The sequence below is a fragment of the Streptomyces sp. B5E4 genome, from assembly GCF_039871555.1.
Lineage (GTDB): Bacteria > Actinomycetota > Actinomycetes > Streptomycetales > Streptomycetaceae > Streptomyces.
This window is the reverse complement of sequence record NZ_JBDPMI010000028.1, coordinates 55,457-110,448: the sequence shown is the minus strand read 5'-3', so window position 1 is coordinate 110,448 and position 54,992 is coordinate 55,457. Positions and strand designations below refer to the sequence as shown.

40 protein-coding genes, 1 tRNA gene and 2 pseudogenes (1 of these 43 cut by a window edge) are annotated in these 54,992 nt (G+C 75.0%); 27 read left to right on the top strand and 16 right to left on the bottom strand.

The genetic code is table 11. The features are described from left to right. The 8 genes from ABGA99_RS28715 to ABGA99_RS28680 all read left to right on the top strand — a co-directional run. Nucleotides 1-1,924 (top strand): DEAD/DEAH box helicase (locus ABGA99_RS28715; RefSeq protein ID WP_347583738.1); only part of this gene is annotated, 1,924 nt, incomplete at its 5' end. A 183-nt stretch (nt 1,925-2,107) separates the two neighbouring features. Then, nucleotides 2,108-4,171: a LamG-like jellyroll fold domain-containing protein gene (locus ABGA99_RS28710; RefSeq protein WP_347583737.1), complete on the top strand. Its 2,064-nt coding sequence runs from the start codon at nt 2,108-2,110 to the stop codon at nt 4,169-4,171. A gap of 108 nt (nt 4,172-4,279) precedes the next feature. Further along, nucleotides 4,280-4,355: transfer RNA gene (locus tag ABGA99_RS28705), tRNA-Lys, on the top strand. A 263-nt stretch (nt 4,356-4,618) separates the two neighbouring features. Beyond that, entirely contained in the window at nt 4,619-5,329 is a 711-nt protein-coding gene (locus tag ABGA99_RS28700; RefSeq protein ID WP_347575013.1) for a hypothetical protein, read from the top strand. Between the two features lie 125 nt (nt 5,330-5,454). Beyond that, nucleotides 5,455-5,889, top strand: coding sequence for a hypothetical protein (locus ABGA99_RS28695; RefSeq protein WP_347575014.1), 435 nt, complete (start codon nt 5,455-5,457; stop codon nt 5,887-5,889). Nucleotides 5,890-5,896: 7 nt separating this feature from the next. Then, a complete protein-coding gene (locus ABGA99_RS28690) occupies nt 5,897-6,367 on the top strand; it encodes an NUDIX domain-containing protein (protein ID WP_347575015.1) in 471 nt (156 codons plus the stop codon). 132 nt (nt 6,368-6,499) lie between these two features. Next, entirely contained in the window at nt 6,500-11,026 is a 4,527-nt protein-coding gene (locus ABGA99_RS28685; protein WP_347575016.1) for an RHS repeat-associated core domain-containing protein, read from the top strand. Further along, nucleotides 11,026-11,331 (top strand): hypothetical protein, encoded by a 306-nt coding sequence (locus ABGA99_RS28680; RefSeq protein ID WP_347575017.1) that lies wholly within the window; start codon nt 11,026-11,028, stop codon nt 11,329-11,331. The genes ABGA99_RS28685 and ABGA99_RS28680 overlap by 1 nt, the downstream gene beginning before the upstream one ends. A 21-nt stretch (nt 11,332-11,352) precedes the next feature. On the opposite strand, the gene ABGA99_RS28675 is transcribed toward ABGA99_RS28680, so the two are convergent. From ABGA99_RS28675 to ABGA99_RS28655, 5 genes are read right to left on the bottom strand one after another with little or no spacing between them, the layout of a single operon-like run. Continuing rightward, nucleotides 11,353-12,399, bottom strand: coding sequence for a hypothetical protein (locus ABGA99_RS28675; protein WP_347583736.1), 1,047 nt, complete (start codon nt 12,397-12,399; stop codon nt 11,353-11,355). After that, nucleotides 12,396-14,894: an Hsp70 family protein gene (locus tag ABGA99_RS28670; protein ID WP_347583735.1), complete on the bottom strand. Its 2,499-nt coding sequence runs from the start codon at nt 14,892-14,894 to the stop codon at nt 12,396-12,398. The genes ABGA99_RS28675 and ABGA99_RS28670 overlap by 4 nt, the downstream gene beginning before the upstream one ends. Continuing rightward, on the bottom strand, nt 14,891-15,496 hold the full coding sequence (locus ABGA99_RS28665; protein WP_347583734.1) for a hypothetical protein: 606 nt from the start codon (nt 15,494-15,496) through the stop codon (nt 14,891-14,893). The genes ABGA99_RS28670 and ABGA99_RS28665 overlap by 4 nt, the downstream gene beginning before the upstream one ends. A 29-nt stretch (nt 15,497-15,525) precedes the next feature. Continuing rightward, nucleotides 15,526-16,719, bottom strand: coding sequence for a hypothetical protein (locus ABGA99_RS28660; protein ID WP_347583733.1), 1,194 nt, complete (start codon nt 16,717-16,719; stop codon nt 15,526-15,528). Next, the gene (locus ABGA99_RS28655) at nt 16,716-17,957 is read right to left on the bottom strand and encodes a serine/threonine-protein kinase (protein ID WP_347583732.1); all 1,242 of its coding nucleotides are present in this window, start codon (nt 17,955-17,957) and stop codon (nt 16,716-16,718) included. Before ABGA99_RS28655 ends, ABGA99_RS28660 begins: the two co-directional genes overlap by 4 nt. 440 nt (nt 17,958-18,397) lie before the next feature. Between ABGA99_RS28655 and ABGA99_RS28650 the strand changes: the two genes are divergently transcribed. From ABGA99_RS28650 to ABGA99_RS28605, 10 genes and pseudogenes are all read left to right on the top strand, one after another. Further along, a complete protein-coding gene (locus ABGA99_RS28650; RefSeq protein ID WP_347583739.1) occupies nt 18,398-20,527 on the top strand; it encodes a BTAD domain-containing putative transcriptional regulator in 2,130 nt (709 codons plus the stop codon). Between the two features lie 5 nt (nt 20,528-20,532). Continuing rightward, nucleotides 20,533-22,701, top strand: a complete 2,169-nt coding sequence (locus ABGA99_RS28645; protein WP_347583731.1) for a TOMM precursor leader peptide-binding protein — start codon at nt 20,533-20,535, stop codon at nt 22,699-22,701. Beyond that, nucleotides 22,688-24,678 (top strand): annotated as a pseudogene (locus ABGA99_RS28640) (TOMM precursor leader peptide-binding protein). The gene ABGA99_RS28645 and the pseudogene ABGA99_RS28640 overlap by 14 nt, the downstream one beginning before the upstream one ends. Before the next feature lie 49 nt (nt 24,679-24,727). Next, the gene (locus ABGA99_RS28635; protein ID WP_347583730.1) at nt 24,728-26,359 is read left to right on the top strand and encodes a nitroreductase family protein; all 1,632 of its coding nucleotides are present in this window, start codon (nt 24,728-24,730) and stop codon (nt 26,357-26,359) included. A gap of 10 nt (nt 26,360-26,369) precedes the next feature. Further along, nucleotides 26,370-29,183 (top strand): lantibiotic dehydratase, encoded by a 2,814-nt coding sequence (locus tag ABGA99_RS28630; RefSeq protein WP_347583729.1) that lies wholly within the window; start codon nt 26,370-26,372, stop codon nt 29,181-29,183. After that, nucleotides 29,180-30,232 carry a lantibiotic dehydratase C-terminal domain-containing protein gene (locus ABGA99_RS28625; RefSeq protein ID WP_347575027.1) on the top strand — a complete coding sequence of 351 codons (1,053 nt, stop codon included), beginning with the start codon at nt 29,180-29,182 and terminating at the stop codon, nt 30,230-30,232. The genes ABGA99_RS28630 and ABGA99_RS28625 overlap by 4 nt, the downstream gene beginning before the upstream one ends. Beyond that, nucleotides 30,229-31,338, top strand: coding sequence for a M50 family metallopeptidase (locus ABGA99_RS28620; protein ID WP_347575028.1), 1,110 nt, complete (start codon nt 30,229-30,231; stop codon nt 31,336-31,338). The genes ABGA99_RS28625 and ABGA99_RS28620 overlap by 4 nt, the downstream gene beginning before the upstream one ends. Nucleotides 31,339-31,384: 46 nt before the next feature. Beyond that, the gene (locus ABGA99_RS28615) at nt 31,385-32,308 is read left to right on the top strand and encodes an ABC transporter ATP-binding protein (RefSeq protein ID WP_347575029.1); all 924 of its coding nucleotides are present in this window, start codon (nt 31,385-31,387) and stop codon (nt 32,306-32,308) included. A 68-nt stretch (nt 32,309-32,376) separates the two neighbouring features. Beyond that, nucleotides 32,377-33,132 carry an ABC transporter permease gene (locus ABGA99_RS28610; RefSeq protein ID WP_347575030.1) on the top strand — a complete coding sequence of 252 codons (756 nt, stop codon included), beginning with the start codon at nt 32,377-32,379 and terminating at the stop codon, nt 33,130-33,132. Further along, nucleotides 33,129-35,135: a TOMM precursor leader peptide-binding protein gene (locus tag ABGA99_RS28605; RefSeq protein ID WP_347575031.1), complete on the top strand. Its 2,007-nt coding sequence runs from the start codon at nt 33,129-33,131 to the stop codon at nt 35,133-35,135. The genes ABGA99_RS28610 and ABGA99_RS28605 overlap by 4 nt, the downstream gene beginning before the upstream one ends. Nucleotides 35,136-35,228: 93 nt before the next feature. On the opposite strand, the gene ABGA99_RS28600 is transcribed toward ABGA99_RS28605, so the two are convergent. Then, the gene (locus ABGA99_RS28600; RefSeq protein ID WP_018840305.1) at nt 35,229-35,402 is read right to left on the bottom strand and encodes a thiazolylpeptide-type bacteriocin; all 174 of its coding nucleotides are present in this window, start codon (nt 35,400-35,402) and stop codon (nt 35,229-35,231) included. A gap of 206 nt (nt 35,403-35,608) precedes the next feature. Between ABGA99_RS28600 and ABGA99_RS28595 the strand changes: the two genes are divergently transcribed. Together ABGA99_RS28595 and ABGA99_RS28590 are read left to right on the top strand one after the other, a co-directional pair. Beyond that, entirely contained in the window at nt 35,609-36,865 is a 1,257-nt protein-coding gene (locus ABGA99_RS28595) for an amidohydrolase (RefSeq protein ID WP_347583728.1), read from the top strand. Continuing rightward, nucleotides 36,862-37,098 carry a hypothetical protein gene (locus ABGA99_RS28590; protein WP_347575033.1) on the top strand — a complete coding sequence of 79 codons (237 nt, stop codon included), beginning with the start codon at nt 36,862-36,864 and terminating at the stop codon, nt 37,096-37,098. Before ABGA99_RS28595 ends, ABGA99_RS28590 begins: the two co-directional genes overlap by 4 nt. A gap of 6 nt (nt 37,099-37,104) precedes the next feature. Here the strand turns inward: ABGA99_RS28590 and ABGA99_RS28585 are convergent, their stop codons facing one another. The 3 genes from ABGA99_RS28585 to ABGA99_RS28575 form a co-directional block, all read right to left on the bottom strand. Next, nucleotides 37,105-38,124 (bottom strand): hypothetical protein, encoded by a 1,020-nt coding sequence (locus ABGA99_RS28585; RefSeq protein ID WP_347575034.1) that lies wholly within the window; start codon nt 38,122-38,124, stop codon nt 37,105-37,107. Between the two features lie 225 nt (nt 38,125-38,349). Then, nucleotides 38,350-40,428, bottom strand: coding sequence for an ATP-binding domain-containing protein (locus ABGA99_RS28580; protein ID WP_347575035.1), 2,079 nt, complete (start codon nt 40,426-40,428; stop codon nt 38,350-38,352). 32 nt (nt 40,429-40,460) lie between these two features. Then, on the bottom strand, nt 40,461-41,135 hold the full coding sequence (locus ABGA99_RS28575) for a TetR/AcrR family transcriptional regulator (protein WP_347575036.1): 675 nt from the start codon (nt 41,133-41,135) through the stop codon (nt 40,461-40,463). Nucleotides 41,136-41,224: 89 nt separating this feature from the next. On the opposite strand from ABGA99_RS28575, the gene ABGA99_RS28570 reads away from it, so the two are divergent. Then, a complete protein-coding gene (locus tag ABGA99_RS28570) occupies nt 41,225-42,004 on the top strand; it encodes a class I SAM-dependent methyltransferase (protein WP_347575037.1) in 780 nt (259 codons plus the stop codon). A 57-nt stretch (nt 42,005-42,061) separates the two neighbouring features. Here ABGA99_RS28570 and ABGA99_RS28565 read toward each other — a convergent pair whose 3' ends face one another. Further along, a complete protein-coding gene (locus tag ABGA99_RS28565) occupies nt 42,062-42,601 on the bottom strand; it encodes an N-acetyltransferase (RefSeq protein ID WP_347575038.1) in 540 nt (179 codons plus the stop codon). A gap of 304 nt (nt 42,602-42,905) precedes the next feature. On the opposite strand from ABGA99_RS28565, the pseudogene ABGA99_RS28560 reads away from it, so the two are divergent. Both ABGA99_RS28560 and ABGA99_RS28555 read left to right on the top strand, forming a co-directional pair. Then, nucleotides 42,906-43,094: pseudogene (locus tag ABGA99_RS28560) on the top strand (SAM-dependent methyltransferase); the annotation flags it as partial. Between the two features lie 69 nt (nt 43,095-43,163). Continuing rightward, the gene (locus ABGA99_RS28555; RefSeq protein ID WP_347583727.1) at nt 43,164-43,661 is read left to right on the top strand and encodes a GNAT family N-acetyltransferase; all 498 of its coding nucleotides are present in this window, start codon (nt 43,164-43,166) and stop codon (nt 43,659-43,661) included. Between the two features lie 111 nt (nt 43,662-43,772). On the opposite strand, the gene ABGA99_RS28550 is transcribed toward ABGA99_RS28555, so the two are convergent. The 4 genes from ABGA99_RS28550 to ABGA99_RS28535 form a co-directional block, all read right to left on the bottom strand. Further along, nucleotides 43,773-44,471 (bottom strand): lytic polysaccharide monooxygenase, encoded by a 699-nt coding sequence (locus ABGA99_RS28550; RefSeq protein ID WP_347583726.1) that lies wholly within the window; start codon nt 44,469-44,471, stop codon nt 43,773-43,775. Nucleotides 44,472-44,678: 207 nt separating this feature from the next. Continuing rightward, complete coding sequence (locus tag ABGA99_RS28545) at nt 44,679-46,418, bottom strand: PH domain-containing protein (RefSeq protein WP_347583725.1); 1,740 nt, start codon at nt 46,416-46,418, stop codon at nt 44,679-44,681. Next, entirely contained in the window at nt 46,415-46,948 is a 534-nt protein-coding gene (locus tag ABGA99_RS28540; RefSeq protein ID WP_347575042.1) for a PH domain-containing protein, read from the bottom strand. The genes ABGA99_RS28545 and ABGA99_RS28540 overlap by 4 nt, the downstream gene beginning before the upstream one ends. A gap of 22 nt (nt 46,949-46,970) precedes the next feature. Next, entirely contained in the window at nt 46,971-48,242 is a 1,272-nt protein-coding gene (locus tag ABGA99_RS28535) for a helix-turn-helix transcriptional regulator (RefSeq protein WP_347575043.1), read from the bottom strand. Between the two features lie 100 nt (nt 48,243-48,342). On the opposite strand from ABGA99_RS28535, the gene ABGA99_RS28530 reads away from it, so the two are divergent. Beyond that, entirely contained in the window at nt 48,343-50,088 is a 1,746-nt protein-coding gene (locus ABGA99_RS28530; protein ID WP_347583724.1) for an FAD-binding oxidoreductase, read from the top strand. Then, nucleotides 50,085-51,473, top strand: a complete 1,389-nt coding sequence (locus ABGA99_RS28525) for an MFS transporter (RefSeq protein WP_347583723.1) — start codon at nt 50,085-50,087, stop codon at nt 51,471-51,473. Before ABGA99_RS28530 ends, ABGA99_RS28525 begins: the two co-directional genes overlap by 4 nt. Before the next feature lie 147 nt (nt 51,474-51,620). Here ABGA99_RS28525 and ABGA99_RS28520 read toward each other — a convergent pair whose 3' ends face one another. Then, entirely contained in the window at nt 51,621-52,610 is a 990-nt protein-coding gene (locus ABGA99_RS28520; protein WP_347583722.1) for a zinc-binding dehydrogenase, read from the bottom strand. 76 nt (nt 52,611-52,686) lie between these two features. After that, the gene (locus ABGA99_RS28515; RefSeq protein ID WP_347583721.1) at nt 52,687-53,838 is read right to left on the bottom strand and encodes an FAD-dependent oxidoreductase; all 1,152 of its coding nucleotides are present in this window, start codon (nt 53,836-53,838) and stop codon (nt 52,687-52,689) included. Nucleotides 53,839-53,943: 105 nt separating this feature from the next. Here ABGA99_RS28515 and ABGA99_RS28510 point away from each other — a divergent pair, with 105 nt between their 5' ends. Both ABGA99_RS28510 and ABGA99_RS28505 read left to right on the top strand, forming a co-directional pair. Then, complete coding sequence (locus ABGA99_RS28510; RefSeq protein WP_347575048.1) at nt 53,944-54,669, top strand: pentapeptide repeat-containing protein; 726 nt, start codon at nt 53,944-53,946, stop codon at nt 54,667-54,669. Nucleotides 54,670-54,753: 84 nt separating this feature from the next. Next, nucleotides 54,754-54,992, top strand: the beginning of a protein-coding gene (locus ABGA99_RS28505; RefSeq protein WP_347583720.1) for a Uma2 family endonuclease. It continues 340 nt past the right edge of the window; 239 of the gene's 579 nt are visible here — the first part of the coding sequence; its start codon is at nt 54,754-54,756; its stop codon lies beyond the right edge, outside the window.

The window sequence follows — 54,992 nt, the reverse complement described above, 5'->3', positions numbered from 1 at the left end:
CACCACCCCGTTCCCGATCCAGGCCGCCACCATCCCCGACGCCCTCGCCGGGCGCGATGTCCTCGGCCGCGGCCGTACCGGCTCCGGCAAGACCCTCTCCTTCGGCCTGCCGCTGCTCGCGACCCTCTCCGGCGGCCACACCGACCCCAAGCGCCCGCGCGGCCTCATCCTCACCCCGACGCGCGAGCTGGCCATGCAGGTCGCCGACGCGCTCCAGCCGTACGGCGACGTGCTGCGGCTGTCGATGAAGGTCGTCTGCGGCGGTACGTCCATGGGCCGCCAGATCGGCGCGCTGGAGCGCGGCGTCGACGTGCTCGTCGCCACCCCCGGCCGGCTGCGCGACATCATCGACCGCGGCGCCTGCTCCCTGGACCGGGTGCAGATCACCGTCCTCGACGAGGCCGACCAGATGGCCGACCTGGGCTTCCTGCCCGAGGTCACCGAGCTGCTCGACCAGGTGCCGCCGGGCGGACAGCGGATGCTGTTCTCCGCGACCCTGGACAAGGGCGTCGGCACGCTCGTCGAGCGCTACCTCGTCGACCCGGTCAGCCACGAGGTGGACCCGTCGGCGGGCGCGGTGACGACGATGAGCCACCACGTGCTCGTCGTGAAGCCGCGCGACAAGGCGCCGGTCACGGCCGCCATCGCGGCGCGCAAGGGCCGCACCATCGTCTTCGTACGCACCCAGCTCGGCGCCGACCGCGTCGCCGACCAGCTCCGCGAGACCGGCGTGCGCGCCGCCGCGCTGCACGGCGGCATGACGCAGGGCGCGCGGACGCACACCCTGGCGGACTTCAAGGACGGCCGGGTGCACGCGCTGGTGGCGACGGACGTCGCCGCGCGGGGCATCCACGTCGACGGCATCGACCTGGTGCTGAACGTCGACCCGGCCGGCGACCACAAGGACTACCTGCACCGGGCGGGCCGCACGGCCCGCGCCGGCGAGTCCGGCACGGTCGTCTCCCTCGCCCTGCCGCACCAGCGCCGCACGGTCTTCCGCCTGCTGGAGGACGCGGCGGTGGACGCCTCGCGGCACATCATCAGCGGCCGCGGCGCGTTCGACCCCGATGTGGCGCGGATCACCGGTGCGCGCTCGATCGACGAGGTGCAGGCCGACTCGGCTGCCCAGGCGGCGGCGGCGGCGGAGCGGGACGTGACGCAGCTGGAGGCCCAGTTGGAGCGGGCCCGCAAGCACGCGGTGGACCTGCGCGCGGAGGCCACCCGCCTGGCGACGCGCGCGGGCGTGACGCCCGAGCAGCCGGCGGAGCCGGTGGCGCAGGACGAGGCGCCGGCGGAGCCGCGGGCTGAGAAGGGCGGGTACGAGGCCCGTACGGACCGGGGCGACCGCACCGACCGTGGTGACCGCACCGACCGCCCGTACAACCGCGCCGGCACCCGGCCCGACCGCAGGGAGCAGCGCTTCCGCTCCTTCGACAGGTCGGGGGACACGCGCCGCGACAACCGGGACAGCAGGGACGGCAGGGACTACCGCGAGCCGCGGGAGACCCGCGACTACCGCACCGATCGCCGCGACGACCGCTCCTACGACCGCCGCGACGAGCGCCCGTCGTACGACCGCCGCGACGACCGCCGCGATGACCGCTCGTACGGCACCCGTGAGCCCCGCTCGTACGACCGCCGCGACACCCGTAGCGACGACCGCGGCGCCCGCCCGTACGACCGCGGCACCCGCTCCTACCCCCGCCGCGACGACCGCGGCGCCGCCCGCCCCTACGACCGCGACAACCGCCGTCCCTACGAGCGCCGGGACTCCGCCGACCGCTCCCGCTTCGGCGGCGACCGCCCGGCCGGCCGCGACCGCCGCGACGGCCGCCCGTACAGCCACGACCGCCGCACGACGGACGACCGCCGCGCGGACAAGCCCCGCTGGACGCGCCAGGACCGCAACAACCGCAAGGGCTGACAGCCACCGCACGCGGGCCCCCTCCGAACGGAGGGGGCCCGCACGCGTCCGCACCCTCTTGCCGAAACTGCGCGTAGGTGCGTTGTCACAGCGGGTTGTTAAGCTGCGCGAGCGCAACGCCTTGAGGGGCCCCACACCCTCCGCCAGGAGAAATCCCGTCGGTTCTCACCCAGGAGGGAAACCTTGGCCCGTCACGCTCTCTTACGTTCCGCCCTCGTCGGCGCGGCGCTGTCCGCCGTGCTGGTGGCGACGCCCTTCACCGCGGCGGCGGCTGCGAACGCCGCGCCCGACCGGCCGGCCGCGGCCGACCTCACCACGTCGTACCAACCCTGCGTTTCCGGGGACGAACGCCCCCACCTCAACCGCGCGCCCGCGCTCCGATCGGTCCTGCACGACCCGGACGGCGATGCGGTGGCGGCTCAGTACGAGCTGAGCTGGGAGGACGCGTCCGGGGAGCCGCAGAAGCGCGAGCTGACCACGGGCTCAAGGCCCAGTGGCTCCGGGTTCTCCTGGCATCTGGAGGACGACATCCCTGAGGACACGACACTGCAGTGGCGGGTACGGGCCACCGACCGCACGGGATGGGGGCCGTGGAGTTCCGACGGGGGCGTCGGCCACTGCGAGTTCGTCTACGACCCCACCGAGCCCGCGCCACCCGTGATCACCTCCCCCGACTACCCGGAGGATCCCGAGGGCTGGACCGACGGCGTCGGCGTCCCCGGCCGGTTCACCTTCGACGCCCCGACCGAGGAGGCGGTCAAGTACCGCTGGTCGGTGTACGGTTCACCGACCTACCTGGTCGACGCCCCCGCCCCCGGCGAGCCCGTGACCGTCACGTGGACGCCCGAGCGGTCGGGTGTGTACGTCGTGGAGGCCCAGTCCGTGAGCAGGGCGGGCAGCACATCTGACTACGCGCGGTACACCATCCGCGTCAGCTCGGGCCGTACCCCGGTGGCGAGTTGGGCCCTCGGCGACGCCGCGGGCGCGAGCGAGGCGGCGCCCGGCGCCGGTTCCGCACCGGCGACGGCGGGCACCGGCGTCACCTTCGGCGCCGCAGGCCCGGAAGGCACCGCGTACGGGACGGCCGCCGCTCTGGACGGCACCCCCGGCGCCTACCTCAGCCCGCAGACCACGATCGCGGACACCTCCGCATCCTTCGCGGTCGCCGCGTGGGCGCGGCCGTCGACGGGGGCCGAAGGCGACATGACCGTGGTCAGCCAGGACGGCGGTGCGATACCCGCGTCGTTCGCGCTCGGCGTAGACGACGGCCGCTGGTCCCTGGCGGTCGCGGACGGGCCCGCCGATCCGGTCCGGGCGACGGGCGGTACGGCCGCGATCGGCAAGTGGGCCCATCTCACGGCGGTGTACGACGCTCCCGCCAGGACCGCCCGCCTCTACGTCGACGGCCGCCTCGCGGCGACGGCGGAAGGCGCCACCGCCGCACCCGCGGCAGGCGACCTGCAACTGGGCCGGATACGTACTGCCGCAGGCCACGCGGGCAACTGGCACGGCGGGCTGGCGGACGTCCGCGTCTGGGACCGCGTCGTGGTCGCGGACGAGGCAGCGACGCTGGCGACCCGCAAGGCCCAGCGCACGGGCTACTGGCAGCTCAACGAAGCCTCCGGCGCCACCAGCCCCGAATACACCGGCGGCCAGCCGCTCACCCTGTCCGGCGGCGCGGCCGTCACGGAGACCGACCCCATCGCCGGCACGGGCCACCTCGAACTCACCGGCAGCGGCGGCTACGCCGCCACGGCCACCCCACCTGTGGACACCCGCGCCGGCTACACGCTCGGCGTCCATGTCCGCTTCGGCGACGACCTGCCCACCCGGGACATGACCCTGCTGTCCCTCCCCGGCGACCACACCAACGCCGTCGAGGTCCGCTACGAGGCGGACACCGGCATGTGGCAACTCGTCGTCGCCGACGCCGACACCCCGACCGCGACGCACACGATCACCGAGACGTACGCGAACCCCTGGGGCCAGCACATCGCCGTCGTCCACGACGACCCCGCCGACCGCATCCGCCTCTACACCGACGCCGACCTCGCCGCCGAACTCCCCCTCCCCGACTCCGCCACCTGGCCCGCCACCACCGGCCTCCAACTCGGCCGCGGTCGCACCGCCACCGGCTGGACGGACCCCATGACCGCCACGGTCGACGACCTCCGCACCTACACCGGAGTCCTCTCTGCCAGCGACCTGACCTTCATCAGCCTTCCCTGGGAACACCCGGATATCTGACCCACACCCACCCGCGGCCCCTCCCGCCCCACAGGGAGGGGCCGCGCCCCGCCCGCCAGGGGATATCCGCTCGGGGGCACGCCGGGGTCCGGGCTATGCTGGCCGGGCGGGCCGCTAGCTCAATTGGCAGAGCACCGGACTTTTAATCCGTTGGTTGTGGGTTCGAGTCCCACGCGGCCTACCAGGTGCCCACGTCAGCCCTCCGCAAGGGGGGCTCTGACGTGGGCTTTGTGCGGGTCCGAGGGGCGGAGGGGCAGGGGAGCGGCAGCCGGGGGCCCGGCGGGCAGGCGGCTGTGCCGCCGGCCGCAGACGACGTACGACCACCGGTAGGCCGCCCCCGCCGTTCCCCCACGAGCGCGGCCATAGGTGGCGAGAGGGCCGTTCGGCCCATGCCGCCCATAACGGCGCTGTCAGTATCTTCACGCCTCACCGCACCAGGGGGAATCCATGTCCTATCCGACTCCGCCGCAACAGCCGTACCAGCCCTACCAGCCCTACCAGCCAGCGCCACCGCCCCCGCCGATGCCCGGCGGCGTCCCGCCGCAGGGCAACCGCCGGGCGCTGCGGATCACCGGCGTCGTCGTCGGCGTGTTCGCCGCCTTCGGGATCGGCGCCGCCGTCGGAGTCGCGGCCGCCGGCGGCGACACGGAGAACGAGGCCGGGCCCGCCGCGACCGTCACCGTCACCGTCACCGCCGGCCCCGGCGCGAAGGGCGACGGCAGCGGCGATGCGCAGAAGGCCGACGACGCGGGCGAGGACAAGCAGCCGGGCGACCGCAGCTACACGCTCAGCGGGACCGCCGTGTACGAGACGGGCATCGAGGTGGTGCTGTCCGACTTCGAGCGGGCCACCTCCAGCGAGTACGCCGCCCCGGCGAGCACCCCCTACGTGAAGTTCAACCTGAAGATCACCAACGGCTCGGAGAAGCGCCTGGACCTGAACGGCCTCCTCGTCGACTGCCAGTACGGCGACCAGGGCCGCAGCGGCGAGCAGATATTCGACGACGGCCTCGACACCCCGACCACCCACCTGCGTCCCGGCCGCTCCATCGACGTCCCCACCGGCTGCGAACTCCCGGTGAGCGAGAGCTACGCCCAGATCGAGGTCACCCCGGACTGGGAGTCCGAGACCGCCATCTTCGCGGGCGAGGTCGACTGAGCCGGCCGATGTCCACGGTGGAACCCGCAGCGGGAGGTCCCCTCGGGGACCTGCACAGCCTGACCGCACTCTGCCCGCCCCCGCCGGCACCCGCGCGCCCCGGGGCGGAAGCGGCACGCTCCCCCGTGCCGGAGAGCCACGGGCGGTTGGCCGGTACGTACGGTGTCGGCTGCTTCGACGAGTTCCTGTGGATCTACGGCTCCGGCGCGGTGAACCCGTACCTCGACATCGACACGGCCACCGATGAGGCGCGGGCCATCCTGCGCGGCAAGGGCATCCCGGGCATCCGGGGAGCGCTGGAGGGGTACGGGCTGGGGCCCGAGGACCTTGTCCGGTGGGGTGGCACGGACAACGGGGACATGCTCCTCTGGCTGCCCGCGGGGGAGCCGGCGGCGTGGCCGACGATCGCGGTGGAGGCCGGGCAGCTCGACTTCGTGGTGCTGGAGCGCGACTCGACGGGGATCGTCCTCGACGTGCTGACCGGCGGGGAGCGCATACGGTTCTTCCCCGAGGACTTCCCGAGTCCGCAGCCGGAGTTCTCGGTCAACCCCTACGCGTGAGCCGCCCATGACCCGTACCGACTACTACGACGACCCCGCCGCCCCCGAGCCCAACAGCCTCGTCGCGGCGGCCTCCGCCGTGGTGACCGACGACGGCGGCCGCATCCTGCTCCAGCGCCGCCGCGACAACGACCTGTGGGCCCTGCCCGGCGGCGGAATGGACCTGGGCGACTCGCTGCCCGGGTGCGCGGTGCGGGAGGTGAAGGAGGAGACGGGGCTCGACGTCGAGGTGACGGGACTCGTCGGCACGTACACCGACCCGCGGCACATCGTCGCGTACAGCGACGGCGAGGTGCGCAGGCAGTTCAACATCTGCTTCACGGCCCGCGTCGTCGGCGGGACGCCGGCGATCTCGGAGGAATCGACGGAGCTGCGGTTCGTCGACCCCGGCGAGCTGGACGAGCTGCCGATGCACCACACCCAGCGCCTCCGCCTGCGCCATTTCCTGGAACACCGGTCCACGCCGTACCTGGGCTAGAGCGTTTCCTGCTGCTCCCGGGAGCCGCGTGTCGGACGCCTCCGCGGAACCGCGTACGCATCATCGCCGTCTTCAACTGAAGTGTCTCTGTTGCGACGTTGTTGACCGGGTGACGCGAAGGGCGGGGGACCGGTGGCGAATCGACCTACGGACTGGCACGTACTCGACCTGGATGACGACCCGACCCCGGGGGATCCCGAGCGGGTCAAGCAACTGGCGCGTGAATTGCATGACTTCGCCGATGATGTGGCGGATGCGTTGCGGCAGATCAAGGGCATGGCCGGTGAGGACGCGCTCCTTCGCTGGGCGGGGAAGACGGCGAAGGCGTTCCAGGACGAGTTCGACGAGGTTCCGAAGAATCTGAAGAAGCTCCAGCGGTCGTACGACCTGGCGGGTGACGCGCTGGCCGCGTACTGGCCGAAGCTGGAGCGGGCCCAGTCGCTGGCCGACAAGGCGCTGGCCAAGGGGCGGGAGGCCCAGAGCGAGCTGACCGCTGCCAACGGGCGCCTCGATTCGGCGAATTCGTGGGTCGACCGGGCGACGAAGAAGACGGAGGAGTACGACGAGAAGGAGGGCAAGGAGAAGCCCGACGAGTCCGAGGTCCGCGCCGCGACCCGTAACGCCACCGACGCCAAGTCCGCCCAGTCCTCAGCGCAGACGGCGGTCGACAACGCGGAATCCGGGCTCGAAGCGGCGAAGAAGATGGCGGCGGACGCGAAGAAGATGCGTGAGGACGCGGCGTCCGAGGCGAAGGACAAGCTGGATGACGCCTCGGATGCGGGTATTCAGAACCGGAAGTGGTGGGAGAAGGCGGTCGACTGGGTCAAGGACAACTGGGACACCATCGTCAGCGTCTGCAAGGTCATCGTCGCGGTCCTGGGCATCGTCGTCCTCATCATCGGCGGACCGCTCGCCTGGGTCGTCCTGGCCGCGGCGCTCGTCGTCCTGGCCGACACGCTCTACAAGTACATGAACGGCCAAGCCTCCCTCTTCGACGTCGCCATGGCCGCCCTCGACTGCATCCCCGGCATGAAGGGGCTGACCTCCCTGGCCAAGCTGGGCAAGGGCCTCACGGCGCTCAAGGGCGGTCTCAAGGGGATGGCCCTGGGCGCCAAGGGCCTGGCCAAGGCCGGCGGGCGCGCCATGAAGAAGCTCTTCACCTGCGGCGACCCCGTGGACGTCGCCACCGGCGAACTGGTCATGTCGGCGAACGACGTCAGCCTCCCCGGCACCCTGTCGCTCACGCTGGAGCGGCATCACCGCAGCGGCTTCCGTCACGGCCGGCTCTTCGGCCTCTCCTGGGCTTCCACCCTCGACCAGCAGCTCGTGGCCGACGAGGTCGGCGTGCGGTACCACACCGAGGACGGCATGGTGCTGTACTACCCGGCTCCCGGAGCGGACGAAGGCCCGGTGCTCCCCGTCGAAGGACCCCGCTGGCCGCTGGAGGTCGCGGAGGCCGCGCCGGACCCCGCGACCGGCGGCAGCGTGCTGGTCGTCCGGCGTCCCGAGACCGGTCAGAGCTTTCATTTCCGAGCCGTCCCAGGCAGGCCGGGCACGGAGTCCGCGCTCACCGCGGTCACCGACCGCAACGGCACCGGCATCTCGGTGCGGTACGACGCCGAGGGCTTCCCCGCCAAGATCGTCCACTCCGGCGGCTACCGGGTCGGGGTCGTCGTCGCCCAGGGCCGGATCGCCGAGTTCCGGCTGGTCGGCGAGGGGGACGAGACGACCCTCGTGTCCTTCGGCTACGACGAGCACGGCAACCTTTCCGACGTCGTCAACTCCTCCGGTCTCCCGCTGCGCTTCACCTACGACGACGAGCACCGCATCACGAGCTGGCTGGACCGCAACCGGACGTCGTACCGGTACGAGTACGACGCCGCCGGCCGCTGCGTCCACAGCTACGGCTCCGGTGGCCTGCTGGACTACTCGTACGTCTACGACGAGCGGACCCGGACCACCACGGCCACCAACTCCCTCGGCGCCACCATCCGTTACGCGTTCAACGACTCGTACCGGCCCATCGCGGAGACCGACCCCCTCGGCCACACGACCCACCGCACGTGGGACCGCCACGATCGGCTGACCGCGCTCACCGACCCCCTCGGCCGCACCACCCGCTTCACGTACGACGAGCAGGGAAACACCACCTCCGTCACGCACCCGGACGGCACGGTGTCGACGGCGGAGTACAACGAGCTCGGGCTGCCGGCGACGGTGCGCACTCCCGGTGAGCGGCAGTGGGAGTACGCCTACGACGACGCCGGGAACATGGTGCGCGCGACCGATCCCACCGGCGCGGCCACCCGGTACGAGTACGACGACGCGGGCAGTCTGGTCGTGGTCTCCGACCCCGTCGGCGGCGTCCGGCGCATCGTCTCCGACCGGGCCGGCCTGCCGGTGAGCGTCATCGACCCCGGCGATACGACCACGACGTACGAGCGGGACGCGTTCGGCCGCCCGACCGCGGTCGTGGAGGCCACCGGGGCCAGGACCGAACTGCGGTGGTCGATCGAGGGGCTGCTGATCGGGAAGACAGGGCCGGACGGCGCCTCCGAGACCTGGACGTACGACGGGGAGGGCAACTGCACGAGCCACGTCGATCCGATCGGCGGCACGACCCGGTTCGGCATCGGCCCCTTCGACGTGGTCGAGGAACGGACGGACCCGGACGGCGCGCGGTACACGTTCACCCACGACTCGGAGCTGCGCCTCACCGAGGTGCGCAACCCGCTCGGCCAGGTGTGGCGCTACACCTACGACGCGGTCGGCCGCACCGTCGCGGAGACCGACTTCGACGGCCGCGAGCACCTGCGTGAGTTCGACGCCGCAGACCAGCTCACCAGGCGCGTGAACCCGGTCGGAGAGACGCTGGAGCTGCGCTACGACACCATGGGGCGGCTGATCGGCCAGCGGGCCGGCCGGGCCGAGTCCACCTTCCGCTACGACGACGCCGGGGAGATGGTGGAGGCCGCAGGACCGCATGCCGTCATCCGGTGGGAGCGGGACCTCCTCGGCCGCATCCTGACGGAGACGGTCGACGGGCGGACGCTGCGATTCTCGTACGACGCGGCCGGCCGCCGGCTCGACCGGCTCACCCCCGCGGGCTCTTCGTCGGCCTGGTCGTACGACCGGGCCGGGAACCCGGCCCGGCTCACGGTGGACGGCCACACGCTGGACTTCCGCCACGACGCCGCCGGCCACGAGCTCGCCCGCCGGATCGCGGGCGGCCCGGTCGCCGTCACCAGTGAGTGGGATGCGGCCGGCCGGCTCCACGAGCAGGCGCTGCCGGGCGGCGCCGGCGACCGGCCGGCGAAACGGTCCTACCGCTACCGCGGTGACGGCGTGCCCACGGAGATCCACGACCCCTACGGGGGTCGCGTCGAGATGACCGTGGACGCGATGGGCCGGATCACGGAAGCGGTCTCCGACGGCGGGACGGAGACCTACTCCTACGACGCGGCGGGCAACCAGGTCGCAGCGGACTGGCCCGGGCAGCCCCACGACGAGGGCGCCGCCGGGGCCCGGAGCTACACCGGCACGCTCCTCGAACGCGCCGGCGGCGTGCGCTACGAGTACGACGGCGCGGGGCGGCCGCTCGTCCGCCGCCGGAAGCGCCTGTCCCGCAAGCCCGACGTCTGGCGGTACGAGTGGGACGCAGAGGACCGGCTCGTGGCCCTGACCACCCCGGACGGAGCGCGGTGGCGGTACCTGTACGACCCGCTGGGCCGGCGCACCGCGAAACAGCGGCTCGACGAGGCCGGAGACGTCGTCGAGCAGACGGTGTTCGTCTGGGACGGCGGCACCCTCGTGGAGCAGACCAGCACGGGCGCGGGGCTGCCGTATCCGGTCACCCAGACCTGGAACCACGACCGGCACCGGCCGCTCACCCAGTCCGAGCGGATCACGGACGCCGAAGCGGCTCAGGAGGTCGTCGACTCCCGGTTCTTCGCGATCGTCACCGATCTCGTCGGCACCCCGACGGAACTCCTCGACGGGACGAGCGGCCACACCGCATGGCGCAGCCGCACGACGATCTGGGGAAACACCGCGTGGAGCGCCGACTCGACCGCGTACTGCCCGCTGCGCTTCCCCGGCCAGTACTTCGACCCGGAAAGCGGTCTGCACTACAACTACTTCCGTTACTACGACCCGGGGACGGCGCGGTACCTCACCCCGGATCCGCTCGGGCTCGACCCGGCGCCGAACCCGACGGCGTACGTCACGAACCCGCTCGTGTGGTCCGATCCGTTCGGTCTGGCGCCCTGTACGATCCTCGCCGACACGGACCTCATGGTGAAGGCCATGAGGGGCCACGCCAATGCGCTCGCGGAGATTCAGAGCAAGATCGTGAAGATCACCCCGAACCAGCTACGCGAGTTCCTCGACGTCACCAACGGCATGAACGCGCGCAAGGCGTTCCTCAAGGACAACAGCATTTCCGTCATCTCTCCCGCCGACGCCCGCAGGTGGGCGTCGAGCCCCGAGTTCAAGGAGATGTTCGCCAAGGTGATGAAGTCGGGTCACTCGCGTGGCGACGCGGCGCTGGTGGCCTTCGCGCGCGCCAGCGGGATCGAGGCGGTGACCATGGAGAAGCGCCTGTCGAACTTCGTGAACATGACGCTCCAGGTGCCCGACGTGATCCGGAGGGTCACCTGATGGGGATGTACAACTACCTGGACGCGGAGATGACGTGCCCGCGGTGCGGCGAGCAGTGCACGGCGGAGATCGAGTTCACGTTCGGCCTGCTCGACCTCCGTCGGTACGCGGTCGGCGATGCCGTCGACTGGGGGGTGAAGGGCCTGCGCCACCCCCGGACGCGGCCCCCGGACGGCAATTACGCCGACGAGGGGTACGCCGAGTGCCAGTGCTGCCACAAGGACTACTTCGTGCTCATCCGGGTGGAGGCGGACCGGATCGTCTCGGCCGAGGTGGATCCGACCAAACCCGGTCACATCCCGTAGTAGTCGCGTCGAAGTCGAGGGTCACCCGCGGCTTTTCCCGGGGGGTTCCTCCTTCGGGGTGATCACCACCGTTACCGTGCGGTTCTTCGCGTCCTCGGTGTACGGGGCGTTTCGCTGGTCCGCGCTTGACGTCGTGAATGCCGTCAGGGGTCTGCCGCTTGCCGTGCTGAGTTCGCGGGCCGCGATCAGGGCGCGCCAGAGGGCCAGCACCGAGCCGCCGCTGCGGGGGGCGTCGGGGACCGTGGCGGCGTGGCCGTGGATGGTGATGCGGGCGTCCGTCCGGGTCAGGTGTTCGCCCAGGACCGCGAGGCGGGTGGCGCCTTTTGGGGTCAGTTCCGCGCCTTCGGAGAAGAGGCCCTCCGCGAAGGCCACCTCCACGGAGCCGCCCGTTACCCGGGGGCGGAGGCCCGGGGAGCGGAGGGTGGCCGCCAGGGCCTCGGCCGCCTCCTCGTGGCGGGTCTCCTGCCGCGTGCGGTCTGCCTCCCGGGCCGTCGCCAGTTCCTTCCTCACGCGCTCCTCGATCTGCTGCTCCGTCGCCGCGGCCCTCTCCGTGCCCGACCGCACCGGCTCCTCGTCGCCCGTCAGCGCCACCGCGCCCGTCGCCAGCACCGCCGCCGCGCAGACCGCCGCCACCACCGCCGTACGGGTGCGGTGGCGGGCCAGGGCGGCTCGGGGGCCGTCGGCCGTGAGGCGGGTGAGGCGGGTGAGGCCGGCGCGGGCGGCGGGGTCGGCGGGGTGGCGGGCCTGGAGGCGGCGCCAGTAGGTCGCGGCGGCGTCCAGTTCGCCGCGCTGGGCGTGGACGCGGGCGAACAGGTCCAGGACCTCCGGGCGATCGCCCACCGCGTGGGCGTCCCCGGCCTCCGCCGCGCGCAGGAGGCGCAGCGCCTCGTCCAGGTCGCCCGCCCGCGCCGTCGTGCGGACCCGCGCCACCAGCAGGGCCGCCCGCAGCGTGCTCGACGCCGCCGGGGCGTCGCCGCCCCGCGCCGGGTCGCCGCCCGGTGCCGTACCGTCCCGCGACGTACCGCCCGGTGGCGTACCCGCCGCTGTCGTCCTCGTGTCCGTGCTCACCTGACCCCGCCCTCCTTCTGCCCCATCCCGTCCGCGACCTCCGGCGGCAGCAGCCGCCGCAGCCGCTGGTTCACCCCCGGGAGTGCGCGCCGGTCGCCCGCCGCCATCGCCCGCCTGCCGTCGCGGATCGCCGCGTCCGCCTGGGTGCGCGGATGCATCAGGTCGCGCATCTCCACCAGCGCGTTGAACACCACGAAGTCCCACTCGTCCGTCCGCCGCAGCAGCTCCACCTGGAACTCCTCCGCGCGCTTCACCAGCTTCCGCAGGTCCGCCGGCGTCGCGTCCCCGCCCAGCGCGCTCGCGCGGGCGCGCAGGTTCTCCAGCTCCCGGCGGTCGGAGGGAGTCCCGCCGACCTGCGTGATGATGTCCTCGCACGCGCCGAGTACGTCCCACAGCCGGCGTTCGAGGCCGGGGATCTCGATGGCCTCCTCGATGTCGTCGAGTTCGGCCTCCAGGTCGCGCATCCGGCGGTCGCTGGTCACCGCCGCGCCCGTGTCGACGCCCGCGGCGTCCACTTCCCGGCCGAGCTGCGTCAGGGGGCGGTGTTCCTCCAGTTTCCGCAGCCGGGTCCCGGCCTGCTCGGCGTGCTCGGACTCCGCGTCGTCCTTCAGGCCGCGCAGGCGCTGCTCCAGGCGCCGCAGCCGGCCGGCCAGCTCGTCCTGGCCGGGCGCGTGGAGTTCGGTGCGGTTGATCGTCGCCTCGAACTGCTGCTGGACCAGCGGGATATGGGCGGTGACCAGGGCCTCCCTGCTGCTCGCCTCGATCTCGAACGTCACCTCGACCTCGCTCTCCGCCGGCAGGTCGATACGCACGTCGCGCGGCCGGATCTCCAACTGCCCCACCCGCGTGTTGCGCTCGGCGCGCGGCCGTTCGCCCTCCAGCAGCGGGATACGGATCACCGCGTCCGGCTCGGAGCGGTGCAGCGGGATCGTGGTGCGGTAGATCTTCGTCACCATGGCCGGCAGTGTCGTGCCCTTGCGGAGCAGCGGGTCGAACGAGCCGTCGGCCCGGCCGATGCCGAGGGTGCCCGTGAGCACCGCCTCGCCGGGGACGACCTTCGCGTGCGTGATCGACAGGGTGTCGCCGGCGAGCTTCTGCCGCGTACCGGAGGCGTCGGTCAGCTCGACGGTGAAGCGGGAGGTGACGCCGGCGGTGAGGGCGACCTCGGTGTAGAAGGTGCCGTCCTGGGAGAGCGCGGTACGGGGGCCGCGGAACGGCGGCTGTCCGTTCGGGTTGCCGAGCACGACGGCGTACCGGGTGAAGTCCACCGCGCTGCCGCTCGTCACCTTGCCCGACACCGGGATGTCGGTGGTGTCGACGCTCTGCGTGGGGTAGTTCAGCTCCACCGCGAACTCGCCCGGGGCGGCGGCCCGCACCTTCCGCGGCCGCCGTACGGTACGGGCGAACGCCGCCGCGCCGCGGGCCACCACCGTCGTCGGGTCCTGGCTGTGGTCCACCTCGATGCCGAGCCCGGTGTCCGGGTCGGTGAGCAGCGCGCGCAGTCCCGGGCTGAGCGTCGAGCCGCCGGCCAGGAGCAGCCGGTCGATGTGGTCGGGGCGCAGCGCGCTCTCGGCCAGCGCCTCCCGGCAGAGCTTGATCGCGCGGGTGTAGAAGGGGAGGGCGAGGTCGTCGAGCGCACCCCGGGTCAGGGTGAACTCGAAGTTCTCGGTGTCGCCGTTGCCGTCGTCCAGATCGCAGGCGATGTCGATCTTCTCCATCCGGGACAGCGCGATCTTCGCGTTCTCCGCCTCCGCCTTGAGCTTGGCGAAGTTGCCCAGCCAGCGGCGGTTGCTCCGGTGGAAGTCCGCCAGCCCCAGCGCGCGGCGGACGGCGGGGACCAGCAGGTCGTCGACGACCGCCCAGTCGATGAGCTTCCCGCCGAGGTAGGGGTCGCCCGCGTGCTGGATGAGCTGCAGTTCGCCGTCGCGCTTGCTCATCACCGCGGCGTCGAACGTGCCGCCGCCGAGGTCGAACACCATCCAGTGCGCGGAGTCCGAGGTGTCCTGCACGCCGTACGCGATGGCGGCGGCGGTCGGCTCCTGCACCAGCGGGCAGTGCTCGCTGAGCCCGGCCAGGGCGGCGGCCTCGGAGGTGGCGGTGTTCTGGTTGAGGGCGAAGGCCGCGGGCACGGTGATCACCGCGACCTCCGGCGCGTACCCCGTCTCGGCCGCGACGTCCTGCCGCAGCGACTTCAGCACCTCGGCGGACAACTCCTCGGGGGTGAGCGACAGTCCGGCGCGCTCGAACCGGCGCGCCGCCCCCGCCACCCCCATCTCCAGCTTGAACTCGGCGTGCGCGTTGGCCGGGTCGGACTCCGTGCGCTCCTTGGCCCGCCGGCCCACGTGGACGATGTCCTTCTTCGGGATGTAGACGGCGGAGGGGGAGTAGTCCCATTGCTCGTTGTTCTTGACGATGCGTACGCCGCCGTCCTCCGCCACCGCGATCGCGCTGTTCGTGGTGCCGAGGTCGATGCCGTAGTCGATGGTCTCGCTCACGCCGGGGTCTCCTTGGTCGTCTCTGGACCGGGGGTCTGCGCGGGCCTGCCGACGATGACCTGGCCCATCTGGATGCGCCGGCCGCGGAAGTAGACGGACGGCCGTACGGTCTCCAGCACGATCTCGCGGGTCAGCTCCGGGTCGTCCTGGAAGACCAGCGCCTCCAGGGAGAGGCCGGAGTCGAACGGCTCGCCGTCGTGCTCCTGGATCTCCAGCCCGTCGTCGGCGAGCGCCTGGCGGCTCGCGCGGACCTGGAGGCGGACCTGCCGCAGGTCGGCGGGCGAGAGCCTGCCGGCGTCCTGGTCGAGCTTGCGCAGCGCGCGCCAGATGCCGGTGGCCGCGCCCACCAGGGCACCGGAACCGGCGCCGCCGGCCGTGGAGTCGCCGGCCGTGGAGTCGGCGGTGCCGGTCTCCGCGTCGGCGGACGAGGCCACCGCCGCTGCCGCCTCCGCCGCCTCCACCTCCGCCAGGACCTCCGCGACCCATGCCGTCTGCGCCGGGTCGAGCTGCGGCGGCGGGACACGGAACTCGGGCGGCTGGCGCCACTGTCCGAGCGCGGCGCCGAGGCGCCCCCTGGCCCGGTGGCGTGCGTGCTGTGTCATCGGAGCCCTTCCCTGGGTGGCGTACGAGTTCATTGCGCGACCATGCCGACGACGAAGATCCCGCCGAAGACGAGGGGGACCGCGAGGGCCGGCCCCACCGTCACCCCGCCGACGATTCCGCCGATGATCGTCGCCAGAACGAAGAGGCAGGTCAGGCACTCGCGGGGCTTCATCCGGTTCGGCCCGGCACCCGGGCGGCCGTGCCGGACGGCCGTCAGGTTCTGGTCGATCTGCGCCTGGTCGCGCTGCGGGGCGATCCTGCTCGCGGTCTCCATCACCTCGATCAGCGAGCGCTGGAACGGTTTCTGCAGGCCCGCCCCGCAGATCCCGAGCGCGACGTTGTTCAGCGCCACGGTGACCGTGTGCGCCATCTCCTCGGACCGGGACTCCGAGACGAACCGTGTCAGCGACTCGAAGTCCGCGTACGCCGGCAGCACCCGCTGTTCCAGCGCCGCGAGGGCGTCCGCGTGCTGCCCGGCCTCGTGCCGCTCGCCTGCGGTCCGCAGCGCGTCCTTGAGCCGGTCGACGGACTCCTCGACGGTGTCCTCGAAGACGTCGGGGAGCGGCCCCGCGAAGACCGGGTACTGCGCCCAGCCGGCGCTGACCTCCGCCAGCCGCGGCCGCGCGGCCCGGTCGTCGGCGAGTTCGGCGAACGGGCTGAGCAGCAGCCCGGGGACGCCGGCCAGGAAGTCGTCGGGGGAGTAGTCGTCGAGCCGCGGGTCGGCCAGGGCGGTCATGCGGTGGGCGAGGTGGCCGCGGAGGTCGGTGTTCTCCAGCAGCGCCGCCCAGCGCGACGCGGCGGCGCCCCAGTGCCACGCCGCATCGCCCCCGCCCGGCGGGGGGAGGGCACCGGTCTCCGCCTCGATGGCCCGGCTGTGCGCGCGTACGGCGTCGTCGTGCCGCTCGTGCGTCGAGGGACTGCACCCGCAGCCGAGGTCGGCGTCCCGCCAGTACCACAGCAGCTCGTCCACGAGCCGGCGCCGCGGATCCTGGAACTCCTCGAAGGCGAGCCGGACTTCCTCCTTGCGGTGCCCGCCCGGCACCGGCGAGTCGGCGTCGCCCCGCCAGGTCTCCTCGACGGCCAGCCGGGCGTCCAGCCGCTGTCTGTGCCGCCGTACCGCGGGTCCCCGGGCGTCCACGGACAGTCCGGTGACGGCGAAGATGTTCCTGCGGTACAGCCGCAGACCCGCCAGGTCCGCGAAGCGGGCCGGGGACTCCTTCACTGAACGACTCCTCTACGCCAGGTCGCGAGCCGGGTCAGATGCCGCTCCCGCAGGCGGGGGTGGCGGCTGAGGGCTGCTTCGAGTTGGTCGGCCGCGTCGGCCAGGCGGCCGGGGACGCGGGAGAGCGCGATGGCGGTGCGCACGAGCTCGTCGGCGGGCGGGGGCGCGGGCGTCGCGGCGGACGGCTCCGGCGGCGGCTTCGCGAGCGGCGGCGCGGCGGGTGGCGGTTCCGCGTGTACGGGCCGCGGGGACGGCGGCTTCATGGGGGACGACTGCGCGGGGGACGACTGCGCGGGCGGCGGCTCCGTGCGCGGCGGCCGCGCGGGTGGCCGCTCCGCCGGCAAGGCCGTCGGCCGGCCCGGGGGTTCGGCGCGCTCCGCCACCTCGCGCATCGCCGGCCGCTCGGCCGGGTCGACCCGCAGCATCTCCGCCACCAGCCACTCCAGCTCGGCGTCCGCGTCGTCGTTGAAGTCCCCCGGCGGCCGCAGCGGGTGCTCGAACCGCTCCGGCGAGAACGCCCGCGCCGGGTCGTCCGCGTCGTACGGGAAGCGGTTCGTGAGCAGGAAGTAGACGATCGTGCCCAGCGCCCAGACGTCCCCGGCGGACGAGTAGCCGCGGCCGCGGATGAGGACTTCGGGCGGCATGTACGCGACTGTGCCCTGCGCGCTCGCCGCCCGCGTCACCGGATCGGTCTCCCGCGCCAGCCCGAAGTCGCTCACCTTGACCCGCAGTCCGGACTCGTCGTACGCGACGAGCACGTTGGCCAGCGACAAGTCCCGGTGCACGACCGGCTGCCGGCGCTCATGGGCGACGGACAGCCCGTCGGCCGCCTGCCGCAGCACGGCGGTGACCTGCGGGACGGGGACGACGCCGCCGTGGCTCTCGACCAGCCGCTGCAGGCTGCCCCCGGCCACGTATTCCATGGTGAAGTAGCCGCGTACGCCGTCCGTCGTGTCCACCGTGCCCGCGTCGAACACCCGGATGATGCTGGGATGGCCGAGGGTCGACAGGATGCGCGCCTCGTCGAGCCGGCTGAAGTTGGCGCCGAGGGAGGCGCCGTGCTTGAAGAGCTTGAGCGCCTGCCAGCCGAGCACGTGGTGGCGGACGCGGTACACCTCGGCGAACGCGCCCTCGCCCAGCCTGCGGTCCACCACCAGCCCTTCGTGGACCCGCTGCCCGGGGGCGAGGAGGGGGTCGCGCGCGCCGGTCGCGCCGCGCGTCGTCCGGTATGCCGCCATCGGCGCGCTCCCCCTCTCCCCCTGCCCTGCCGCGGTCGCGGAGCCCCGGTGGACGTACGGCCGGAGCCCGGTGGCCCATCGGAATCGTTGTATCCCGGCGGCCCCGGGACCCCTCCCGCGCCCGGTGGCGCGGAGCGGGGAGATGACGGGCGGTGGACATGCGCTCGGCCCGCGGCAGACGCGCGGCTGGACGCCGGTTGGCGGACGGTTGGGGGCGGTCCCGCTTCGGGGGGATCTGGCCGCTTGCTGCCCGCGCCGGTGCAGGTTCATGACAGCTTCCGGCCTGCCCGGAGGGGGTTTTACGCGGGTAGCGTCGCGAGCGTCCTTCCGACCCCACCCAGGACACAGGTGGCTCGCATGACGACCCGGATCACGCTCCCACCCCCGCCCGCATTCCCCCCGCACGGCTCCACCGGCCCCCGGAGGCGCCGGTGAGCGCGGTGCGGTTCCAGCTGCTCGGCCCGCTGAGCATCACCGACGGCGGCGAGACCGTCGTCCTGCAACCCTCCAAGCCGGCCAACCTGCTCGCCGCCCTGCTGCTCAACGCGGGCTCCATCGTCTCCGTCGACTACCTGCAGCGCATGGTCTGGGGCGACGAGCAGCCGGCCACCGCGCGGGCCGCACTGCAGACGTGCGTGCTGCGGCTGCGGCGGCTCTTCGCCAGGCATGAGGTGGTCGACACCCCCATCGAGGCGGTGCCCGGCGGCTACCGGATCACCGCGGGCGCGCGCTTCCTCGACCTCGTCGAGTTCCGCGACCGGGTACGGCGCACGCAGGAGCCGGGCCTGTCGGCGGAGGCGGCGACGGGGGCGCTGCAGGGGGCGCTGGCGCTGTGGCAGACCGGGGTGCTGGCCAACGTACGGTCGGAGGCGATCCACCGCGACGAGGTGCCGCGGCTGCTGGAGGAGCGGCTGCGGGTCGTGGAGCGGCTGTGCGACCTGCGGCTGGAGCTGGGGCAGTGCGGGCAGGCGCTGGTGGACCTGTGGAACGTCACCCGCGCGCACCCCGATCACGGCCGGTTCCGGGAGCAGTTGATCGAGGCGCTGTACCGCACGGGGCGGCAGACGGAGGCGCTGGCGGAGTACCGCGGCTTCAAGGCCTACCTCGCGGACGGCCTCGGCGTCGGGCCCTCGGCCGCGCTGCAGCGGCTGGAGCTGTCGATCCTGCGCGGCGAGGACCTGGGTCCGGCGACCGAGCCGCCCGCCCTGGCCGGGCTCCCGGCCGGGGCGCCGGCCGCGCCCGCGCCGGCCCCCGACCCGCCGGGGCTGCCGCCGGTGCCGTGGTTCACCGGGCGGGCGGAGGCGGTGGCGACGCTGCGGCGGCGGCTGACCGCGGAGCCGGACGGCTCGGGCACGCCGGTGGCCGAACTCGTCTGCGGCGGGCCCGGGATCGGCAAGACCGCCCTCGCCCAGCAGGTGGCCCATCTCGTACGCGACCACTTCCCCGGCGGCCAGACGCTGGTGCCCATGGCGGAGCCGGACGGCTCGCCGCGCGGCGCGGCGGAGGTCGTCGACGAACTCGCCGCGCGGCTCGGGACGCCGGAGGCCGGCTCCGGCCCACGGGCGCTGCTGATCCTGGACGACGTGGTCGACGCGGCCCAGGCGGGCGACGTGCTGGCCGCGGTACCCGGGCACGGGGTGCTGCTCACCAGCCGGCTGGGGCTCGCCGGGCTGGTCGCCACCCACGGCGTACGGGTCCACCGCCTCGGGCCGCTCCCCGCCGCGGAGGCGCGGGAGCTACTGACGGCGGTCCTCGGCGCGGAGCGGGTGGCCGACGAGCCCAGCGGCGCGGAGGAACTGGCCGGGGTGTGCGGCCACCACCCGCTGGCGCTGGTCATCGCCGCCGCCCGGCTCGGCACCCGGCCGGCGCTGGGGCTCGGCGACTGCGCCCGCTGGCTGGCCGACGACCCGCTGGGCCGGCTGTCGCTCAGCGGCCACCCGCGGATGTCGGTGGTGGAGCTGTTCGACGCGGCCCTGGACCGTCTCGACCCCGATCTCGCGGCGGCGTACGTCGCGCTCGGCGCGCTCGACGAACCCGGCTGGCACGCGGAGGACGGGGCTGCGGTGCTGGGGCTGCCGGTCGCGGAGTGCGAGGCGGTCCTCGAACGGCTCGCGGACGCGGGGCTGGTGGAGGACGGCCCGCCGGGTCCGTACCACCCGCATCTGCTGCTGCGGCTGCACGTGCGGCTGGTGGCGGGGCGGGACGGCCGGACGGACGAGCCGGGCGAGGCCGGGGCGGTGAGCGGGGTCGGTACGTCCGGCCGGGCCGGTACGCCGGGTCGGGCCGGTGGGCCGGGCCCGACCGGCGGGCCCGGTCAGGACATCCGGTCGAGCCGGGCCCGTCCGTCGGCCCAGTCCGGTCTGTCGGCCCAGTCCGGTCTGTCGGCCCAGTCCGGTCAGGCGGGCCAGTCCGGTCAGGCGGGCCCGGACAGCCGGTCGGGCCACGCCCCGCAGCCGGGCCCCACCGGCCGGCCCGGTCAGCCCGGCTCCGCCGGCCCGGCCAACTCGCCCAGCCAGCCCAGTCGGTCGACCCAGTCGAACCGGACCAGTCAGCCGAGACAGAAGGTGTGAGAGGGATGCCACGAGCGTTCGACGACCTCGCCGGGATGCGGCCCAGGCTGCGCCGGGACGTGCTGTTCACCCAGACCCCCGGAGGCGTGCTGTTCCACAACGCCGACGGCGGCTTCCACCTGGCAGGTCGCACGGCGTACCGCTTCGCCTCCCTGATCGTTCCGCACCTCGACGGCAGCCGCCCGCTCACCGACATCTGCGCCGGGCTCGGCGCCCCGCAGCGGGCGATGGTCGCGGAGCTGGTCGGCTCGCTGGTGGAGCGGGACTTCGCCCGCGACGCCGCGCCGGCCGTCGAGCCCGGTCCGCCGGCCGCGGTCGCGGAGCGGTTCGCGGCGCAGATCGCGTACGTCGACCACTACGTGGACGAGGCCGCGGCCCGCTTCGCCCGCTTCCGCGGCACCCGGGTGGCGGTCCTCGGCACGGGCGAGGCGGCGCGCTGGTGCGTGCTGGGTCTGATACGCAACGGGCTCGCCGCCGTCGCCGCCGAGGAGCGGCCGGGGGCGGCGCTCGCCGAGGCCGGCGAGCTGACCGCCGCCGGCTGCCCGGCCGCGCTCGACGCCGTGGACGCCGACGCGCTCGGCTCCTACCAGGTGCTCGTCGTGACCGGCGCCGACGCGCCCGCCCGCACCCACGCCCTGCTGCGGGCCGGCCTCGCCGAGGGCCAGCTCCTCATCCCCGCCTGGACGTTCGGCGACCGCGTCGTCGTCGGCCCCCGCTCCGGCGGGCTGACCGCGGGCTGCCTCGGCTGCGCCCTGCTGCGGCTCGGCGACACCACCGACCCCGCGGCCGCGGCGGCGCTGCTCGCGGAGCTGGCGGGGGTGGCCGAGCCGGCCGCGGTTCCGGCGGGCGGGGCGCTGGCCGGGCCGGTCGCGGCGATGGTCGGCAATCTGCTCGCGTACGAGATCTTCCGTACCGTCACCGGCGCGCTGCCCGCGGAGACCGAGGGCCAGGTGCTCATCCAGGACCTGGACTCGCTCGACGTCGTCGCCGAGCCGCTGCGCCCGCACCCGCGCTGCCCGCGGTGTGCGGGACCGGCCGCGGGCCCCGGGGCGGACGGCTCGGAGCTGCGGCCGGAGGAGCTGACGGTCGCGGAGCCGGTGACGGTGGAGACGGCCCGCGACGCGGAGGAACTGGTCGCCGGGCTCAACCGGCTCGGAGACGCGCTCATCCGCCCGCACGTCGGCGTGTTCACCCGCTACCGCGACGAGGAGCTGACGCAGACGCCGCTGAAGGTCAGCCGCATCGAGGTGCCGCTGGGCGCGGGCCGGCGGCTGGTCTCGGCGTTCGACGTGCACCACCTGGCGGGCGCGCGCGGGCGCGGCCTGCGCGCGGCGGCGACGCTGTACGCGGAGTACGCCGCGCCCGTACGGCCGCTGCCGGAACTCCCGGCGCGGCTGCGGCGGCTGGGGCCCGAGGCGCTGGTCGCGTCCGGCGGCACGGGGGTCGCCGCGGACGCGGTGACGGCGTGGGCGCGGGTCACGTCGCTGCTGACGAAGGACGAAGCCGCCGTGCCGGCGGCGGCGTTGTGCCCCTCGGGGGCGGCGAACCGGGACGGCCTGGTGCTGCGCGGTTCGTGGGGTACGGGTGCGGGGGAGTGCGCGGGCGAGGCGGCGGGGCACGCCCTGCTGTCGGCGCTGGCGCACGAGGCGTTGCTGCGCGCGGCTCGGGGTGGTCACGGGGCTACCCCGGTCCGCGCGCAGCGAACGTCGGACGACCCGGAGTGGGTCTTCCTGGCCCGCTCGGCGGAGACGCTGGGCGTGCCGGTGGAGCTGCTGGACCTGGGGGAGTCGGAGCGCAGCGGGGTGTCGGTGGCGCTGGCCCGGGAGCCGGGGGTGGGCGCGCGCTGGGCGGTGGGCGCCTCGCTGACCCCGGCGGGGGCGGCGGTCGCGGCGCTGCGGGACCTGCTGGGGCAGGTGCAGTTGGCGGCGGAGACGGGGGAGGCGCCGGACACGGGCGACGAGTTGCTGCCGGACCTGGCCCCGGGCGCGATACAGCCGTCCGGCGGGGACGGCGGGGACGGTGGGCCGGTGACGTTCCCGGCGGTCCTGGACCGTCTCCGCGCCGCGGGCCGCGACGTGTGGTGGCGGGACACCACCCCGGCCGACCTGCGGTCGGCCGGCCTGTACACCGCCCGGGTGCTGCTGACCACGGAGTCCGCCGGTGCCGACGACTGACGTGTGGACCGCCGGGTGCGCGGACGTGGCCTCGGATCTGGCGGCCCGCCTGGCAGCGCTGCTGCCCGCGCCCCCGCGGGTGGAGGTGGCCCCGCTGGGGCTCACGAACGCCTTCGCGGAGCCGGCGGTCCGGGCGGGTGGCGCCGTCGGCGGTCCGCGTCCCCCTGCCGCTGCGGGCGCGGTTCCCGTACGGATCTACGGGCGGCACGCCCTCGTGGGGCCGCTCGCCGAGGCCGGGCGGCGGGGGTGCGTGCGGTGTCTGGAGCGGCGCTGGCAGGCCGCGCGGTCGCGGCAACTGCGGGAGGCCGTCGAACTCGGGGGTGACACCGGGGCCGCCGGAGTGCCGCCGCAGTGGGGGCCGTTCGCCGCCGAGGCGCTCGCCGGTGTCGTGGCCCGGGTCGTCTCCACCGCTCGCCGTGAGACCACGGCCGGTCGCGGTGGCACCGCCCCCCGCGACACCGCCGATCCCCGCCCCGCCCCCTTCCCCCACGTCCACCAGCTCGACCTCGGCGACCTCACCGTCCGCCGCTACCCCCTCGTCCCCGACCCCGAGTGCCCCGGCTGCGGTCCCCGGGAGCGGGAGCCGAAGACGCCGCCGTCCTCGACCTCGTCCCGTCCCCCAAGTACCGCCCCGGCGCCTTCCGTACCCGCGCGCTCGCGGACTACGACCTGCCCATCGCGGCGTTCGCGAATCCCGTCTGCGGGGCCCTCGGGCCCACCGTCGTGCTCGACGTGTCGTCCACCTCCACCTCCGCCACCATCGGCTGCTTCTCGCTCCGCTCCGGCGACTACCTCCGCGAGACGTTCTGGGGCGGCCACGCCGACACCTTCCGCGACAGCCTGCGCATCGGCGTCCTGGAGGGCCTGGAGCGCTACGCCGGCATGCGTCCCCGCGCCCGCGCGACCACCGTGCGGGCCAGCCTCGACCAGCTCACCGCCGCCGGCCGGCCCGCCCTCGACCCCCGCCGCTGCGGCCTCTACGCCCCGGAGTTCCACACGGCGACGGGCATCGCCCCGTTCACGCCCGAGCGCGAGGTCTCCTGGGTCTGGGGTCACTCCCTCACCGAGCGCCGCCCCCTGCTCGTGCCCGAAGTGCTGACGTACTACCACACCCCGGGCCTGGCCGACCGCTTCGTGCAGGAGAGCTCCAACGGCTGTGCCTCCGGCGGCTCCGCCGCCGAGGCCGTCTACTACGGGCTGATGGAGGTCGTCGAGCGCGACGCCTTCCTCCTCGCCTGGTACGGGCAGCAGCCCCTGACCGAACTGGACCCCGCCTCCGCCACCCGCCCCGCCACCCGGCAGATGGTCGCGCGGCTGGAGATGTACGGCTACCGCGCCCGGTTCTTCGACGCCGCGCTGACCTTCCCCATCCCGGTCGTCACCGGTGTCGCCGAGCGCTACGACGGCGGGCCCGGCCGGATGTGCTTCGGCGCCGGCGCCGGGCTCGACCCCGAGGCGGCGCTCGCCTCCGCGCTGGACGAGATCGCCACCGATGCCGTCAACCTCGCGGGCCGTACGGAGCGCGAGGAGGTCCGGCTGAAGGCGATGGCCGCCGACTTCGGCCAGGTCGCCGCCCTCCACGACCACCCGCTCGTCTACGGGCTGCCCGAGATGGCCCGCCACGCCGACTTCCTCCTGAAGACCGACCGGCCCCCCGTGCCCCTGCACGAGCGGTACGGCGCGCGCACCCTGCCCGTCTCCGACGACCTCGCCGACGACGCCGCCGCGTGCGTGGCGGCGGTCGCCGAGGCCGGGTTCGAGGTGATCGTCGTCGACCAGACCCTGCCCGAGCAGCGGGAGCGGGGGCTGTGGACGGTCAGCGTGCTCGTACCGGGGCTGCTGCCCATCGACTTCGGCTGGTCCCGGCAGCGGGCGCTGGGGATGCCCCGGCTGCGTACGGGGCTGCGCGAGGCCGGCCTGCGCGACCACGACCTCACCGACGCCGAGCTGAACCCCGCACCGCACCCGTTCCCCTGACCGACCCGACCGAACTCGCGGAAGCCACCACCCGGAGAAGGAGCAGACGATGGGATACGCCCACGGATACGCGACCGCGATCATGCATCGCGGCCGGGTGCCGATGGAGCCGGTGGACTTCGTGCCCGACTGGGCGGACGGTCCCCGCAAGACCAAGCACTACCCCGGTGCGGACCGGCTGCCGCTGCCGGCGGGACCCGCGTACCCGGCGTACGCCACCGTCGAGCGCGGGCTGCTGACCCCCGCGGGCGGCGGCGGGCCCGCGTTCGACCTCGGGCTGCTCGCCGGGCTGCTGCGGGACTCGTACGGGCTGGTGGGCCGGCGCCTCGGCGTGCAGGCCAACACGGACCTTAGCGCCCTGCCGTTCTACCCCCTCGCCAACTGGTCCCGCGGCACCGCCTCCGGCGGCGGCCTCTACCCCGTCTCCGTCTACTGGGTCAGCGGCCCCTCCGCGCCCGTACCGCCCGGCGTCCACCACTACTCGCCCCGCCACCACGCCCTGCGCCGGCTGCTGACCGGCGACGTCAGCGGGGTGGTGCGCGAGGCGCTGGGGGAGGGGGCGCCGGGTCCCGGGACGGACCAGTTCCTGGTGCTGGGCGTGAAGTACTGGCAGAACTCCTTCAAGTACAACAGCTTCTCCTTCCACGCGGTGAGCATGGACGTGGGCGCACTGCTGGGCACCTGGCGGACGTGGGCGGGCGCGCGGGGGACGGCGCTGGAGCCGGCGCTGTGGTTCGACGAGGAGCGGCTGACGCGGCTGCTCGGGGTCGCCGGCGAGGAGGAGGGGATCTTCGCGGTCGTCCCGCTGCCGTGGGCGGGGTACGGGGTCGCCGCGCGGCCCGGGGACGACGCCCCCGGCGCGCCGCTGCCCGCCGCGCCCCCCGAGGTCTCCGTCCGCCGCCGCGACAGCGAACGCTCCCGTACCGTCCTGGCCTTCGACGCCCTCACCTCCATGCACCACGCGACCGCCGCCGACGCCGCCGCCCGCCCCGCCCCCGGCGCGCTCGCCGCCGCCGCGGCCCCCGCGCCCGGCCCGGGGCGGCCCGAGACGGCGCTGCCGCGGCGGGCACCGCTGGCCCGGGACGTACGGGCGGCGCTGCGCGCGCGGCGCAGCAGCTTCGGGCGGTTCGCGGCCGAACGGCCGCTGGACGGCGCCCATCTGACGGCCTGCCTGGCCGCCGCCGCGGGCGGCTCCCGGCTCGGCGGGGACGGGGCGGCGGCGGGCGCGGACGGCCTCGTCAAGATGTACGCGCTGGTCAACCACGTGACCGGGGTGGCGCCCGGCACGTATGAGTACGTGCCGGGCGGCGACCCCGGCGCGCTGCGGTGCGTCTCGGCGGAGCCGCCGGGCGCGTTCCTCCAGGAGAACTACTTCCTGGCCAACTACAACCTGGAGCAGGCCGCCGCGGTGCTCGTGCCCACGGTCCGCACGCACAGCGTGCTCGACGCGGTCGGCGACCGCGGCTACCGCCTGGTCAACGCGCTCATCGGCGGCGTCGCCCAGGCCACGTACACCGCGGCGGCGGCGCTGGACGTCGGCTGCGGGGTGGCGCTGGGCTTCGACAACATCGCGTACCGCGAGCGGTTCGAGCTGGTGGAGACGGACGAGATGCCGCTGCTGATCATGATGCTGGGCCATGAGCGGCGCGGCGCGTCCGACTTCCGCTTCGAGATCGCCTGAGGGGGCGGCCATGGCAACGGAGACGGCCCTCGCCGACGGCGCCGCGCGCACCGCGCCCTCCCTCGGCCCGCGGTTCCTCGCCCGGATAGCCGGTCTGCCCGCCGATGCCGTACGGGCCCTGCGCTCGCCCGCGGTACGGGACTGGGCGGACGGCGTGCTCGCCGCCGAGGCCCGGCTGGCGAAGAACGCCGGGCCGCTGGGCGACCGGCTGCACGACCTCGTCGCCGGACGGGACGACGAGCGGATGCGGCGCGACCTGCTGCGGCTGCGCCGGGAGGTGTTCAACGGACGGCGCCCCGCCGACCCGGGGGCCGCCCTCGCGCTGGTCGACGGGCTGGCGCCGCAGGTCGCCGAGCCGTTGCGGGGCTGGCTGGAGCTGCGGGCCCGGCTGGACGACGACCTGGCGGCGGGCGAGGAGCTGCTGAGCGGCGAACTGCTGCGTACGCGCACCGCGTTGCGCGCCGTCCTCGGCGAGGACCGGCTGCGCGGCGGCGTGCTGCTGGCCTCACCCGTACTCGACGCGCAGGTGGACGCCTTCGCCGCCTCCGACCCGGCGCGCGCGGACAAGCGGACGCGGAAGGTGGAGCGTTCGCTGCTCGCGTACCTCTACCGCACGGCGTGCAAGACGAGCCCGTTCGCCGCCTTCACCTCCGTCGCGCTGGGCCGCCTCACGGACACCGGGCCGACCGACGGCGCGCCCCTGCGCCTCACCGGCCCGTACACCCCCCGCAGCCACCCCCGCCTCAACGTCCTCGCCGTCGGCCGGCTCGCCGACGCCGTGCTCGCCGACCCCCGCCGCCGCGCCGACCTCCCCGTCGCGCCCGCGCCCGGCTGGGGCCGCGACGAGGACCGCGTGCGCTACGTGCGCCGGTGGGTGACCGCCGGTGACGACGACACCGCCGTCACCTTCGACACCGTCAAGGACCAGCTCTTCTTCCTGCGCCGCAGCGGTGTGCTGGAGCGCATGCTCGGGCTGCTGGAGAAGCGGGAGAGCGTCCGCTACGGGGAGTTGGCCGACTGGCTCGGCGCGGATCTGGACGCCGACCGCGAGGCCGTCGACACGTACCTGGCCGCCCTGCTCGACGTCGGCATGGTCCGCGTGCCGTGTCTCGACCTGCGCGCCCACGACACCGATCCCCTCGGCGCCTTCCAGCGCGCGCTGCGCGGCCTCGACCGGCCCTGGGCCGACGACGTCGCCGCGGCGCTGGAGGGGCCGGCGGAGCTGCTGGCCCGGTATCCCGCCGCCGGTCCCGCCGAGCGGCGCGAGCTGCTGGGCGAGTTGCGGCGGCGGCTGGCGGACGTGCAGCGGGAGCTGGGCGTGGCGCAGCCCCGGGTGCCGCGCACGGTGCTGTACGAGGACACGACGGCGCCGGAGGTGACGGCCCCCGGCACCGGGCGGGCGGCCGGCGGGGGGCAGCCCGGCACCGCGCGGCCCGACGCCGCGCGGGCCACCGGGCTCGTGGACGCCCTCGCCGGGCCGCTCGCCGCCGTGGAGCGGGTGCTGCCCGCCTTCGACCTGACGCTGCCGCAGCGGCTGACGCTGCGCGGGTTCTTCCTCGCCCGCTACGGCCCCGGCGGGCGCTGCACCGACCTGCTGAAGCTGATCCACGACTTCCACGAGGACTTCTTCGACCAGTACTTGTCGTTCACCTCGCGCCGCACCCCCTTCGACGCGAAGGGGGAGTACGTACCGGAGGAGAACTGGCTCGGCCTGCCGCACCTTCGGGCGGTCGACGCCGCACGGCGCGCGTTCCACGCCGGGGTACGGGCCCACTGGGCCGACCACGCGGCGGACGACCCCGAACTCGTCCTCGGCACGGGCCTCTTCGACGCCGTCGCCGCCGAACTGGCCGCGCTCCCCGCGGAGCCCGCGCTGCACAGCCACCACGTCCAGCTCGCCGGATCCGAGCCGCTGGTGGTGCTCAACCGCTCGTACGGCGGGCTGCACTTCCCGTTCAGCCGCTTCACCCACTGCTTCGACGGCGCCGACGGCACGCCCGACGGCACCCCCGGCGGCCTCTCCGCGGAACTGCGCACCCGGGCCCGTGAACTCCAGCCCACCGGCGCCGTCTTCGCCGAGGTCACCGGCGGCCCCGTGACCAGCAACCTCAACCTGCACGGCCGCCTCACCGACTACGAGATCGTCTGCCCCGGCGAGACCAGCTCCGTACCCGAGCACTACCGCATCGCCCTGGACGACCTCGGCCTGGAGCACGACCCCGCCACCGACCGGCTGGTGCTGCGCTCGGCGCGGCTGGGCCGCGAGGTGGTGCCGGTCTACCTCGGCTACCTCGTCCCGCTGGCGCTCCCCGAGATCCCCCGCACCCTGCTGCTGCTCTCGCCGACCTCGATGTCCCCGGTCGACGTCTGGGCCGGGGTCCCCGAGGGCGAGCCGGACGACGGGGTCACCCACCGCCCGCGCGTACGCCACGGCCGCCTCGTCCTCGCCCGCCGCTCCTGGCGCGCCCCCGCGACCGCGCTCCCGCCGCGCGCCGCCGGCACCGGGGACGCCGGGTGGCTGCTGGCCTGGCACCGCTGGCGGCGCCGGCACGGGCTGCCCGCCCGGGTCTACGCCATGGTCAAGGACGACGCGGCGCGCGGCGCGACCGGCGCCAAACCGCAGTACCTCGACTTCGACAGCCCGCTGTCGCTGCTGGCCTTCGAGGGCCTGCTGCGCAGCGACGCCGCCCGCGTGACGTTCCGCGAGGCGCTGCCCGACGAGGACGGCCCGTACCTGACGACAGAACACGGCGGGCACGTCGTGGAGCTGGCCGTGGAGACGGCCCCCGCGCCGCCCGGCACCGCAGAAGGGGAGACCCCGTGACCGACCAGCCCGCGCCCCCCGGCGACTGGCAGGCACTGCACGTCTACTACGCCGCCAGCCCCGTCCCCCTGCTCCTCCAATGCGTCCGTCCGCTCGTTCGCGAGCTGCACGACGACGGCCTTCTCGACGGCTGGTTCTTCCTGAACTACTGGCTCGAAGGCCCCCACGTCCGCCTCCGCCTCCGCCCCTCCTCCCCGGGGCGAGAGGCGGAGGTACGGGCGCGCGCGGAGCGCGCCGTCGACGCCTTCCTCGCCGAGCGCCCCGCGCTCTACCAGGTCGACTCCGGCTTCCTCAACGAGTTCTACAACCAGCTCTTCGACATCGAGTTCCGCCCCGAGGACCGCGTCGCCTACACCGACGCCGACGGCCGCATGAACCTGCGGCCCAACAACTCGCGCGCCTGGCTGCCGTACGAGCCCGAGTACGGCAAGTACGGCGGCCCGGCCGGCGTCGCGCTCGCCGAGTGGCACTTCGCCCGCTCCAGCGAGCTGGTGTGCGACGCGCTGCGCGGCAAGAACCTGCACCTGCGCACCGTGCTGCTCGGCACCTCCGCGCAGCTCATGCTGATCATGTCGACCGCGTTCCTGCCCGAGGACGACCGCCTCGCGGACTTCCTCGACCGCTACTACACCTTCTGGCACCGCGCGTTCCCCGACACCGGCTTCATCGGCAGCGCCGAGTACGAGCGCAAGGCCGACGAGGTCGCCCCCGGGCTGCTCACCTGGCACGGCCGCATCCGCGCCGCCGCCGCGGGCGAGGGCACGCTGCCCGCGCTGCTGGACCGCTGGGCGGAGCACTGCCGCGAGCTGCGCGCACGGGTGGTGGAGCTGGCCGGGCGGGGCGAGTTGGTCTTCCGGTCCTGGGACGGCACGCAGGACGAGCCGGTCGACGACCCCGACGAGGCGCTGGAGCGGCTGCTGTCCCCGTATATGCACATGACCAACAACCGGCTGCACGTGACGATCCAGGACGAGGCGTACCTCTCCCACGTCCTGGCCCGGGCGCTGCACGCGCGGGCCGCGGCGCCGGCCACCGGGGGCGCGCGGTGAGCGGTACCAGGGAGTCGCTCGCCGCCCATCAGCCGAGGCTGCGCCCCGAGGTGCTGGTCAGCGACGCGCTGCTGTACGGGCCGCGTACCGTGCACCTGGTCAAGGACACCGCCACCGGGCAGTCCTTCGAGGTCGGGCCGCGCGAGCGGTTCCTGATGGTACGGATGGACGGCTCCCGTACGGTCGCGGAGCTGGGCGGCGAGTACGCGGCCGCCTTCGGCAAGCGGCTCGGCGACGCCCACTTCAGCCGGCTCTTCCAGCTCCTCGGCGGTCGCGGCCTCCTCGACGGCGCCCCCCGCCCCGAGCGGGAGGACGAGCCCGAGCCGCCGCCGGCGCGGAGCCTGCTCGCCGGCAGCGTACGGCTCGTCGCCGACGCCCACGCCACCGCCGGACGGCTCCACCGCGCCACCGGCTTCCTCCTCGGCCGCGTCTGGGGCGCCGTGCTGCTCGCCGCGCTCGGCGCGATGCTGCTGGTGCTCGCCCTGCACCCCGGCGAACTGGTCGACGGCGCCGCGGCCGTGTTCACCCGGCCCGTGCTGCTCGCGGCCGTCGCCACCGCGCTGTGGCTCTCCACCGCGCTGCACGAACTCGCGCACGGGGTCGCGGCGCGGCACCACGGCGGCCGGGTCGGGGAGATCGGGCTGCGCTGGCGGCTGCCCGTGGTGATCATGTACTGCACGGTCGACGACTACATGTACCTGGCCGGACGCCGCGCCCGCATCGTCGTCGCGGGCGCCGGGGCGGTGGCCAACCTGCTGTTCCTGCTGCCGTTCTTCTGCTGGTGGCTGCTCGCTCCCGAGGGCTCGACCCGCGAAGGACTCGCGGGCCTGCTCTTCCTCGGCGTGCTCCAGGCCGCGGCGATGCTGGTGCCGCTCCCGCCGCTCGACGGCTACACCATCGCGGGACAGCTCCTCGGCGGCCTGCGGCTCGCCGAGTCCAGCCGTACGTACCTCTCCCTGGCCCTGCGCCGCTCCCCGGGAGCCGCCGAATACCCGCGCCGCGCCCGCGCCGTCTACACCGGCTACGCGGCCGGGACGCTGCTGACCGTCGTGGCGCTGGCGGCGGTGCTGGTGCTGCTCGTCCGCGCCGTGGTGCTGGCGGCGTAGCCCGATGACCCCCGACCCCCGCGCAGAAGCCCCGAAGGAGAAGCCCGTGACGACCGACACCGACGCCTCCGCGGGACGGCCCCCGGCCGTCCGCCTGGAGGCGGTGCGCAAGAGCTACGGCGACGTGCGGGCGGTGGACGAGGTGTCGTTCACGGTCCGCAGCGGCGAGTTCTTCGGCCTCCTCGGCCCCAACGGCGCCGGCAAGACCACGCTCATCGAGATCATGGAGGGCCTGCGGGAGGCCGACGGCGGCGTGGTCGAGGTGCTGGGCCGGCCGCCCTGGCCGCGGAACACCGCGCTGCTGCCGCGGCTCGGCGTGCAGACGCAGACGTCGGCGTTCTTCGTCCGGCTCACCGCGTACGAGCACCTGAAGACGATGGCCGCGCTCTACGGGACGGAACGCGCCGCCGCGGACCGCACGCTGGCCCTCGTCGGCCTCACCGAGCAGGCCGACGTGCGGGTGGAGAACCTGTCCGGGGGGCAGCGGCAGCGCCTCGCGATCGCCTCCGCGCTGGTGCACGCACCCGAGCTGATCTTCCTGGACGAGCCGACCGCCGCGCTCGACCCGCAGGCCCGCCGCGCCCTGTGGGAGCTGCTGCGGGAGCTCAAGCGGGCCGGCCGCACCATCGTCTACACCACCCACCACCTCGACGAGGCCGAGGCGCTGTGCGACCGCGTCGCGATCATCAACCACGGCCGCATCACCGCCCTGGACACCCCGGGCAGGCTGGTCGCGCGCGGCGGTACGTCGGTGTGGCTGCTGGTGCCCGCGGAGCGGCTGAGCGAGGAGGCCGCCCGGGTGCTGCCCGGCGTCACCGAGGTCACCCGCGAGTCCGACGCCCTGGTGCTGCGCACCGAGGACGCCGGGCCGGTGCTGGCCGCCGTGGAGAAGGCCGCCGGGCTGCACGGGGTGCGTACCCGCACCGCCAGCCTGGAGGACGTCTACCTCCAGCTCACCGGCCAGGACTGACACGTGACCGCCCCCGTCCTTCGCCTTCGGAGCCCTCTCAGCCCTCGGAGCCATCGGAGAGAGATGCCATGAGTGCCTATTCCGCGCTGGCGGAGGCCGGCTACCGGGCGTACACCCGGGACAAGACCACGCTCTTCTTCACCTTCGCCTTCCCGCTGCTCTTCCTCGTCGTCTTCGGGCTGATCTTCCACGGCCAGGACGTGGAGGAGAGCGGCCGGCCCTACATCGCGTACATCGCGCCCGGGGTGCTGTCCTGGGGCGTGGGCAACGCGGCCGTCTTCGGCGTCGGGTTCGTGCTGATGCAGTGGCGGCGCGACGACATCCTGCGGGTCATCCGGATGACGCCCACGCCGCTGTCCGCCGTGCTGGGCTCGCGGTACGTGCTGGCGGTGGGCATCGGCCTGGTGCAGGCGGTGCTGTTCGTCGCGGTGGCGCTGCTGCCGGTGATGGGGCTCGAACTGGCCGCGGGCTGGCCGCTGGCGATCCCGGTGCTGGTGCTGGGGATCACGGCGTTCCTGGCGCTGGGCGCGATCGTCGGCTCCTACGCCCGCACCCCGGAGGCGGTGGCCGCGGTCGCCAACTTCCTGATGGTGCCGATGGCGTTCCTGTCCGGCTCGTTCTACCCGCTGGACGCCATGCCGTCGTGGATGCAGGCGATGAGCTGGGTGCTGCCGCTGCGGCACCTCAACGACGGGGTGTCGGCGGCGCTCACCGACGCGGGCGGCGGCGCGGACATCGCGGTGGCGTGCGGCGGGCTGGTGGCGTTCGCGGTGGTGTTCGGCGCGGTGGCGTTCCGGGTCTTCCGCTGGAGCGACCGCACATGACGACGACGGCGGAGCAGACGCAGGCCGTACGGGCCGGGGCGCAGGGGCCGTTCGAGGCGGCGCGGACCTGGCTCGCGGAGGCGCTACGGAGCCGCTGGGCGGCCGGCGGGGGTGAACCGGAGGGCGCGGGCGGCCTCGGTGCCACCGGCGCGCCGCACCCCCCGCTCCCCCTCGTCGTCCCCCTCGGCGCCGCCGACACCCTGCACCCCGGCCGCGACCCGTGGCCGGACGAGCGCCCGGGCGCCACCGTGCACCTCACCTCGCGTGCGGTGCTCGTCGGCCCCTGGGGCGCAGGACCGCATCCGGCCGCAGGCGGACCGCCCGCACCGCGGCCCGCCTGCGGCCGGTGCCTCGCGATGCGCTGGCAGCGGTTGCGTACCCGCTCCGAACGGGAGGCGCTGGAGGGCGGGTTCGGGCCGCAAGGCGGCTCCGGCTGGCCGGTGCTGACGGACCACGTCGCCGACGCCGTGTGGGCCGTGTGCCGCGCGGTCGCCGGCCGGCGCTCGCCCGAAGGACTCGCCCGCGTCACCCGCGTCGACCTCGGCACCCTGGCGCTCGCCACCTTCCCGCTGCTCCCCGAGCCGCTCTGCCCCGCCTGCGTGACGCCCGCCGACGACGCGCCCGAGCACGGCCGGATGTCCCTCGACGCCACCCCGAAGCCGGCCCCCGACGTCTACCGCGTCACCCCGCTCGCCGCCCTCGACCTCCCCGAGGCGGCGCTGGCCAACCCCGTCTGCGGCGCCCTCGGCTCCACCACCCACCTCAACCCCGCGTCCACCACCACCGCGCCGATCTCCGGCAGCGCCTTCGTCCGCGGCTACGCCGGACTCAACGACGTCACGTTCTCCGGCCAGGCCGACGCGTACGCCACCAGCCGCACCCTCGCCTACCTGGAGGGCCTGGAGCGCTACGCCGGCACCCACGCCCGCCGCGGCCTGCGCCCCGTGACCGCCTCGCTCGGCGAACTCGTCGCCGAGTGGGGCGAGAACGCCGTCGTCGACCCCCGGCGCACGGGTCTGTACGCCCCGGAGACGTACCGCGACGACCCCATGGTGGCCCCCTTCGACCCGGCCCGCCCGATCCCCTGGATCTGGGGCCACTGCCTGCGCGACGACCACCCCGTGCTCGTACCGGCGCGGCTGGTGCACTACAGCGCCGGGCTGCCGTCCGACAACTTCGTCTTCGAGTGCTCCAACGGCTGCGCCACCGGCGGCTCGCCGGCCGAGGCCGCGCTGTACGGGCTGCTGGAGCTGATCGAGCGCGACGCCTTCCTCCTCGCCTGGTACGGGCGTGCCCCGCTCACCCGCGTCGACCCCCGCTCGACCGGCGACCCGCGGGTGCGCGGCATGCTGGACCGGGCGGCGCTCCTCGGCTACGAGGTACGGGCCTTCGACACCCGCAGCGATCTGGGCATCCCGGTGATCACCGCGGTGGCGGTACGGGAGGACGGCGGCCCCGGGCTGCTCTCGTTCGGCGCCGCCGCGGCCCTGGACCCGGCGGGCGCGCTGACCGGCGCGCTCAGCGAGGTGCTGACGTACATCCCGCACCTGCCGTACCAGGTGGCCGAGCGCCGCGCGGAACTGGAGGCGATGGCGGAGGACTTCGGGCGCGTACGGCAACTGAAGGACCACGCCCAGCTCTACGGGCTGCCGCGGATGGCCGCGCACGCCCGGGACTTCCTGACCGACGACCCCGCGCTGCCGCTGGCCGACGTCTACGCCGACTGGGCGCTGGTGCGCCCCGCGACGCTGGATCTCCGCGACGACCTGCGGCTGCTCGTCGACGCGCTCGCGGTGCACGGGCACGACGCCGTCGCCGTCGACCAGACGACGCCCGAGCAGCGGGCGATGGGCCTCGTGACCGTCGCGACGCTGGCGCCCGGACTGCTGCCGCTGGACTTCGGCTGGCACAGGCAGCGGGCGCTGCGGATGCCGCGGCTGCTGGCGGCGGCACCGGCGGGAGCCGCGGGCGGGCTGCGGACCGTGCCGCACCCGTTCCCGTAGCGGATGCCGGGACCACCGCGCACCGCAGCCCTCGCGGGAGGAGCGAGTCCGTCCCGTGAGGGCTGCTCTGGGCGCGGCGTCACCGACGGATCGTCAGGCGCTGCACGAGGTGGTGCTGGTGGTGCTGGAGCAGGTCGAGGTGGAGGAGCAGGAGGTCGAACCGGCGAGGACGACCTCGGCCTGGTCCGAGTAGTCCGAGATCTCGAAGGTCTCCGACTCCAGCTCCAGGATCTCGTCGGCAAGGGTGGAGAGCGCCTTGTCAGCCATGGGAACTCCTTCATCCGTGAGGGGTGGGCCCGCCGTGCGTGTTACCGGCGGGTCCGTTGGTTGTTCCGGCCATTCAAGCGACGGCCGCTGCCACCGCCGCCCGCGTTTCGCTGTCACTTCGCTGTCACCCGGCGACAGGGGACTGAGTCCGTACTGATCACGTCATCGGGCAGGCTGGGGTCGCCCGGAAGAGGAGCGTGGCGCGCATGACCGTACCCGCGGACGTTCTGCGGTCTGCCGTCGAGTGCTGTCTCGACGTCCATCTCCACCCCGAGCCGTCCGGGGCCGAGGAACGCACCGCGGGCGTCCTCGCCGACCGGCTCGCCGCCGACGGCTACGCCGTCACCCGCGGCGTCGGCGGCCACGGCGTCGTCGGCCTGCTGCGCCGCGGCGAGGGCCCGACCGTGCTGCTGCGCGCCGAACTCGACGCGCTGCCCGTGACGGAGGACAGCGGCCTGCGCTACGCCAGCACCGTACCCGGTGTCTCCCACGCCTGCGGCCATGACGTGCACCTCGCCGCGCTCGCCGGCACCGCCCGGCTGCTCGCGCAGGACACCGGCGGCTGGCGCGGCACGGTGGCGGTCGTCGGACAGCCGGCCGAGGAGACGCTCGACGGTGCGCTGGCGATGCTGCGGGCCGGGCTCTACGACCTCACGGGACCGCCCGACGCGGTCCTCGCCCAGCACACCGCCCCGCTGCCCGCCGGGGCCGTCGCCCACACGGACGGCGCCCCGCTGCTGGCCGGCACGGTCGCCCTCGACGCGGTGCTGCACGGCACCGGCGGCCACGCCGGGGCGCCGCACCTGACGGTGGACCCGGTGGTGTCGGCGGCGGCGGCCGTGCTGCGGCTCCAGGCGCTGGTCGCCCGCGAACGGGCCCCCGCGGAGCAGGCCGTGCTGACCGTGGGCCGGCTGCGGGCCGGTACGGAGGCGAACGTCATCCCGGACCGCGCGGAACTGGGCATCAGCCTGCGGGCGTTCGACGAGGGCACCCTGGACCGGCTGCTGGCGGGCGTCCGCCGGGTGCTGGCCGGCGAGGCGGAGGCGGCGGGGGCGCCGCGGGCGCCGGAGGTGACGGTACGGGCCCGTTCGCGGACCCTGCTGGCGGACGCGGGGCTGACGGGGGAGCTGAGAGACGCCCACGTCGCGGCGCTGGGCGGCGCCCGCGTGCTGCGCTGGCAACCGGCCACCGCGGCGGAGGACTTCGCCTGGTACGGGCCCGCCGGCGCGGAGGTGCACGGGGCCCCCGGCGTCCGGCTCGCCTACTGGATGCTGGGCACCGTGTCCGCGTCGGCCCGCCGCGAAGCGGCCCGCACGGGCGTCCAGGTGCCGGGGAACCACTCGCCGCGGTTCGCGCCGGACCTGCGGCCGGCGCTGGAGACCGGCATCGAGGCGCTGACGGCGGCGGCGCGGCGGGCGCTGCGGGCGCGTACACCGGACGATCCCGCCCGGGCGGCCCGATGAGCGGCGGCGGGTCGGTCGAGGTGGCGTTCGTGCGCCAGGACTTCGACGCCCCGCCCGCGGAGACGACCGCGGTCCGGCTGCTGTGGCTGCTGCGGGCCCATCTGCCGCACGGTCTGCGGGTGGAGTCGGAGCGGATCAGGCTGCGGCTGGCGGTGCCGGAGGTGGGGGCGGTGACGGTGGCGGGCGACGCGCTGACGCACCGGTCGTGCGCGGGCTGGTCCGTGGAGAACTGACCGGGGTCACACCCAGCCGCGCTCGCGGGCAAGCAGCGCCGCCTGCGCTCGCGTGGAGGCGCCGAGGATCCGCAGCACGTCGGCGATGTGCCTGCGGTACGTACGGACGGAGACACCCAGATCCCGGGCCCCCGTCTCGTCCTTGCCCACCTCGCACATCATCCGCAGCACCCGCAGCTCCGCCTCCGACAGCTCCGGCTCCGGCTCCGCGGACTCGCGCAGCTCGACGGAGACGTCCTCGGCCTGCTCCCACACCTTCTCGAAGAGTCCCGACAGCGTGCTGACCAGCCCCCGTCCCCGTACCAGCAGCGCGCCCTCGTCGAGGTTCTTCGGGTCCTTGGGCATGAGGGCCACCCGCCCGTCGTACACCGCGAGCTGGTCCGAGATCTCCTCGACCACCCGCACCTCGCCGCCCCGGGCCAGCAACTCCCGTACGTGCCCGGAGACCCGCGGATGCCGCAGCGTGTCCGCGGGCAGCACCAGCCGCCGCCGCACCCCGCGCTTCAGCGCCCGCCACTCCACCGCGCGCCGCTTCAGCACCGCCTCGCTCATCAGGTGGAAGCCGGGCTCGACGGAGGCGATCTCCTCCCGGGCGAAGAAGACCAGCTCCTCCATCCGGTTGCTGAGGTCCTGCCGGTCGTCGATCTCCTCCACACCGTGCTCACCGCCGTAGGCGCCCGCCTGGCCCGTGTCCGCCGGGGCCGAGGTCTCCGCGCGGAGCGTCGTCAGCACCTGCCGGCTCTGGGTGAGCCGCTGGATCTCCTGATACATCTCGCGCAGCCGCATCTCGGTGAGCCGCGCCACGACCTGCTCCGGATCGACGGGGACGAACCACCCCGGCCGATCCCCGGGTCTGAGCAGCCGCAGCCCGATCAGGCGGGTGAGGGCCTCTTCCATGTCATGCCGGGCGATGCCGAGCTTCACGTGGACGCCTTCGGAGGGCGAATCGGGGTTCCGGAGGAAATGCCGGTAAAGCTGCTCCTCCGCGGGGGAGACCCCGAAGACCCCCATTTCGTTGGTGTGCACGGCGAGCCTCCTGCTTCGAGCGGTGTGCCGCGAGGGCCCGGCGGTAGCCGGCCCCATGGTTCCGCGCCGTCGCCACGGCAGGGTGAACTTCGGCGTAACGACAATTTGTCACGCCGGAGTGCGCTGCGGCATGCATACCCGAGGCAGACCTTGGAAAGCGAGTGACGCGCACGGCGTTCCGAACTCCCGCCCGTGCGTGGGGAGTCGGGGTTCGAATGCGGTGTTTCAGGGGCGGATGCCGGGCGGCAGCGGTGCGCAGTGCACGATGTGCAGGCGGGAGACCGCGCGGGTGAGGGCCACGTAGAGGCGGTTCAGGCCGCGGGGCTCGGCGCGGACGATGGCCGCGGGCTCGACCAGGACGACGTGGTCGTACTCCAGCCCCTTGGCACGTGAGGCCGGCACGACCGTGAGCCGGGCGCCGGGGGCGTCGGCCGTACCGGAGACCGGGTGCCCGGCCGCGAGGAGTGCGCGGCGCAGGCGGTCCGCCTCGTGGTCGGCCGCGATGACGCCGACGGAACCCGCGTGCTCCAGCGCCGTCCTGACGGCGGCCAGGGCCGCGGCGGTCGTGTCGCGGGCGGCTTCGACGGACACCTCTCCGTCGCGGCGCAGGGACCGCGCGGGCGGTACGTCGGTGTCGAGGTGGGCCAGCAGCCGGTCGGCGAGCGCGGCGACGGCGCCGGGGATGCGGAAGCCGCTGGTGAGTGCGGTGACGACGGCGTCCGGCTTGCCGAGGTGGGCGAGGAAAGGGGGCCAGTCGCGGGCAGCCCAGGGGGTGGTGCCCTGGGCGAGGTCGCCGAGGACGGTGACGGAGCCGGAGGGGGAGCGGCGGGCGATGGCGCGGCACTGCATGGGGGAGAGGTCCTGCGCCTCGTCGACCACCACGTGCCCGTAGCCGGCGGGGCGTTCGATCAGCCCGGCGAGTTCGTCGAGGAGGACGAGGTCGGCCGCGGACCAGCGCGCCGACCGGGGCGAGCGCGGGGCCCTCGGCCAGCGGAGCGCCCGCTGCTCCGCCGCGTCGAGTACGCCGTCGGCCGCGGCGGCGAGGGTGTCCGGGGCGGCGAGCAGCCCGGCGAGGACCTCCTCGGGCCGCACGGCGGGCCAGACGGCGTTCACCAGCGCGGTGACCGGGCGCGCCCGGGAGATCTTCTGCACCCAGGTCCGGGTACGGGGCCCGCCCCGGCGCTCGGCCTGCTGCCGGACGGCCTCGACGACGCGCGCCCGGACGCGCTCGCGCCCCACGGCGTAGAGGGGTTGCTCGGCCCGTACGCCGCGGACGATCTTCTCCAGCTCGTCGGCGGGCACCCGCCGGCGGTACGAACCGTCCGGCAGCACCAGTGACTGCCGTACCTCCGTCCGGACGTGCGCGTAGAGCGCGCGGCGCAGCACCTCCGCCATGCGGACGTCGTGCTTGACGAGGGCGGCGGCGTCGCCGTCCTGAGCCGTGGCGGGGTGGCGGGCGATCTCGTCGTCGAGGGTGGACTGCCGCACGCCGGTCTCGCCGAGCGCCGGCAGGACCGCCGAAATGTAGGCGAGGAACGCGCGGTTGGGGCCGAGGATCAGCATGCCGCCGCGCTGGATGCGCTGCGGATAGGTGTAGAGGAGGTACGCGGCGCGGTGCAGCCCGACGGCCGTCTTGCCCGTGCCGGGTGCGCCCTGGACGCAGAGGGAGGCGGTGAGGCCGGCGCGTACGAGGTCGTCCTGCTCGGGCTGGATGGTGGCGGCGATGTCGCGCATGGGCCCGACGCGGGGACGCTCGATCTCGCCGGCGACGATGCTGCTCTCCGGGGTTCCGCCCTCACGCGTATCCAGGCTTTCGCCCTTACGGAGGTGTTCGTCCTCCAGGCCGGTCAGGTCGCCGGAGTCGCCCCGCCCCGTCGGCGCCCAGCCGAACCGGCGCCGGACGGCGACGCCTTGGGGGGCGCGGGCGCTCGCCTGGTAGAAGGCGCGTGCCACGGGCGCCCGCCAGTCGACCACCAGGGGCGGGGCGGCGGGATCGCGGGCGATGCGCAGCCGGCCGATGTAGTAGGTCTGCCCGACGTGGTCACCCGCGGCCGCGATGTCGCGGGCGAAGTCGAGGCGCCCGAAGAAGAGCGGGCCCTCGGGCAGCTCCCGGAACTCCTTGGCCCGGCTGCGCAGCCGGTGCCCGAGCACCTCGGCGTCGGCACCGGAGGCGGAGGCGTCCTCGCCGGCGACCACCTGCTCCTGCGCACCGTCGATCATGGCCTTCAGCGCCGCTCGGCAGGAGTCGTGGTAGGCGCGTTCCCGGATCAGGGCGTCATCGAGTACGGAGTCGGAGCGTGGCATGCCTCCACGATAATGCAACCGAGTAACATTTTTTACTTGGTTTCGGTCGAGGTTCCGGCGAGGTCCGGCAGTCCCGCGCCGAGCTGGGCGAACGCCGCTTCGGCGGTGGCCACGGCCTCGGTGTAGAGCGCGTCGGCCCGGTGCCCCGCGGTGATCTGACGCCAGTTCTCCTGCGCGAGGACGCGCTGCACGGCGACGATCTGCCCGGCGGCCAGCCGCGCCCGTACACCGGGGCCGGTCCCGCCACCGGCCCCGCCGCCGATCTCCCTGCCGAGGGAGTCGGCGAGGGCGGCCTCGTCCCGTTCCGTGTGCGCGTGCAGGCGGGCCACCAGCGACGGCGTTCCGTACAGCAGCCGGTGGAAGGCGAGCACGTCGGCGTCGTCGTTCAGGCCGGTCACCGGGTCGCGCCGGGCGAGCCCGGCGAGGAAGTGGCGGCGCAGCGCGTCCAGCGGCGAGCGTCCGGTCCCGCGCTCACCGACCACCCTGCCGGCCTCGCCCGCGTGGTCCGCCAGCCGGTGCAGGACCAGGTCCTCCTTGGCCGGGAAGTACCGGAAGAGCGTCGGCTTGGAGACGTCGACGGCGGCCGCGACGTCGGCGACGGTCACCTGCTCGTAGCCCTTCTCCAGGAAGAGCCGGATGGCCGTGTCCGACAGCCGCTCGTACATCTGCCGCTTCTTGCGTGCGCGCAGCCCGCCCGTGTCGCCCATGCCGCGAAGCGTACGCAGTGCGTTCCGGCGGGTGCGGCGGCGCTCTTATCCGGTCGCTCCCGTCACCCCCTCTTTGCGACGATCACCCCATGACCTCCGATCCCGCCGACGGCCCCGAGTTCGACCGCCTCCTCGACGAAGCCGCCGTGACCCCCACCGAGGGCTGGGACTTCTCCTGGTTCCACGGCCGCGCCACCGAGGCGCGGCCCTCCTGGGGATACCAGCGCGCCATGGGTGCCCGCATGGCCGCCGCGAGCGCGTCGCTGGACATCCAGACCGGCGGCGGCGAAGTGCTCGCCGGGGTGCCGGTGCGGCCGGCGCTGTCCGTGGCCACCGAGGCGTGGCCGCCGAACGTCGCCAAGGCCACGGCCCTGCTGCACCCCCTCGGCACCGTCGTCGTCGCCGCCCCGGAGGAGCCCCCGCTGCCGTTCGCGGACGGCGCGTTCGACCTGGTGGTCAGCCGGCACCCGGTCAGGCCGTACTTCGGGGAGATCGCCCGCGTCCTGCGGCCCGGCGGCACGTACTTCGCCCAACACGTCGGTCCCGCGAGCGTCTTCGAGCTGGTCGAGTACTTCCTCGGGCCGCAGCCGGAGGAGACGCGGCGGGGCCGCGACCCGGAGCGGGAGCGCGCGGCGGCGGAGGCGGCCGGGCTGGAGATCGTGGACGTGCGGACCGAGCGGCTGCGGATGGAGTTCCACGACGTGGGCGCGGTCGCGTACTTCCTGCGGAAGGTGATCTGGATGGTGCCGGGCTTCACCGTCGCGGCGTACCGGCCGAGGCTGCGCGAGATGCACGAACTGATCGGGGCGCAGGGCCCGTTCGTCGCGCACAGCTCGCGGACGCTCTTCGAGGCGCGCAGGCCCGCCTGAGCGGCGTCGGTGGTGGTACGGGGCGCGCGCGGGCCGCGCGCCCCGTACCGGTGGTGATCAGATACCGAACGCCGCCGGCCAGCGGATCATGCCGCCGGGCAGCGGGTGGGCCTCGTCGAGCGCGAGGGCCATCACCGCCTCGTCCGGCGCCTCGACGGAGAGCCGGATGCCGTACGCGGACGCCCGCGTGAAACCGAACCGCGGGTAGTACTCCGGGTGTCCGACGAGGACGACGTACCGCTCGCCCCGCGCGGCTGCCGCCGCGAGCGCGGCCCGTACGGCCACGGAACCCACCCCGTCACGCTGCCGCTCAGGCCGCACGGAGACGGGTCCGAGGCAGAGCGCGGGGGTGTCGCCGATGTGGCCGCGGGTGAGCAGGATGTGCCCGAGGGCGGCGTCGGTGTCGTCGAGGTCCGCGTCCGGGTCCGTGACGACGAGGGACAGGCCCTCGATCCAGGCGGACTCGTCGGCACGCAGCTTGTCGACGATGTCGGCCTCGTGCGCCCGGCCGAAGGCGGCGAGGGTGATCTCGCGGATGACGGGGATGTCGGCGCGCGTCTCGGCACGCGTGATCCAGGTGTTGCCCGTGATGCCCATGAGGGATATGGATCCGTTTCGATGGTCGTGTTCGTGTGGACGCCCCGCGGGCTCACGCTCCCGGCGTGGGCGGGGTGGGAGAGAGGTCAGGCCACGGCCCGGGACGTGAGGGAGACCCGGGCACTGCGCACGGTGGCCTTGAGCGCGGTCATCAACCTCACCTCCCTCTCTCTTCTCCGTCCGTGGACGAACACGGCGAGGGCCACTCTACAGGGGGGAGTCGTCCGGCGGGACGGGGGAGTCGGCCCGGACTTCTCCGACGGGGACGGCCACGGGGGCGACGACCGCGGCGATGACCTTCCGTGGCCTGGGCGTCGACGCCCGCATGGCCGCGTACGCGCGCGAGGGGCGGGCTGGACGTCCACGTCGCCCGGTTCGAGGACTGGGACCCGGCGGGCCGCCGCTTCGACACGGTCGTCGCGGGCCAGACCTGGCACGGGATCGACCCGGTCGCGGGCGCCGCCAAGGCGGCGGCCGAGGGCCTGGGGGCAGGTTCGTCATGGGGTACACGGCGCTGGTGGTGACCGCTGTGGTGCGGCGGGGGCGGGGTTAGCCTGGCGGGATGATCGAGACCGAACGGCTCTTGCTGCGACCGTTGACGACGCAGGATGCCGACGCGTTCGTGACGCTGCACGCCGATGAGCGGGTGAACAGGTTCGTGGGCGCGTACTCGCCCGAGCAGGCGCGGGAGCGGCTGGTCACGATCGAACGGCAGTGGGCGGAACGGGGGCACGGGCTGTGTGCCGTCGAGCTGAAGTCCAGCGGGGAGTTCATCGGCCGGGTGGGGCTGAACTACTGGGAAGAGCTGGACGAGGTCGAACTCGGCTGGACCCTGGCGGCGGAGTCCTGGGGCCACGGCTACGCGACGGAGGCCGCCGGCGCGTGTCTGGACTGGGGGTTCGCGACGCTGGCGGACGAGTACTTCATCTCCTTGATCCGCCCGGCGAACACGGCGTCGGTGCGGGTGGCGGAGCGGCTGGGGTTCGCGCCCCGGCGGGAGCAGACGTTCATGGGGCACGAGGTGACGGTGTACGCGCGGGACAGACCGTCCGACGGCTGAGGCGGCTTCCGCCACCGGGCCGAGGGGTACGGGCCGCGCGCGCCGGTGCGCCCCGCCACCGGGGGCCGTTCGCGGTGGCGGGGCGCGGTCCTTACGGGTGCGTCGGGGCGGTTACGCGCAGGGGCCGAGGTCCTCCCACACGCCGCTGCCGCCGCCGGGCGTCTCGCCCTGGGTCCACCACTTGGCGCGCCAGGTGTGGCCGTTGTGGGTGACCGTGTTGCCGCCGTTGTAGACGGAGCCCGCGCTCCAGGGCGTCGCGGCGCACTGACCGGGGCCGGGGCCCGGGTCGCTGCCGCCGCCGATGTTGACGTCGATGCAGGAGTAGAAGGCCATGGGCGTGTCGTAGACGTTCCACACGGCGAGGACCTTCTGCTTGCCGCTGAAGTTGCCGAAGTTCACGTTGTGGTACACGTCGGCGGCGGGCTGGGCGCCGCCGTCGTTGAACTCGGCGATCTTCGTGCCACCGATGAAGTACTGCCAGGTGCTGGTGCGGTGGCGCGCGGTGAGGTGCCAGCTGAACGTGGTCGAGCTGCCGACCCCGTTGACGCGCCAGCCCTTGCCGTTGTCGTCCAGCTCGGCGAACTGCCCGTTGCCGCCGCTGCAACTCGTCAGGCCCTTCGGGCCCTCGACGCTCTGCGGCTCGTACGTGATCTGCCCGCAGTTCACGATGCCCTGCGCGCACTGGTCCTGCCGGCTCGACGGGGACGTGACCCAGCCGTGTGCGCCGGCGGAGGGGGCGGGGAGGCTCACGGCCAGGACGGGGGCGACTGCCGCACCGACCACTGCCGCCAGTCTTCGTTTCGTGTGCATGTCAACTCCTGGGCTCGCGTGACATGGGAGGACGCGCAGGTGGCCACGGGTGGTCCAGCGGCTCGCCGTCCGCGCGCTGTGGTGCGCGCCGTCGACTGCGGCTCGGCGACCGGCTGTTGGTCTAGACCTTAGCGGCTGTCGGGTTGCGGTCAAGGGGGCATGGCCCCCCAAGTCCGCACGCGACTCCACTGGTCTGGACAAGACCGCTCACCGCGCATCTCCCCCGGCGGTTACGGGAGTCGGGCCCCGGCCGTCCGCGTCGTCCGCCCTCACCAGGAACGGCGTCAGCAGCTCCGGCACCGCCTCCTCCGCGAACCGCAGCCCCTGCGCCTCCCCCACGTCGTACGCCGCGTACGCCTGCGCCCCCGCCGCCGTCGTCGCCCGCAGCGTCACCAGCCCCGCCCGCCGCTGGAACAGCGACTGCCGCACCGTCCAGCCGACCACCCCGTCCCGCCGCAGCGCCACCGTGGAGCGCCGCAGGGTGCCGCTGCGTACGACCAGATACGGCCCCGCGAGCCCGTGCCCCAGGCTCCGGTACGCGTCCCGCGCCAGCAGCGCCGCCGCCGGCAGGAGCACCGCCGCCGTCACCGCCGCCGCGTACAGCAGCCCCCGTACCGACAGCGCCGCGCCCAGCACGCCCAGCACCGCCACGGGCACCAGCGCCGCGCCCAGCGACCACCGCAGCCGGCGCGCCAGCGCGGCCCGCGGGTGCGGGGCCAGCTCCGGCCGGGTCAGCGCGACGGGCGCGCGGAGCACCCGGGCCGTCACGTCGTCGACGACGGCGCGCGGGGCGGCGGGCAGCAGGGCGTTGAGGTCGTCGTCCTCGCCGTCCCTGCGGGACAGGCCGGTCGCGATCGCCTCCACCCGGGCCGCGCCCGACAGCCGTACCCCCAGCGGCTCGACGACGTCGACGCCGCGCAGCCGCGCCTCCTCCAGCGATATCGACCGGGTGGTCAGCAGCCCGCGGCGGACGCGCAGCGTGCCGTCCGGCTCGCGCTCCAGCCGGTAGCTCCACCACATCTCGGTCCACAGCCCGAGCGAACCCACGAACCCGGTCACCAGCGCGATCGACCCCAGGGCCAGCACCGTCCACAGCGCGGGCAGCGGGCTGAAGGTGTCCCGTACCCAGTCGACCACCGTCTCCTCCGCGCCGAACCACTGGCTGACCTGCATCACCGCGCCCCAGCCGGTGAGCGCGAGGAGGGGCGTGAGGAACGAGAGGGGTGCGTAGCGGATCCAGCCGGGGGAGAGGGCGGCGAGCCGGGGGTCGTCGCCGGCCGGTGCCGCCCCCGTCTCCCGGCGCAGGAGGGCGCGGCGCAGCGACTCGCCCTCCGCGCGCCGCACCGGCATCAGTTGCAGCGCGGACTCGCCGGCGGCGCTCTGGTCGCCGGTGCCGATACGGACCTTGACCAGCCCGAGGAGACGGAGGAGGGGGTGCGCGGTGAGGTCGACGGTGCGGATCCGGTCGCGGGGGAGGGAGCGCCGGTTGGTGAACAGCACGCCGGTACGCAGCTCGACGCGCTCGGCGCCCACGCGGTAGCGGGTGTGGCGCAGCCGCAGCACGTCCACGGCGAGCCCGCCGCCGAGGAGCAGCACGCACCCGGCCAGCACCCAGGCCACGGCGGCACGGAAGTCGAGGTGCGCGGCGAGCCCGGCACCGACCGGGACACCGGCGCCGAAGGCGGCGCCGAGGAGGAGCTGGGCGGTGACGAGGAGGGAACGGCGGTCGAGGCGGCGCCAGTCGGATGCGGCGTCCGGTGGCGCCGGGGCGTCGGTGGCGGTGACGGCCACGGTGGTGTCGGTCGTGTCGCCGGTGTCGGGGGCCGGGGTGCGCGGGGCCGGGGCCTGCGTGCGCGGGGCCGCGGGCGGCGGGTCCGGTGCGCCGGCGGGCGGCGCGGTGCGCCCTGCGGGCGCGCCCGCCCCCGTACCTGTGGCCGCGTCCGTCACGTCGCGTCCCCCGGCGTCTTCTGCGTCGCCAGCGCCAACCGCTCCGCCAGCTCCGCCGCCTCCTCGTGGTCCAGCGCCTCGATCCGCAGCGCGCCCTTCGCCGACGCGGTCGTCACCGTCACCGCCGCCAGCCCGAACGCCCGCTGCAGCGGCCCCCGTTCGGTGTCGACCGTCTGGATCCGCGACATCGGCGCGATCCGGGAGTCGACCCAGAAGTAGCCGCTACGGACGTACACCGCGTCGTCCGTGACCTCCCACCGGTGCACGCGGTAGTACCACCGCGGCAGCCCCAGGCCCACCGCCAGCCCCGCCGCGGCCACCCCCGTGCCCGCCGCCAGCAGCCAGAACCTGGCAGGACCGATCAGCGCGCCCAGCCCGCCCAGCACCGCGACCGGCACGGCCGCCGCCAGCAGCAGTTGCGTACGCCACCAGGCGACCGCCCGGCGGTCCACCCGGTGCTGCGGCGGCCGCAGCCGCGGCCCGGCCTGGTCCGGGACCCGGCTCTCTCGATCTACGCCCACGATCTGCACCGTACGTCCTGCCCCGCGGAGGTCACGGCCGGGTGCGCAGCGTTCCGGCCGCGGCGACCGGCTCGTAGTGCTCCAGGAAGAGCTTGCCGACGAGCGCGCCGCGGGTGGAGACGCCGGTCTTGTCGAAGACCGCCTTGATGTGGTCGCGGACGGTGTGCGGGGAGAGGAACAGCTCGGCGGCGATGCCCTCGGTGGCCAGGCCGCGGGCGAGGAGCTGGGTGATCTCCAGCTCGCGGGCGGTCAGTTCGTAGGCGTCGGCGAGGAGCGGGGCGATCTCGGCGGCGGCCGCGGGTTCGATGACGACGGCGGTGGACTGGGGGGCGCCGTCGGCGCCGTGGAGGCAGGAGGCGTGGCAGGTCAGCCACCGTCCGGCGGCGGTACGCAGACGGATGCGGGGCGCGGCGCCCGTCGCCGCCGGGGTCCGGTCGGCCGGGTGCGTCGGCTCGGCCGTGCCCGCCGTCGCCGGAGCGCCGGCCGCGGTGCCCGCCGTCGCCGGTTCCTCCGCCGCCGCTGCCGCCGTCGCGGCGCGGGCCTGGAGCACCACCCCGTGCAGCCACGCCGGCACCGCGAGGCCCAGCGCCGACGCCCGCGCCGGTCCCGGGGGGAGCGCGGCGAGGTGACGGCGGGCGGCGGTGTTGGCCGAGACGAGACGGGCGTCGGCGTCGAAGAGGAGCAGGCCGGGCTCGCCGCCGCCGCGGAACTCCCCGTTCCGTACGGACTCCTCCACCCCTCTGTCCCTACCCGCGGCCGCCGGCTCCGCGTACGAGCGCAGCCGCCGCGCCAGCGGCGTCGTCAGCCCCGCGACCACCCGCTCCTCCGCCGCGCTGAACGGCGCCCGCCCGCGCGCCCGGAACAGACTGAGGTGCCCCTGCGGCCGGCCGCCCACCCGCAGCACCGCCCGCAGCTCGTCGTGCAGCCCCCGGGGCCGCAGGAACTGCCGGTAGATCGCCGCCCGCTCCGGCTCCCCGCCCGTCGACGCGCGCAGCGCCGCGACCGGCACCCGGGCCCGCGCGAGATCCGCGAAGCGGTTGACCCGCTCGTCGAACAGCTCGCACTCCCAGTAGTCCCAGCAGCCGCGCTTGTCGGTGTTCTCGGTGCGGACGGGCGCGGTCATCAGCCCGGTCGCCGGATCGGTGGCGCGCCAGACGGCGGCGTCGTACGGCAGCAGCCGGCGCAACTGCGCCGACACCTCGGCGAAGAGCGCGAGCGCGTCGGGCGCGCGGTCGGCGCGCGCGAGCAGCTCGCCGCGCACCGCGCCGCGCGCGGCCGGGGTGAGGACAGCGGGTGTCGGCACGGGCGGCCACCTCCGCCACGGACAACGGCCGGGGGCGCGTCCGGGATTCCCCTCAATCGGGGGATGGGTTGGCGCGGCCGCCGGGCGGAGGGTCGCGGACATGGAGTTCATGCAGTTCAGGCCGGGTGAATCCGGCTACGAGACGGAGTTGGCCGGCTTCAACCGGATCGTGTCCCACCGGCCTGCGGCGATCGCCGCGGTGCGGTCGGTGGCGGAGGTGCGGGCCGCCGTGCGGTACGCCGCGGAGCGCGGGATGCCGGTGGCCGTGCAGTCGACCGGCCACGGGCCCGCGGGGGCGGTCGGCGCGGACACCCTGCTGCTGTCGGTACGGCGGCTGCGGGGCGTGCACGTCGACCCCGCGGCCCGTACCGCGCGGGTCGCCGCCGGCACCCGCTGGCAGGAGGTCGTCGACGCCGCGGCGCCGCACGGCCTCGCCCCGCTGTGCGGTTCGTCGCCGCTGGTCGGCGTCGTCGGCTACACCCTGGGCGGCGGCCTCGGCCCGCTGGCCCGCACGTACGGCTACGCGGCGGACCAGGTGACGGCGGTGGAGCTGGTCACCGCGGACGGGCGGCTGCGGGAGGTCACCGCCGAGCGGGAGCCGGAGCTGTTCTGGGCGCTGCGCGGGGGCGGGAAGAGCGGCTTCGGGGTGGTGACGGCGCTGACGTTCCGGCTGCCGCCGGTGGCGCGGCTGTACGGGGGCGGGCTGCGGTTCGCGGGCGCGGACGCGGCGGCGGTGCTGGCGGCGTGGCGGCGGGTGACGGCGGCGGCGCCCGAGGAGCTGACGACGTCGGTGGCGCTGCTGCGCGTACCGGGGGAGCGGGGGTTGACCGTGCACGTGCGGGTGGCGGTGGCGGCGGAGTCCGGGCTGGAGGCGCTGGGGGAGAGGCTCGTACGTCCGCTGCGGGAGGCGGCGCCGGCGTTCGCGGACACGGTACGGAGACGCCCGTACCGCACGGTCGCGGAGATCCACGAGGACCCGGTGGAGCCGATGCCGTACCACGAACGCGGCATCCTGCTCCGGGAGTTCGGCGCCGCCGCGGAGGCCGCGCTGCTGGCCTCTGCCGGCCCGGGGGCGGAGTGCGCGGACTGGGCGGTCGAGCTGCGCCACCTCGGCGGCGCGGCGGGCCGCCCCCCGGCGATGCCGAGCGCGGTGGGCAGCCGGGCGGGGGCGTTCACGCTGACGACGCTCACGGCCCCGGGCACGGACAGCGGGGTACCGAGCGCGCTGGGGGAGTGGTCGACGGGCGGCAGGTACGTCAACTTCCTCGCGGGCCCGGGAACGGAGCGGCTGGCGCCGCAGGCGTACGACGCCGGGACGTACGCGCGGCTGCGGGCGGTGAAGGGAACGTACGACCCGGAGAACGTCTTCCGCCACGGCCACGCCGTGCCTCCGGCCGGGACCGGGGTCGCGGCGGGCGCAGACCGGGCCGCGAACGCGGGGGCGGGGCAACCCGGTTCCGGTGGTCACGCCGGGACGGGCGGGACCGCGCCGCCCGGTTCCGCGGGTTCAAGTCCCGCCGCCCCGCCCGGGGCCGGTGGCCCGCCCGGGGTCCGGCCGGCCGCCTCCGGCGGGCCCCGCGTGCCCGCGCAGGGCGCCGCTGCGGAGTCCGGCGGAGCCGCGCCGGCCGGCTCCGGGGGACCCGGTGACGCCCGCACGGCGTCGGCCACCCCTGCCGTTTCCGGGATCACGGCTCCGACCGGTTCCGCCGGAGTGGCGGGTCTCGTGACCCCCGCCGGTCCCGGCTCCGCCGCGGCGGCCGGATCCCCCGGCTCCGCTGCCGGCCCTGCCCTCGACGCAGCCGCCCCCGCGGCAACCCCCGCCCGACTCCCCCGGAGGGTCTCGTGACCGCCCCCGCGGCCTCCGCCGCCTCCCTCTCCTCCAGCCCGCCGAGCCGGTCCGTCGGGCTGCGGCTCGGGGCGCTGTTCGGGCCCGCCGTGTTCGGCGTCACCGCCGCCGGGGTGGCGCTGCCCGACGTGGCACGCGGGCTCGACGCCTCGCCCGCCGCGGCCACCTGGGTGCTCACCGCCCACGCCCTCGCCCTCGGCGTCGGCACCGCCCTCGCCGGGCGGCTCGCCGACGCTCTCGGCATACGGCGCATCCTGGCCGCCGGTGCCGCGGTACTCGCGGCGGGCGCCGTGGTGTGTCTGCTGGCGCCGTCGCTCGAAGTGCTGGTCGCCGGGCGGTTCCTGCTCGCCGCCGGGTCCGGGGCGATGACGTCCGGCGCGCTGGCGCTCACCGCCGCCACCGCGCCCGAGCGGCGCGCGCAGGTGCTCGCCGTCTTCGGCGCGGTCATGGCCGTCTGCTCGGCCGCCGCGACGCTCGCGGGCGGCGTGGTCACCGAAGGGGCCGGCTGGCGGCCGACGCTCGTGCTGCCCGCGCTCTCCCTCCTCGCCCTCCCGTTCTGCCTGCGTCTCGTACCTGCGCGCGGCGGCGAGGGCCGCGCGCCCGACCTGCCCGGCGCCGTGCTCCTCACGCTCACCGCCGCCGGCCTGCTCATCCTCATCCAGTCCACGACGCTCGACCTGCCGCCCGCCGCCGTCGCGGGCACCGCGGCCGTGCTGCTCGTCGCGGGTACGGGCTGCGCGGTCCGCACCGTGCGGAGACCCGGGGGATTCGTCCCGTACACCCTGGTGCGCGATCCGCTGTTCCGGCGGGCGGCGGCGACGGGCGCGGGGGTGTACGCGGGGCTGTTCGGCGCGATGTACGCGGTGCCGCAGCTGCTCGTACGGGACCACGGCTGGAGCGTCTTCGCGGTCGGCGGCTGGCTGCTGCCGGGCGCGGTGGCGGGGGCGGCGCTGTCGCGGGTGGCGAGTGGACTCGGTCCGCGCGGCGCGCGGCTGCCCGCGGCGGTGGGGGCGGTCGCGGCGGTGCTGCTGGGTGCGGCGGCGCTGACCGAGGAGCCGGCGGTGCTGGTGGTGGGCACGTCGGCGGCGCTGGCGGCGTTCGCGGTGACGCAGGTGGTGCTGACGGGGCTGCTGTCGGGGCACCTGGCGCCGGAGCGGCGCGGGGGCGCGCTGTCGCTGCTGAACCTGGCGTTCTTCGTCGGCGGCGGCGCGGGGTCCGCGGTCGCGGGCGCGCTGGCGGATGCGGAGGGCCTGCCGGTGGCGCTGGCGGTGGTGGCGGCGTTCCCGCTCGCGGCGGGGGCCGCGGCGGTGCGGCTGCGGCTGCGGCACACCGTGTCAGCACCGTCTCAAGATCGCTCCAAGCGCGCGACAGAGGGCGCTTCCTGAGGACGAACGGAGGAAGGTGAGAAGCCGGGGGGACGGTCCGCGGGCCACGGCCCGCGGACCGTTTTCCCGGTCTTCCGAAGGCTCCCCGCCGCGCGGAGGAGGGCCAGGCGGGCCCGGCCTGCCCGTCTGCCCGGCCGCCCGCACTCCCTACGGCTCCAGTACGACCTTCCCCACCGTCCCCCGCGTCTCCAGCGCCCGGTGTGCCTCGGCGGCCCGTGCCAGCGGATAGCGCTGCACCAGCGGCGTCCAGCGGCCCGTCGCCGCCTCCGTCAGCGCCGCTTCCTCCATCCGCCGCAGGGGGTCGTCGCCGCCGATGCGGCTGAGCCAGTCGGGGCCGAGGACGTTGACCGACGTAATGCCCCGCTCCGTCAGCTCCGCCTCGGTGAACTCCAGCGGCGTCCCCGACGACCAGCCCAGCACCAGGTGCCGCCCGCCGGGCGCGAGGAGGCCGGCGGCCGTGCGGGCGGCGGTGCCGCCGACCGTGTCGAGGAGCACCGTGGGCCGGCGGTCGCCGAGGGCGGCGCGTACGGCGTCGGGCCAGGCCGGGTCGGTGTAGTCGGCGGCGGCGTCCGCGCCGAGGTCCCGTACGCGCGCGACCTTCTGCGGACCGCCGGCCAGGCCCACCGCGTACGCGCCGAGGTTGCGGGCGTACTGGACCAGCAGCGAGCCGACACCGCCCGCCGCCGCCGTGACGATCACGACGTCGTCCGCCGTCACCTCGGCGAAGTGCAGGAAGCCCATCGTCGTCCGCCCCGTGCCGATCATCGCGACGGCCTCCGCGGCGTCGAGGGAGTCGGGCAGCGCGTGCAGCCGCTCCGCCTCGGTGACGGTCAACTCCGCGTAGCCGCCGGGGCGGAGCCCGATGTGGGCGACGACGCGGCGGCCCAGCCACTCCGGGTCGACGCCGTCGCCCACGGACTCGACGGTGCCGGCGACCTCGCGGCCGGGGATCGTGGGCAGGTCGGCGGGCGGCATGGGGCCGCCGGTCTCGCCGGCGCGCAGGAAGGTGTCGAGGAGGTGGACCCCGGCGGCGGCGACGGCGATACGTACCTGGCCGGGGCCGGGTACGGGGTCGTCGGTCTTCTCGTAGACGAGGTTCTCTGCGGGGCCGAAGGCGTGCAGTCGTATGGCGTGCATGAGGCCAGCAGACAACTTGAACAGAACTTCAGGTCAAGCGGGCGGGCCCCGGAAGCCGCGAGCACACCCCCCGCCGCTACGCCGCCGTGTCCAGCCGCCCCTCCGGCAGCGCCAGTCGCACCGCCTCGATCGCACTCGCGAACGCCACCTCGCTCAGCACCCCCGGCGCCGCCACCTGGTCCCCCGCCGGGTACACCCCGTCGCCCCGGTCCACCCCGGGCCGGTCGCGCCACGTGCTGCCCGGCGGGTCCACCGCACCCGTGCGGCCCGCGGCCAGCGCCTCGCGGCGCCACACCGTACGGTCCCGCCAGCACGGGTAGCCCAGGTCCAGCAGCTCCTCGGCCCGTGCCACACCCACCGCCTTGTTCTCCCCGGGAGCCACCGGCACCTGGCCCTGGACGAGCTGTTCGCCCGCGGGGGCAAGCGACGTGTCCCCGGCGGAGAAGCGCTCCACCCAGCCGGGGGCGTCGAGGTCGGAGACGACGAAGGCGTCGCCGCGGCGCCGGCGTACGGCGAGGTCGAGGAGGACCGTACGGCCCGAGGGCCAGGTCAGCGACGCGTCGCCGAGGAGCGCGCGGGCGGCGGGCAGCGAGGTGGCGACGACGACGGGACCGTCCTGCGGCAACTCGGCGACACGGGTGCCGATCTCGATCCGTACGCCGAGGTTCCACGCCATGCTCGCCATCCGGTCGACGACCGAACCCCAGCCGCCCACCGGGTAGTGCGCCTCGGGCGGCAGCGCGGTGGTGCGGCGCAGCCGCTCCTGGACGAAGGCGGCGGACAGGGAGCCCGGGTCGTGGTGGAAGAGCGCGACGGCGCTGTAGCGGGCGGCGGCCAGGGCACCGGCCTCACCGGCGATCTCCGCGGCCCAGCCGTGGAAGTCGCGGTCCACGGGCGCCTCGCGGCGGCGGACCAGGCGCAGCATCGCCGCCGGCGGCACCTTCCGCAGCCGGCCGTCGCGGCGGAAGCGGAACCGGGAGCCCTCCAGGGGCGGGATCGGGGCGAGCGGGCCGAGGAGGTGGCGCTTCTTGAGCCAGGCCCAGTGCGGGCCGCGGTAGTAGAGGGCGTGCGGTCCTTCGTTGGTGCGGTAGGGCGCGTCGGCGGTACGGGCCCGCCCCCCGACGGTGTGGTGCGCCTCGTACAGGGTGACGCGGGCGCCTGCCTCGGCGGCGGTGATGGCGGCGGTGAGCCCGGCCAGCCCGCCGCCGATGACGGAGATCCGTCGCATGTGGTGCTCCTCACCTGCGATATTGCCGTTCTGCGTAGGGGACACCGTGGGGGTCGGGAATGTGACATCGGGGCGCTGTCAGTGTCGTAGGTCACGATGGGGCGCATGACGAGGCGGAAGACGGTCAAGGCGCCGCGGCGGCCCGCGGTGCGGCTCCCCGGGTCCCTGGAGCGCTACGGGGCGGGGGACGAGGGCGCCGCGGGGACGTACCGGCCGGCGGACCTGGAGCCCGACGGGGACTACGACGCGCTGGAGTTCGCCGGGCTCGACCTGACCGGGGCGGACGGCGCGGGCGCGCGCTTCATGGACTGCGCGCTGCGCCGCTGCGTGCTGGACGCGGCGCGGCTGCCGAGCGCGCGGCTGATCGACTCGGTGCTGGAGGAGGTGCGCGGCGCGGGGACGGACCTGGCGGGGGCGACGCTGCGGGACGTGGAGCTGACGGACACCCGGCTGGGCGGCGTGCAGTTGCACGGGGCGACATGGGAGCGGGTGGTGGTGCGGGGCGGCAAGGCGGACTTCCTGAACCTGCGGGGGGCGCGGCTGACGGACGTCGTGTTCGAGGACTGCGTGCTGACGGAGCCGGACTTCGGCGACGCCCGGCTGGAGCGGGTGGCCTTCGAGGGCTGCGCGATCCAGCGCGCGGACCTCTCCGGCGCCCGCCTGACGGACGTCGACCTCCGCCGCGCCGCGGAGCTGACCCTCGAACGCGGCGTGGACCGCCTCGCCGGCGCGGTCATCAGCCCCGGACAACTCCTCGCCCTGGCCCCGGTCTTCGCCGCTCAGGTGGGCGTGGAGGTCCTGCCGGCGGACGACGTGCAGAAACGTCACTGAACACCCGTTCGGGTGACGTGGTCGCCGATGCGGTCACACGATCTCGCCTACGCTGAAAGCGTCCTTCCCACGAAGGAGGTCATCATGGCTTTGACGATTCCCGAGCGCGAGGTGCTCGTGACTGCAAACGACCCGGTAGAGGACGCCTTCTTCGCGGCAAGCGCAGCCGTTCCGAAAGGGCGGCGCGTGGAACTGATCGAAGGGCAAATCCACGTGACGCCTCCGGCCAACGGTGAACACGAAGAAATCGTCTCCGGGGTCAACGAGCAGGTTCGCGACCATCGCAGAGACCTGCGGTTGTACCAGGGGATTGGGCTGGAACT

Bases quoted from the DNA above. Each gene is read 5' to 3' on its own strand.
- ABGA99_RS28515 (WP_347583721.1), bottom strand. From the start codon at position 53,838: ATGCGACGGATCTCCGTCATCGGCGGCGGGCTGGCCGGGCTCACCGCC.
- ABGA99_RS28630 (WP_347583729.1), top strand. From the start codon at position 26,370: ATGGCAACGGAGACGGCCCTCGCCGACGGCGCCGCGCGCACCGCGCCC.
- ABGA99_RS28570 (WP_347575037.1), top strand. From the start codon at position 41,225: ATGACCTCCGATCCCGCCGACGGCCCCGAGTTCGACCGCCTCCTCGAC.
- ABGA99_RS28595 (WP_347583728.1), top strand. From the start codon at position 35,609: ATGACCGTACCCGCGGACGTTCTGCGGTCTGCCGTCGAGTGCTGTCTC.
- ABGA99_RS28600 (WP_018840305.1), bottom strand. From the start codon at position 35,402: ATGGCTGACAAGGCGCTCTCCACCCTTGCCGACGAGATCCTGGAGCTG.
- ABGA99_RS28605 (WP_347575031.1), top strand. From the start codon at position 33,129: ATGACGACGACGGCGGAGCAGACGCAGGCCGTACGGGCCGGGGCGCAG.
- ABGA99_RS28520 (WP_347583722.1), bottom strand. From the start codon at position 52,610: ATGCACGCCATACGACTGCACGCCTTCGGCCCCGCAGAGAACCTCGTC.
- ABGA99_RS28645 (WP_347583731.1), top strand. From the start codon at position 20,533: ATGCCACGAGCGTTCGACGACCTCGCCGGGATGCGGCCCAGGCTGCGC.
- ABGA99_RS28565 (WP_347575038.1), bottom strand. From the start codon at position 42,601: ATGGGCATCACGGGCAACACCTGGATCACGCGTGCCGAGACGCGCGCC.
- ABGA99_RS28530 (WP_347583724.1), top strand. From the start codon at position 48,343: ATGGAGTTCATGCAGTTCAGGCCGGGTGAATCCGGCTACGAGACGGAG.
- ABGA99_RS28700 (WP_347575013.1), top strand. From the start codon at position 4,619: ATGTCCTATCCGACTCCGCCGCAACAGCCGTACCAGCCCTACCAGCCC.
- ABGA99_RS28655 (WP_347583732.1), bottom strand. From the start codon at position 17,957: ATGGCGGCATACCGGACGACGCGCGGCGCGACCGGCGCGCGCGACCCC.
- ABGA99_RS28680 (WP_347575017.1), top strand. From the start codon at position 11,026: ATGGGGATGTACAACTACCTGGACGCGGAGATGACGTGCCCGCGGTGC.
- ABGA99_RS28635 (WP_347583730.1), top strand. From the start codon at position 24,728: ATGGGATACGCCCACGGATACGCGACCGCGATCATGCATCGCGGCCGG.
- ABGA99_RS28550 (WP_347583726.1), bottom strand. From the start codon at position 44,471: ATGCACACGAAACGAAGACTGGCGGCAGTGGTCGGTGCGGCAGTCGCC.
- ABGA99_RS28580 (WP_347575035.1), bottom strand. From the start codon at position 40,428: ATGCCACGCTCCGACTCCGTACTCGATGACGCCCTGATCCGGGAACGC.
- ABGA99_RS28555 (WP_347583727.1), top strand. From the start codon at position 43,164: ATGATCGAGACCGAACGGCTCTTGCTGCGACCGTTGACGACGCAGGAT.
- ABGA99_RS28665 (WP_347583734.1), bottom strand. From the start codon at position 15,496: ATGACACAGCACGCACGCCACCGGGCCAGGGGGCGCCTCGGCGCCGCG.
- ABGA99_RS28510 (WP_347575048.1), top strand. From the start codon at position 53,944: ATGACGAGGCGGAAGACGGTCAAGGCGCCGCGGCGGCCCGCGGTGCGG.
- ABGA99_RS28575 (WP_347575036.1), bottom strand. From the start codon at position 41,135: ATGGGCGACACGGGCGGGCTGCGCGCACGCAAGAAGCGGCAGATGTAC.
- ABGA99_RS28590 (WP_347575033.1), top strand. From the start codon at position 36,862: ATGAGCGGCGGCGGGTCGGTCGAGGTGGCGTTCGTGCGCCAGGACTTC.
- ABGA99_RS28610 (WP_347575030.1), top strand. From the start codon at position 32,377: ATGAGTGCCTATTCCGCGCTGGCGGAGGCCGGCTACCGGGCGTACACC.
- ABGA99_RS28690 (WP_347575015.1), top strand. From the start codon at position 5,897: ATGACCCGTACCGACTACTACGACGACCCCGCCGCCCCCGAGCCCAAC.